At 63.6% G+C, this 57,221-nt stretch carries 52 protein-coding genes, 1 tRNA gene, 2 pseudogenes and 1 riboswitch (2 of these 56 cut by a window edge); of the genes and pseudogenes, 24 read left to right on the top strand and 31 right to left on the bottom strand.

Annotated features, from left to right (window positions below):
* Positions 1-639 carry the beginning of a DNA topoisomerase IV subunit A gene (gene parC, locus RM530_RS08490; protein WP_311364796.1) on the bottom strand. The gene continues 1,590 nt to the left of window position 1, outside the view, so only the first 639 of its 2,229 coding nucleotides appear in the window; its start codon is at positions 637-639; its stop codon lies beyond the left edge, outside the window.
* Positions 640-734: 95 nt separating this feature from the next.
* Positions 735-2,621: a DNA topoisomerase IV subunit B gene (gene parE, locus RM530_RS08485; protein WP_311364795.1), complete on the bottom strand. Its 1,887-nt coding sequence runs from the start codon at positions 2,619-2,621 to the stop codon at positions 735-737.
* Positions 2,622-2,866: 245 nt separating this feature from the next.
* Here parE and RM530_RS08480 point away from each other — a divergent pair, with 245 nt between their 5' ends.
* The 3 genes from RM530_RS08480 to dxs all read left to right on the top strand — a co-directional run bounded on the left by RM530_RS08480 (position 2,867) and on the right by dxs (position 6,151).
* Positions 2,867-3,133: an exodeoxyribonuclease VII small subunit gene (locus RM530_RS08480; protein WP_311364794.1), complete on the top strand. Its 267-nt coding sequence runs from the start codon at positions 2,867-2,869 to the stop codon at positions 3,131-3,133.
* Entirely contained in the window at positions 3,130-4,032 is a 903-nt protein-coding gene (locus RM530_RS08475) for a polyprenyl synthetase family protein (RefSeq protein WP_311364793.1), read from the top strand. Before RM530_RS08480 ends, RM530_RS08475 begins: the two co-directional genes overlap by 4 nt.
* Positions 4,033-4,213: 181 nt before the next feature.
* Positions 4,214-6,151 (top strand): 1-deoxy-D-xylulose-5-phosphate synthase, encoded by a 1,938-nt coding sequence (gene dxs / locus RM530_RS08470; RefSeq protein ID WP_311364792.1) that lies wholly within the window; start codon positions 4,214-4,216, stop codon positions 6,149-6,151.
* A gap of 10 nt (positions 6,152-6,161) precedes the next feature.
* Here the strand turns inward: dxs and RM530_RS08465 are convergent, their stop codons facing one another.
* Complete coding sequence (locus tag RM530_RS08465; RefSeq protein ID WP_311364791.1) at positions 6,162-7,058, bottom strand: DNA/RNA non-specific endonuclease; 897 nt, start codon at positions 7,056-7,058, stop codon at positions 6,162-6,164.
* A gap of 9 nt (positions 7,059-7,067) precedes the next feature.
* Positions 7,068-8,438 (bottom strand): siroheme synthase CysG, encoded by a 1,371-nt coding sequence (gene cysG / locus RM530_RS08460; RefSeq protein WP_311364790.1) that lies wholly within the window; start codon positions 8,436-8,438, stop codon positions 7,068-7,070.
* A gap of 150 nt (positions 8,439-8,588) precedes the next feature.
* On the opposite strand from cysG, the gene cysB reads away from it, so the two are divergent.
* Complete coding sequence (gene cysB, locus RM530_RS08455; protein WP_311364789.1) at positions 8,589-9,572, top strand: HTH-type transcriptional regulator CysB; 984 nt, start codon at positions 8,589-8,591, stop codon at positions 9,570-9,572.
* 330 nt (positions 9,573-9,902) lie between these two features.
* Here cysB and RM530_RS08450 read toward each other — a convergent pair whose 3' ends face one another.
* From RM530_RS08450 to RM530_RS08440, 3 genes and pseudogenes are all read right to left on the bottom strand, one after another.
* The gene (locus RM530_RS08450; RefSeq protein WP_311364788.1) at positions 9,903-10,322 is read right to left on the bottom strand and encodes a PIN domain-containing protein; all 420 of its coding nucleotides are present in this window, start codon (positions 10,320-10,322) and stop codon (positions 9,903-9,905) included.
* Positions 10,306-10,545 carry a DUF6364 family protein gene (locus tag RM530_RS08445; protein WP_311364787.1) on the bottom strand — a complete coding sequence of 80 codons (240 nt, stop codon included), beginning with the start codon at positions 10,543-10,545 and terminating at the stop codon, positions 10,306-10,308. The genes RM530_RS08450 and RM530_RS08445 overlap by 17 nt, the downstream gene beginning before the upstream one ends.
* A 250-nt stretch (positions 10,546-10,795) precedes the next feature.
* A pseudogene (locus RM530_RS08440) lies at positions 10,796-11,157 on the bottom strand (hypothetical protein); the annotation flags it as partial.
* A 566-nt stretch (positions 11,158-11,723) separates the two neighbouring features.
* Between RM530_RS08440 and RM530_RS08435 the strand changes: the two are divergent.
* Both RM530_RS08435 and RM530_RS08430 read left to right on the top strand, forming a co-directional pair.
* Positions 11,724-13,406: a nitrite/sulfite reductase gene (locus RM530_RS08435; protein WP_311364785.1), complete on the top strand. Its 1,683-nt coding sequence runs from the start codon at positions 11,724-11,726 to the stop codon at positions 13,404-13,406.
* Positions 13,403-13,906: a DUF934 domain-containing protein gene (locus RM530_RS08430; protein ID WP_311364784.1), complete on the top strand. Its 504-nt coding sequence runs from the start codon at positions 13,403-13,405 to the stop codon at positions 13,904-13,906. Before RM530_RS08435 ends, RM530_RS08430 begins: the two co-directional genes overlap by 4 nt.
* A 42-nt stretch (positions 13,907-13,948) precedes the next feature.
* Here RM530_RS08430 and RM530_RS08425 read toward each other — a convergent pair whose 3' ends face one another.
* The gene (locus tag RM530_RS08425; protein WP_311364783.1) at positions 13,949-14,974 is read right to left on the bottom strand and encodes a methyltransferase; all 1,026 of its coding nucleotides are present in this window, start codon (positions 14,972-14,974) and stop codon (positions 13,949-13,951) included.
* A gap of 254 nt (positions 14,975-15,228) precedes the next feature.
* On the opposite strand from RM530_RS08425, the gene RM530_RS08420 reads away from it, so the two are divergent.
* The 5 genes from RM530_RS08420 to RM530_RS08400 are packed head-to-tail and all read left to right on the top strand — an operon-like array spanning position 15,229 to position 20,480.
* Positions 15,229-16,602, top strand: coding sequence for a cytochrome P450 (locus tag RM530_RS08420; RefSeq protein WP_311364782.1), 1,374 nt, complete (start codon positions 15,229-15,231; stop codon positions 16,600-16,602).
* Positions 16,602-17,705, top strand: a complete 1,104-nt coding sequence (locus RM530_RS08415; protein WP_311364781.1) for a sulfotransferase family protein — start codon at positions 16,602-16,604, stop codon at positions 17,703-17,705. Before RM530_RS08420 ends, RM530_RS08415 begins: the two co-directional genes overlap by 1 nt.
* A gap of 50 nt (positions 17,706-17,755) precedes the next feature.
* Positions 17,756-18,013, top strand: a complete 258-nt coding sequence (locus tag RM530_RS08410; protein WP_311364780.1) for an acyl carrier protein — start codon at positions 17,756-17,758, stop codon at positions 18,011-18,013.
* On the top strand, positions 18,000-19,271 hold the full coding sequence (fabF, locus tag RM530_RS08405; RefSeq protein WP_311364779.1) for a beta-ketoacyl-ACP synthase II: 1,272 nt from the start codon (positions 18,000-18,002) through the stop codon (positions 19,269-19,271). The genes RM530_RS08410 and fabF overlap by 14 nt, the downstream gene beginning before the upstream one ends.
* Positions 19,272-19,331: 60 nt before the next feature.
* On the top strand, positions 19,332-20,480 hold the full coding sequence (locus RM530_RS08400) for a StlD/DarB family beta-ketosynthase (protein ID WP_311364778.1): 1,149 nt from the start codon (positions 19,332-19,334) through the stop codon (positions 20,478-20,480).
* Positions 20,481-20,534: 54 nt separating this feature from the next.
* On the opposite strand, the gene RM530_RS08395 is transcribed toward RM530_RS08400, so the two are convergent.
* Positions 20,535-21,464 carry a dialkylrecorsinol condensing enzyme gene (locus RM530_RS08395; RefSeq protein WP_311364777.1) on the bottom strand — a complete coding sequence of 310 codons (930 nt, stop codon included), beginning with the start codon at positions 21,462-21,464 and terminating at the stop codon, positions 20,535-20,537.
* 126 nt (positions 21,465-21,590) lie between these two features.
* Between RM530_RS08395 and RM530_RS18685 the strand changes: the two are divergent.
* From RM530_RS18685 to RM530_RS08375, 3 genes and pseudogenes are all read left to right on the top strand, one after another.
* Positions 21,591-22,003, top strand: a pseudogene (locus tag RM530_RS18685) (ketosteroid isomerase-related protein).
* A 2-nt stretch (positions 22,004-22,005) separates the two neighbouring features.
* The gene (locus RM530_RS08380) at positions 22,006-22,611 is read left to right on the top strand and encodes a GNAT family N-acetyltransferase (RefSeq protein ID WP_311364774.1); all 606 of its coding nucleotides are present in this window, start codon (positions 22,006-22,008) and stop codon (positions 22,609-22,611) included.
* On the top strand, positions 22,611-23,519 hold the full coding sequence (locus RM530_RS08375; RefSeq protein ID WP_311364773.1) for a carbon-nitrogen hydrolase family protein: 909 nt from the start codon (positions 22,611-22,613) through the stop codon (positions 23,517-23,519). Before RM530_RS08380 ends, RM530_RS08375 begins: the two co-directional genes overlap by 1 nt.
* A 138-nt stretch (positions 23,520-23,657) precedes the next feature.
* Here RM530_RS08375 and phoU read toward each other — a convergent pair whose 3' ends face one another.
* The 7 genes from phoU to RM530_RS08340 all read right to left on the bottom strand — a co-directional run bounded on the left by phoU (position 23,658) and on the right by RM530_RS08340 (position 32,598).
* Positions 23,658-24,416 carry a phosphate signaling complex protein PhoU gene (gene phoU / locus RM530_RS08370; protein WP_311364772.1) on the bottom strand — a complete coding sequence of 253 codons (759 nt, stop codon included), beginning with the start codon at positions 24,414-24,416 and terminating at the stop codon, positions 23,658-23,660.
* Positions 24,417-24,619: 203 nt separating this feature from the next.
* Positions 24,620-25,954 (bottom strand): phosphate regulon sensor histidine kinase PhoR, encoded by a 1,335-nt coding sequence (gene phoR, locus RM530_RS08365; RefSeq protein ID WP_311364771.1) that lies wholly within the window; start codon positions 25,952-25,954, stop codon positions 24,620-24,622.
* A gap of 82 nt (positions 25,955-26,036) precedes the next feature.
* The gene (gene phoB, locus RM530_RS08360) at positions 26,037-26,729 is read right to left on the bottom strand and encodes a phosphate regulon transcriptional regulator PhoB (RefSeq protein ID WP_311364770.1); all 693 of its coding nucleotides are present in this window, start codon (positions 26,727-26,729) and stop codon (positions 26,037-26,039) included.
* A gap of 90 nt (positions 26,730-26,819) precedes the next feature.
* Complete coding sequence (pepN, locus tag RM530_RS08355; protein WP_311364769.1) at positions 26,820-29,402, bottom strand: aminopeptidase N; 2,583 nt, start codon at positions 29,400-29,402, stop codon at positions 26,820-26,822.
* A 115-nt stretch (positions 29,403-29,517) separates the two neighbouring features.
* Complete coding sequence (locus tag RM530_RS08350) at positions 29,518-30,636, bottom strand: beta-ketoacyl-ACP synthase III (protein ID WP_311364768.1); 1,119 nt, start codon at positions 30,634-30,636, stop codon at positions 29,518-29,520.
* Between the two features lie 203 nt (positions 30,637-30,839).
* A complete protein-coding gene (locus RM530_RS08345; RefSeq protein ID WP_311364767.1) occupies positions 30,840-32,258 on the bottom strand; it encodes an alpha/beta hydrolase family protein in 1,419 nt (472 codons plus the stop codon).
* Between the two features lie 43 nt (positions 32,259-32,301).
* The gene (locus RM530_RS08340; RefSeq protein WP_311364766.1) at positions 32,302-32,598 is read right to left on the bottom strand and encodes a hypothetical protein; all 297 of its coding nucleotides are present in this window, start codon (positions 32,596-32,598) and stop codon (positions 32,302-32,304) included.
* A gap of 63 nt (positions 32,599-32,661) precedes the next feature.
* Between RM530_RS08340 and RM530_RS08335 the strand changes: the two genes are divergently transcribed.
* Complete coding sequence (locus RM530_RS08335) at positions 32,662-33,195, top strand: alpha/beta fold hydrolase (RefSeq protein ID WP_311364765.1); 534 nt, start codon at positions 32,662-32,664, stop codon at positions 33,193-33,195.
* Between the two features lie 651 nt (positions 33,196-33,846).
* Positions 33,847-34,074 (top strand): hypothetical protein, encoded by a 228-nt coding sequence (locus RM530_RS08330; RefSeq protein WP_311364764.1) that lies wholly within the window; start codon positions 33,847-33,849, stop codon positions 34,072-34,074.
* Between the two features lie 12 nt (positions 34,075-34,086).
* On the opposite strand, the gene RM530_RS08325 is transcribed toward RM530_RS08330, so the two are convergent.
* On the bottom strand, positions 34,087-34,653 hold the full coding sequence (locus RM530_RS08325; RefSeq protein ID WP_349256202.1) for a DUF3228 family protein: 567 nt from the start codon (positions 34,651-34,653) through the stop codon (positions 34,087-34,089).
* Between the two features lie 170 nt (positions 34,654-34,823).
* On the opposite strand from RM530_RS08325, the gene RM530_RS08320 reads away from it, so the two are divergent.
* A complete protein-coding gene (locus RM530_RS08320) occupies positions 34,824-36,170 on the top strand; it encodes a short-chain fatty acid transporter (protein ID WP_311364762.1) in 1,347 nt (448 codons plus the stop codon).
* A gap of 21 nt (positions 36,171-36,191) precedes the next feature.
* On the opposite strand, the gene RM530_RS08315 is transcribed toward RM530_RS08320, so the two are convergent.
* From RM530_RS08315 to RM530_RS08280, 8 genes are all read right to left on the bottom strand, one after another.
* Positions 36,192-36,641: a CoA-binding protein gene (locus tag RM530_RS08315; protein ID WP_311364761.1), complete on the bottom strand. Its 450-nt coding sequence runs from the start codon at positions 36,639-36,641 to the stop codon at positions 36,192-36,194.
* A gap of 60 nt (positions 36,642-36,701) precedes the next feature.
* Entirely contained in the window at positions 36,702-37,511 is an 810-nt protein-coding gene (locus RM530_RS08310) for an IclR family transcriptional regulator (protein ID WP_311364760.1), read from the bottom strand.
* Positions 37,512-37,533: 22 nt separating this feature from the next.
* Positions 37,534-38,757: an acyl-CoA dehydrogenase family protein gene (locus RM530_RS08305; RefSeq protein WP_311364759.1), complete on the bottom strand. Its 1,224-nt coding sequence runs from the start codon at positions 38,755-38,757 to the stop codon at positions 37,534-37,536.
* Positions 38,758-38,778: 21 nt separating this feature from the next.
* The gene (locus RM530_RS08300; protein ID WP_311364758.1) at positions 38,779-39,837 is read right to left on the bottom strand and encodes a phosphotransferase family protein; all 1,059 of its coding nucleotides are present in this window, start codon (positions 39,835-39,837) and stop codon (positions 38,779-38,781) included.
* Positions 39,838-39,853: 16 nt separating this feature from the next.
* Complete coding sequence (locus tag RM530_RS08295; protein ID WP_349256201.1) at positions 39,854-40,852, bottom strand: NADP-dependent oxidoreductase; 999 nt, start codon at positions 40,850-40,852, stop codon at positions 39,854-39,856.
* A 16-nt stretch (positions 40,853-40,868) separates the two neighbouring features.
* A complete protein-coding gene (locus RM530_RS08290; RefSeq protein WP_311364756.1) occupies positions 40,869-41,645 on the bottom strand; it encodes an SDR family oxidoreductase in 777 nt (258 codons plus the stop codon).
* 61 nt (positions 41,646-41,706) lie between these two features.
* Complete coding sequence (locus RM530_RS08285) at positions 41,707-42,885, bottom strand: acetyl-CoA C-acyltransferase (RefSeq protein ID WP_311364755.1); 1,179 nt, start codon at positions 42,883-42,885, stop codon at positions 41,707-41,709.
* Positions 42,886-42,902: 17 nt separating this feature from the next.
* The gene (locus tag RM530_RS08280) at positions 42,903-44,993 is read right to left on the bottom strand and encodes a 3-hydroxyacyl-CoA dehydrogenase NAD-binding domain-containing protein (protein WP_311364754.1); all 2,091 of its coding nucleotides are present in this window, start codon (positions 44,991-44,993) and stop codon (positions 42,903-42,905) included.
* Between the two features lie 258 nt (positions 44,994-45,251).
* Here RM530_RS08280 and RM530_RS08275 point away from each other — a divergent pair, with 258 nt between their 5' ends.
* Both RM530_RS08275 and RM530_RS08270 read left to right on the top strand, forming a co-directional pair.
* Positions 45,252-46,874, top strand: a complete 1,623-nt coding sequence (locus tag RM530_RS08275) for a 3-(methylthio)propionyl-CoA ligase (RefSeq protein WP_311364753.1) — start codon at positions 45,252-45,254, stop codon at positions 46,872-46,874.
* Positions 46,871-47,551 (top strand): glutathione S-transferase family protein, encoded by a 681-nt coding sequence (locus tag RM530_RS08270; RefSeq protein ID WP_311364752.1) that lies wholly within the window; start codon positions 46,871-46,873, stop codon positions 47,549-47,551. Before RM530_RS08275 ends, RM530_RS08270 begins: the two co-directional genes overlap by 4 nt.
* 394 nt (positions 47,552-47,945) lie before the next feature.
* On the opposite strand, the gene RM530_RS08265 is transcribed toward RM530_RS08270, so the two are convergent.
* Together RM530_RS08265 and queA are read right to left on the bottom strand one after the other, a co-directional pair.
* Positions 47,946-48,950 (bottom strand): cupin domain-containing protein, encoded by a 1,005-nt coding sequence (locus tag RM530_RS08265; RefSeq protein WP_311364751.1) that lies wholly within the window; start codon positions 48,948-48,950, stop codon positions 47,946-47,948.
* A gap of 83 nt (positions 48,951-49,033) precedes the next feature.
* Positions 49,034-50,080 (bottom strand): tRNA preQ1(34) S-adenosylmethionine ribosyltransferase-isomerase QueA, encoded by a 1,047-nt coding sequence (gene queA / locus RM530_RS08260; RefSeq protein WP_311364750.1) that lies wholly within the window; start codon positions 50,078-50,080, stop codon positions 49,034-49,036.
* 80 nt (positions 50,081-50,160) lie between these two features.
* Here queA and RM530_RS08255 point away from each other — a divergent pair.
* A tRNA-Leu gene (locus RM530_RS08255) sits at positions 50,161-50,248 on the top strand.
* 440 nt (positions 50,249-50,688) lie between these two features.
* Here RM530_RS08255 and RM530_RS08250 read toward each other — a convergent pair.
* Positions 50,689-51,258 (bottom strand): hypothetical protein, encoded by a 570-nt coding sequence (locus tag RM530_RS08250; RefSeq protein WP_311364749.1) that lies wholly within the window; start codon positions 51,256-51,258, stop codon positions 50,689-50,691.
* Positions 51,259-51,529: 271 nt separating this feature from the next.
* Here RM530_RS08250 and RM530_RS08245 point away from each other — a divergent pair, with 271 nt between their 5' ends.
* From RM530_RS08245 to fdxA, 3 genes are all read left to right on the top strand, one after another.
* On the top strand, positions 51,530-51,952 hold the full coding sequence (locus RM530_RS08245; protein WP_311364748.1) for a hypothetical protein: 423 nt from the start codon (positions 51,530-51,532) through the stop codon (positions 51,950-51,952).
* Positions 51,949-52,527, top strand: coding sequence for an NUDIX hydrolase (locus RM530_RS08240; protein ID WP_311364747.1), 579 nt, complete (start codon positions 51,949-51,951; stop codon positions 52,525-52,527). The genes RM530_RS08245 and RM530_RS08240 overlap by 4 nt, the downstream gene beginning before the upstream one ends.
* Before the next feature lie 107 nt (positions 52,528-52,634).
* Complete coding sequence (gene fdxA / locus RM530_RS08235) at positions 52,635-52,958, top strand: ferredoxin FdxA (protein ID WP_311364746.1); 324 nt, start codon at positions 52,635-52,637, stop codon at positions 52,956-52,958.
* Between the two features lie 315 nt (positions 52,959-53,273).
* Here the strand turns inward: fdxA and RM530_RS08230 are convergent, their stop codons facing one another.
* A complete protein-coding gene (locus tag RM530_RS08230; protein WP_311364745.1) occupies positions 53,274-53,867 on the bottom strand; it encodes a TMEM165/GDT1 family protein in 594 nt (197 codons plus the stop codon).
* Positions 53,868-53,882: 15 nt separating this feature from the next.
* A riboswitch (yybP-ykoY riboswitch) is annotated at positions 53,883-54,057 on the bottom strand.
* 229 nt (positions 54,058-54,286) lie between these two features.
* On the opposite strand from RM530_RS08230, the gene RM530_RS08225 reads away from it, so the two are divergent.
* A complete protein-coding gene (locus RM530_RS08225; RefSeq protein WP_311364744.1) occupies positions 54,287-54,523 on the top strand; it encodes a hypothetical protein in 237 nt (78 codons plus the stop codon).
* Between the two features lie 45 nt (positions 54,524-54,568).
* Here the strand turns inward: RM530_RS08225 and RM530_RS08220 are convergent, their stop codons facing one another.
* Together RM530_RS08220 and RM530_RS08215 are read right to left on the bottom strand one after the other, a co-directional pair.
* The gene (locus RM530_RS08220; RefSeq protein WP_311364743.1) at positions 54,569-55,069 is read right to left on the bottom strand and encodes a tetratricopeptide repeat protein; all 501 of its coding nucleotides are present in this window, start codon (positions 55,067-55,069) and stop codon (positions 54,569-54,571) included.
* Positions 55,070-55,071: 2 nt separating this feature from the next.
* On the bottom strand, positions 55,072-57,221 hold the end of the coding sequence (locus RM530_RS08215; protein WP_311364742.1) for a cellulose synthase subunit BcsC-related outer membrane protein. 2,905 nt of this gene lie beyond the right edge of the window; 2,150 of the gene's 5,055 nt are visible here — the last part of the coding sequence; its start codon lies beyond the right edge, outside the window; it ends in the stop codon at positions 55,072-55,074.

Genomic DNA, 57,221 nt, shown 5'->3' with positions numbered 1-57,221 from the left:
GACGAATTCGCACAGCGTCTCGATGCGCGCATTCGGATACTTCAGCAGATGAGCGCAGGCGCCATGCAACTCGTGGATGTTGTGTGGCGGAATGTCGGTGGCCATGCCCACGGCGATGCCGGTGGTGCCGTTCACCAAGATGTTCGGCAGGCGCGCCGGCAGCAGCTTCGGCTCCTTGAGCGTGCCGTCGAAATTCGGCGCGAAATCGACCGTGCCCAGGTCTAGCTCGGACAGCAGCGCCTGCGCGTACGGCGCCAGCTTGGCCTCGGTGTAGCGCATCGCCGCGAACGACTTGGGATCGTCCGGCGAGCCCCAGTTGCCCTGCCCGTCCACCAGCGGATAGCGGTAGGCGAACGGTTGCGCCATCGTCACCATCGCCTCGTAGCAGGCTGAATCGCCGTGCGGATGGAACTTGCCGATCACGTCACCGACGGTGCGCGCGGACTTCTTTGGTTTGGAGTTCGGCCCCAGGCCGAGTTCGCTCATCGCGTAGACGATGCGGCGCTGCACCGGCTTGAGTCCGTCCGCGATGTGCGGCAGGGCGCGGTCGAGCACCACGTACATCGAATAGTCGAGATAGGCCTTTTCGGCGAATACGCGCAGCGGGATGCGTTCGGCTTCGGTTACTTCTGTGGTCACGGCGAGACGATAGTCCTTGGCGGCCCGTCCCTGTCACGGTTCGGGCGGATACGGATGAAGAAAAGAATCGGCCAATTCTAGCCAGCAACGCCGCCTCAGACCTCGACTTCGGCGCGATCGCCCTTGTCTTCCAGCCAGGTTTTTCGATCCGAAGCGCGCTTCTTCGACAACAGCATGTCCATCATCAGGTCGGCCGGTTCTTCATCCAGCGTCAGCTGCACCAGGCGCCGCGTATCCGCGGCCATGGTGGTTTCGCGCAGCTGCAGCGGATTCATCTCGCCCAGGCCCTTGAAGCGGGTCACGCTGATCGCGCCGCGGATGTTCTCGGCCTTGATCCGGTCGAGAATGCCGTCACGCTCGGCATGGTCCAGCGCGTAGAACACCTGCTTGCCGACGTCCACGCGGAACAGCGGCGGCATCGCGATGTAGACGTGGCCCGCCTCCACCAGCGGCCGGAAGTGGCGCAGGAACAACGCACACAGCAGCGTCGCGATATGCAGGCCGTCCGAATCGGCATCGGCCAGCACGCAGACCTTGCCGTAACGCAGGCCGGACAGGTCTGAAGAGCCCAGATCCACGCCGATCGCCACCGAAATATGGTGAATTTCCTGCGAGCCGAGCGCGATGTTGGACTCCACCTCCCAGGTATTCAGAATCTTGCCGCGCAATGGCATCACCGCCTGGGTATCGCGATCACGCGCCTGCTTGGCGGAACCGCCCGCCGAATCACCCTCGACCAGGAACAGTTCGGTGCGGCTCGGGTCGCTGGACACGCAATCCGCAAGCTTGCCGGGCAGTGCCGGGCCTGAAGTGATGCGCTTGCGCTCCACCACCTTGGCCTGCTTGAGCCGGCGCGAGGCGTTGCCGACCACCCATTGCGCGATCTGTTCGCCGGTTTCGGCGTGCTGGTTCAACCACAGGCTGAATGCGTCGTGCGCAAGCCCGGAAACGAACGAGGCCGATTCACGCGATGACAGGCGCTCCTTGGTCTGGCCGGCGAACTGCGGATCCTGCATCTTGATCGACAACACGTAGTTGCAGCCGTTCCAGACATCCTCCGGCGCGATCCTGACGCCGCGCGGCAGCAGGTTGCGAAAGTCGCAGAACTCGCGCACGGCCTCGGTCAGGCCGGTACGCAGGCCGTTGACGTGGGTGCCACCCTGCGCGGTTGGAATCAGATTCACGTAGGACTCGCCGATCGCCTCGGGCGCGTCCGGCGCCCACACCAGCGCCCATTCGGCTTCTTCGCGCGCACCCTTGAACAGACCGGTGAACGGCTGCGCCGGCAAGGTTTCGATGTCCTTGAGCGCATCCATCATGTAATCGACCAGGCCGTGCTCGTACTGCCAGACCAGCTGCTCCTTGTTGATCTGGTCATCCAGCATCACTTTCAGGTTCGGGCACAGCACGGCCTTGGCGCGCAGGTTCCGCTTGAGCTTGCTCAACGAAAACCTGGCGGTATCGAAATACGACTCGTCCGGCCAGAAACGCACCTGCGTGCCCGAGCGGGACTTGGCGGCAGGACCGACCACCTGCAGATCGCCCTGACGCTCGCCGCCAGCGAACTCGATCAGGTGCTCGGCCGCATTGCGCCATACGCGCACCTGCAACTTTTTGGAAAGCGCATTGACCACCGACACGCCCACGCCGTGCAGGCCGCCGGAGTACTGGTACATCTTGTTCGAGAACTTGGCGCCGGCATGCAGCTTCGTGAGAATCAGCTCGATGCCGCTGACGCCGTGCTCGGGATGGATATCCACCGGCATGCCGCGCCCATCGTCGCGCACCTGCAGCGAACCGTCCTCGAACACCGTGACCTCAATGGTCTTGGCATGCCCGGCCAGAGCTTCATCGACGGAATTGTCGATAACTTCCTGGGCCATGTGATTGGGCCGTGTCGTATCCGTGTACATGCCGGGACGACGACGCACCGGGTCGAGACCGGAAAGGACTTCGATCTGATCTGCGCTGTATTGACTCACGATGGTGCTGGCTGGATGTGCGAGAGGGCTTGAAAGCCGCCGGACAGTAGCGGAAGCCCGGCCTCAGGCGCAACCAGAACGGCCATTCCGTGCGGACCGGCGAGCCTGTGACGTTCACGCCGCCCTCACGACGGTATCGCCGAAGCGGCGCGCGCCCTTAAACTTCGCCCTCAGACCGAGCCCCACCGCGCGACAAACCGCGCACTCCGCGCCCGATTTCAGGCCACCGACTTCAGGACACCACCATGCCCAGCCCCCGCGCCGGCAAACCGGATGCCGCCACGACCACCGAGGAAACCGACGCTGTCAGCCGATTCGAAACCGATCTCGGAGAGCTTGAAAGCATCGTCGGACGCATCGAAAGCGGTGAGCTTCCGCTGGAAGAGTCGCTGCGACTGTTCGAACGCGGCACTTCATTGGCGCGGCAATGCCGCCAGGCCCTGCAAACCGCCGAACTGCGCGTCCAGAACCTGCTGGAAAACCCACCGGACGCGACGGACGAAGCACCTTGAACCCGGACGGCGCCACGAGCTTTGTCGACCGCATACCCGACTACCACGCGCGCCTGCATGCAGCGCTGGAGCGCTGGCTGCCCGCAGCCGATCACTACCCCGCCACATTGCACGAGGCGATGCGCTACGCAGCCGAGGGCGGCAAGCGCCTGCGCGCGCTACTGATCTATGCCGCCGGTGAGGCGCTGTCCGTCGCCCCGTCCATGCTTGACGGCGCGGCCTGTGCGGTCGAACTGATCCACGCCTATTCGCTGGTTCACGACGATCTGCCGGCGATGGATGACGATGAACTGCGCCGGGGCCGTCCAAGCGTCCACAAGGCCTACGACGAAGCCACCGCGATTCTTGCCGGCGACGCGCTGCAGGCCCTGGCGTTCCACGTGCTGGCGCACGACGATCGTGGTCCCGAGGCACGGGCGCGGCTGCACATGGTGGATTTGCTGGCGGAAGCGGCCGGCTCACGTGGGATGTGCGGCGGTCAGGCCGTGGATCTGGCGGCGGCCGGCCGCCAGATGAACCTCGCCGAACTGGAGGCCATGCACATCCACAAGACCGGCGCGCTGATCCGCGCCTGCCTGCTGATGGCCTGCCAGGCGCGAACCGCGCTTGACGCGCGCGTGCTCGACGGACTGGACCGTTACGGAAAATGCATCGGTCTCGCCTTTCAGATTCAGGACGACGTACTCGATGTCGAGGGCGATTCTGAGACTCTGGGCAAGACCGGAGGCAAGGACCAAGCGAGCAACAAGCCGACCTTTCCCGCGCTGCTCGGCCTGTCCGTGTCGTCGCAAAGGGCGGCCGAGCTGTTCGTCGAAGCCCATGCTGCACTGGCCCCGCTTAGCGATGCGGCGCTGCCGCTGCATCAGCTGGCCGACCATATCGCGCAGCGTGCCCGATGACGGCTGTGTGAAACTTTCGCCTCGAAAAGACCGCACGGCGGCGACTCCAGTTCGCGAATTCATCTTTTAACTTCATGTTATTAAAGAACAATATACATTTATTACAGCAAGTGTCGATGTTTCCATTTGCCTGCGTCCCTCACCGCATCATAATGGCGCACAAATTGTCTCCCCTCCATTCATGACTGACATCCCAGGCTATGCCTTGCTCGGCCACGTCAACACCCCGGACGATCTGCGCAAGCTCACCCCGGAACAGCTGCCGCACCTGGCGGTGGAGATGCGCCGCCACCTGATCGAGACGCTGGGACGGATTGGCGGACATTTCGCGGCCAATCTCGGCACCGTCGAACTGACGCTGGCCCTGCACTACTGTTTCAGCACACCGCACGACCGCCTGATCTGGGACGTGGGCCATCAGGCCTACCCGCACAAGATCGTCACCGGCCGGCGTTCACGTCTGGAAACGATCCGCCGCTTCGGCGGACTGGCCCCGTTTCCGCACCGCGCCGAATCGGAATACGACGTGTTCGGCGCCGGCCACTCCAGCACCTCGCTGTCGGCCGCCGCCGGCATCGCCGCCGCGGCGAAGATGCGCGGCGAAGACCGTCGCGCCATCGCCGTGATCGGAGACGGCGGCATGACCGCCGGCATGGCTTTCGAGGCGCTCAACCACATCGGCCACCTCGGTCTCGACGTACTCGTGATCTACAACGACAACGACATGTCGATTTCCGAGAACGTGGGCGCGATGCGCGACTACACCGCGCGCGTCGCCGAAAAGCTCGGGCTCAACGCTCCGCACCGCCTGCGCCCGGGGCGTCCGCTTCCGCACGAATCCGGCTCTGAAGGCGAAATCAACGACGTGCACCTGGACACGCCGGGTTCGATGTTCCGCTCGCTGGGCTTCGACTATCACGGCCCGGTGGACGGGCACGAACTGGCCAGCCTGCTGCCGACCCTACAGCGACTCAAGTGTGTTCGCGGCCCGCAGTTGCTGCATGTGCTCACGGTCAAGGGCAAGGGTTTCGACCCCGCCGAGGCGGACCCGATCAAGTATCACGGCGTCACCCAGTTCGATCCCGTGACCGGCGAGTTTCCGCTCAAAAAAGCAGGCGGCAAACCGAGCTATACCCAGATTTTCGGCGACTGGCTGTGCGAGGCCGCCGAACGCAAGGAACGGCTCGCCGCGATCACGCCAGCGATGCGCGAAGGCTCCGGAATGGTCGAATTCGCAAAGCGCTACCCGGACCGGTACTTCGACGTCGGCATCGCCGAGCAGCACGCCGTGACCCTGGCCGCCGGCATGGCCACCGAAGGCGTGCATCCGGTGGTCGCGATCTATTCGACCTTTCTGCAACGCGCCTACGACCAGCTGATACACGACGTGGCGATCCAGAACCTGCCGGTGCTGTTCGCCTTGGATCGCGGCGGCCTGGTCGGCGCCGACGGTGCCACCCACCACGGCGCCTACGATCTGAGCTATCTGCGCTGCATACCGAATATGGTGGTGATGGCGCCGTCGGACGAGAACGAATGCCGGCGCATGCTCGAAACCGGCCTGCAGCATGACGGCCCCAGCGCCGTACGCTATCCGCGCGGCAGCGGCACCGGCGTGGCAATGGACGCGGAACCGCGCCCATTGAGCATCGGCCAGGCGCGCATTTTGCGCGAGCCGATCGGACGCCGCCGTCCGCGTGTGGCGATCCTGGCCTTCGGCAGCATGCTGGCCCCCGCGCTGGAAGCCGCCGAGATTCTGGATGCCACGGTCGTGGACATGCGCTTCGTCAAACCCATCGACAAGTCCGTGGTTTTTCAGATGGCGCAGTCCAGCGACCTGCTCGTCACCATCGAGGAGAACTCGGTGCTCGGGGGCGCCGGCAGCGCCGTCAACGAGGTGCTGGCGGCCCAGCATCAGAGCATCGGCGTGCTCAATCTCGGCTTGCCCGACCAGTTCGTCGAACATGGAACCCGCGAGGAACTGCTGGCGCAGTGCGCGCTGGATTCCGCCGGAATCCAGCGCGCGATCTACAAGCGCTTGCGCAGCAAGGACATGGACGGTGCCTCCGACAACCGTACCGACACCGGCGCCCGCGAGCCGGGCTTGCGCAGCCTCTGAACGAGCCGGTTCACTCGCGCGTGCAGCGACCGCCGCGAAACGAATTGGCGTAGTGCGCCGGGCGATTTGCATAGCTCGTCAGCGACCAGAAGTCGCTGCTCGGCTGTGACTCGAACTGCGCCTCCAGCGCATCGTCGAGCGTCGCGAAGAAATCGAGTCCTGTGACGGCTTCGAGCGCGTCCACGGATACCAGGTAACGGGTCAGAGGCTCGTCGCCGCAAACCGTTTGCGGCACCAGGAACGCCAGCGCCTTGGGCACGGCGTCCCCGTCGACGCGCAGCCAGATTCGATAGAAGGCGGACGGCACCGCCACGCCGCTGTCCAGCCGTCGGCTTGCCGCGTCGAACACCGGGCCGACCATTACGTAAGTGCCTGGAAAGCGGCCGGCGACCCCATCCGCCTCCAGCGCTTCGATCCTTTGCCACAGCAACTGATTGAGCCGCGGACTCTGCGGCACGATATTGCTCATCCGAAAGGAATCGCGCTGCGCCTCGCGTCCATACAGGCTCGCGATCAGATGATTCGGCGCCATATGACCGCGGTCGTAACCGCTATGTGAATAATCGGCTTCGTCCACCGGCCACAGCGTGCGTCGGTCGCGGGTGAAATGATCCGGGCGCGGCGGCGAAGCGCCCTCCGGCAGGCCCGACAATCGGTAGGCCACCCACAGCGGCGTGCGCCACCACTCCGAGTAAGCCAGGCTGAAACCCTCGTTGCGCAACACGTGCGAGCTCAGCCGAATCGGCAAGGACTGCGGCTGCGGCAGGCCGCCGTAAACGTCCGGCGTCGCCGGCGGCAGCAGCACATGAATCAGGGCCGCCAGCAGCAGGATCATGACGCTGAGCAGGGTGGCACGCGGCCAGGCGGCATGTCGACGCGCAACGCGTCTGCGTTTTTTCCTGGACATCGGTCTTTGTCAGGCCTTGTTCTTGAACCAGGCCAGCTGTTCGCGCAGTCGCACCACCTCGCCTACGATGACCAGACTCGCGCCCTCCACGGCGGCGGATCGGACCGCCTGCGGCAAGGAGGCCAGCGTCCCCGTGACCACGCACTGCCGCGCCGAGGTGCCCTCCTCCACCACGGCCGCCGGCCAGTCCGCCGGCAGGCCGTTGTCGATGAGGCGCGCACACACATCGGGCAAGGTGTTGAGCCCCATGTAGATGACCACGGTCTGACCGCGTCGCGCGAGTTGGTCCCAATGCAGATCGAGACTGCCATCCTTCTTCGGATGGCCGGTAACGAAAATGCAGGCCTGCGCATAGTCACGGTGCGTCAGCGGAATGCCGGCATAGGCGGCACAGCCATTGGCCGCGGTAATGCCCGGCACCACCTGGAAAGGAATGCCGGCCGCAGCCAGTTCCGCGATTTCCTCGCCGCCGCGGCCGAACACGAAGGGATCACCGCCCTTGAGCCGCAGCACGCGCTTGCCTTCTCGCGCCAGGCGCACCAGCGCGCCGTTGATGTCCTGCTGCGGCAGCGTGTGCTTGTCGCGCTTCTTGCCCACGTACAGGCGTTCCGCATCGCGCCGCACCAGTTCCATGATCGCCGGCGATACCAGTGCATCGTGCAGCACGACGTCGCACTGCTGCATCAGGCGCACCGCGCGCAGCGTCAGCAGATCGGGATCGCCCGGCCCGGCTCCGACGAGATAAACCTCGCCGTCGCCCGATGTGTCCGTCAGCAATAGCTCCAGGACCGCATCGGCCGCGGCCTCATCGCCGGCCAGCACTGCTTCGGGGGCGGGGCCATCAAGGAAGGCTTCCCAGATCCGTCGGCGCATCGCCTGCGGCACACGTTCGCGGATCGCGGCGCGGCGTTCGCCGATATAGGACAGCAGCCGTCCATAACCGGACGGCAGCATGGTTTCCAGACGTTCGCGCCAGCGCCGCACCAATACCGGCGCTGCGCCGGCCGAGGACAGCGCGATCAACAGCGGGCTGCGGTCCACGATCGCCGGTGTGATCCAGCGGCTGGCCTGCGGATCGTCCACCGCATTGACCCAGACGCCACGCGCCTCGGCTTCGGCGGCAACGCGCCGGTTCAGTGCCGGGTCGTCGGTCGCGGCGATCGCCATACGACAGCCAGCCAGTTGCGCGGGATCGAACGCCTCGGCGACCCGCAGCGGTTTCAGTTCGTCCAGCACCGACTTCGCGACCAGACGGACATCCGCACCGGCGCGACGCAGCAACCGGACCTTGCGCAAGGCCACCTCACCGCCACCCACGACCAGAACGGGCTCGCCTGAAAGGCGCACGAAAATCGGAAAATACGGCCAGGGGGCGGACATGCGCGGGAGCGTATCGCACCTGGAGGGCGTCCGCAGCCGGCGCGCTCCCGCCATATCGAGACGTTTCGCGTGGGTATCAATTTCGATACGCTGAGAACCGCAGAGAATAAGGCGGCAACTCCGCCGCCGGACACACCGGGACGCCGACGCATGAAGCTTCGCCAGTTGCACTACATTCACGAAGTTGCCAAACGCGGGCTCAACGTGACCGCTGCGGCGGATGCGCTGTTCACGTCCCAACCCGGTGTCAGCAAGCAGATCAGGCTGCTTGAAGACGAGTTGGGTGTGGAAGTCTTCATCCGCAACGGCAAGCACCTGAGTGAGATCACACCGGCCGGCCAGCGCATCCTCGAATATGCCGAGCGCGTCCTGCAGGATGTCGCCAATATCGAGAATGTGGCCGAGGAATTCCGGCACAGCGATCGAGGCGATCTGTCGATCGCCACCACGCATACCCAGGCGCGCTATGCGCTGCCGACCGTCATCGAGCGCTTTCGCCGCCAATACCCGCAGGTGCGTCTGCACCTGCACCAAGGCAGCCCGCCGCAGATCGCCAAACTTGCCGCCAACGGCGAAACCGATTTCGCGATCGCCACCGAGGCGATGGAACATTTCGAGGAACTGGTGATGCTGCCTTGTTATCACTGGAACCGTTGCGTGCTGGTGCGCCCCGATCACCCGCTGGCGAAACTGTCACGCCGCATCACCTTGGAAGACATCGGCCAGCACCCGATCGTGACCTATACCTTCGGCTTCACCGGCCGCTCCAAGCTCGACCAGGCGTTTGCCGCACACGGTCTACGCCCCGATGTGGTGCTGACAGCGGTGGACGCGGACGTGATCAAGACCTATGTGCGCCTGGGTCTGGGCATCGGCATCGTCGCCGACCTCGCCTACGACGAGCAGGCCGACAAGGACCTGGTGGCACTACCGGCGGCTCATCTGTTTGAAATGTCGACCACGCACATCGGCTTTCGGCGCGCGCTGTTCCTGCGTGCCTACATGTACGACTTCATCCATCTGTTTGCGCCCCACCTGTCGCGCGAGATCGTGGACAAGGTGGCCGCGATCCCGGAGCACGAGTCGCGCATGAGTGAGGCGCGCCGACTGATTTCGGAACTGAGCGTGATCTGAGAGCGTGAGAGCTTTTCTGCACGCTCCCGGGTTGGCACGCGAATAGCTTGTGCTTTGACATGACGACATCTACTGATCGTGAGCTGGCGCCTATGAAGGCGGGCCTGTTTCCGGACATGCTCGAGTCCAGCGAAGCCGAAGTACGCGAGGCGCTGTCGCAGGGGGCGCCAGGCAGCGAGCGCAAGGCGCGCCGCGGCTGCTGGAGCCCAACCGCGCACGGATTGAGTTGCGGGCGTCGAACCTTGAATCGTTGTTGGCCGAGGACCATCGGACGCGGCTGGTATCCCGAACCAATTCGTGCGTTTTGTATACCGTCACCGTAACCCGGCGTCACCGTAACCCGGATTGGAAGGGGTTCACGGCCCTGACCTGGTCATATGACTGGCCGTGATTGAGGTCTTCGCTATACAGAATCTCGCAGCCGGACATCTGGGCGGCCGCCACGATGGCGCCGTCCCAGTAACTGATCCGGTAGCGCCTGGCGTTGTGTATCCCCCGTAAAACAATGCCGAGATCGATCGCTACGGGTTGAACCCGTGTCACTTGCTGCATGAAGGCCAGTGCGGCGGCTTCGCTCAGCGGTTTCGTCAGCTTGCGGATGGCATTGACATAAAACTCCTGCAACACCTGGGTCGACAGGCGCCAGTTGCCCTCGACCAGTATCTGCCGGGCGATTCGCGATTTATCCGCTTCATGGGGCGCGGTCGATGCTGCGTAGAGCAGGATATTGGTGTCAACGAAGGCGGGCATCGGCGTAGGTCCGCGAACGCGAAGGCGTTTCTCCGACCTCCACCTGCTCGCCGTCGATCAGCTGCCACAGGGATTCCCATTCCGTCGCAGGTTCCTGGGCGCCGTGGTCGATGTTGGCCAAAAAGTCGCGCACCAGCCGGCTGACGGAGGTGCCGCGCTGGGCGGCGACCACGCGCGCATGGGTGTAAGTCTCGTCGTCCACGGATACCGTCACGTTCTTCACGGGAGGCTCCAGATTGTGAATATGTGAAACACAGTATCACAGAAGCAGGGGTTGTCCGGGGGTGTCAGCCGGCCGGCACTTTCTGGCCGGCCTCCGCGCAGGCGGCGGTGCCAGCCCCGTTCGTATGCCGCGTACGCCGCCGGCCGGCTCGGGCGCAGCACGGCAACGACGACCGAATCGAACTGCGCACCGCCGGTGCGCCAGCACAACGGCTCAGCCGACGCTGGCCAGCCGATCCTCGTCGCGGAGCAAGGAACAGCGTCACGCAGGCCGCGAGCATCGGCCATGCGGCGAAGAACAGCAGGTTCGGCGACGCGAAGGGATCGAGGTAGATCCTGAACGACGACAGCGTCGACACCGCTGCACGACCAGCACGAAGCCGTAGGTCCAGCGCTTGGCAAGCCCGGCGACGAATGCGACGATCACCAGCAGCTCGATCGCGCCAATGACGCGCATCAAACCCACACCCAGTCCATCAATGAAATAGAAGCTCTCGAAGACCTTCGCCGCGTGCGCGGGATTGACGAACTTGTCGAGCGTCCACATCAGCATGACCAGGAACACGCTCAGGCGCAGTAGCAGCAAGGACCATTGCAGGCGTTGTGTCGTCATTGTTCTGGGTCCTCGTCTTTCGTGTGCTTGTACACCTGTGTATCCGAATGGAATGCATGCCACGCGAACCAGTACGCCTGCACGCAGGTGTGCCTCGCGGCGGCTGCAATCAAAAGCGGCTGCCGATCGTCTATGGCATGAGGACCACGATTCTCATCCCTTTCAGCATGAGAGTTTTTCTGCACGCTCCCTGGTTGGCACGCGAATAGCTTGTGCTTTGACATGACGACATCTACTGATCGTGAGCTGGCGCCTAAGAAGCACGAACAGGCGGCCTGCGCGAAGCCTCAGCGCCAAGTATGAGCGTTGGCAACGCCGCTCGAGCACGCATCGACGCGGACGCAACAATCACAGAACGGCGCGATGCCCGTGTCGACGAACTAAAAACTCACAGGCTCTGAGTCCGAGTCCGAGCAAGGCTTTTTCGCCCTGCGATATATCAATATGCCTTTTGATTCGATCCCCTCCAAGGCGGGCGGTGACGCTGTTAATCTACGCGCCCCCTGAGAACCGGCGGACGAATCGAGCCCGCCGACGGAAGCCGAACGCCACCGAGACGCATTGATATGTATCGCTACGACGAATTCGACCAGACGCTGGTCGACGAACGCGTTGCACAGTTTCGCGATCAGACCCAGCGCTTTCTCGCCGGCCAGCTCGACGAAGAGGAGTTCAAGACGCTGCGGCTGCGCAATGGCCTGTATCTTCAGCGCTTCGCGCCGATGCTGCGGGTGTCGATTCCATACGGCCTGCTCGCCTCCCGGCAACTCCGCATGCTGGCGCATATCGCACGCCGCTACGACAAGGGCTACGGCCACTTCACGACACGCCAGAACATCCAGTACAACTGGCCAAAGCTGGAGGAAGTGCCGGACATTCTGGCCGATCTGGCCTCGGTGGAAATGCACGCGATCCAGACCTCCGGCAACTGCATCCGCAACATCACCAGCGACCACCTGGCCGGCGTGGCGCGCGACGAACTGGTCGACCCCCGCCCGTATTGCGAACTGACACGCCAATGGGCGACGTTCCACCCCGAATTCAACTGGTTGCCGCGCAAGTTCAAGATCGCGTTCTCCTCGTCCACGCGCGATCGCGCGGCGACGCAGGTCCACGATATCGGCGTCCATATCGTGCGCAACGATGCCGGCGAGCTCGGCTATTCGATCTATGTCGGTGGCGGTCTCGGCCGCATGCCGATGATCGGTCACAAGATTCGCGAGTTTCTGCCGGAACTCGACCTGATCTCGTATCTTGAAGCGGTGCTGCGCATCTACAACCGTCTCGGCCGTCGCGACAATATCCATCGCGCGCGCGTCAAGGTACTGGTCAAGGCCACCGGCCCCGAACAGTTCGCTCGGATGGTCGAGGCCGAATGGAACGCGCTGAAAGATTCCAATCTGCGTCTGCAGCCGCAGGACATCGAGGACATCAAGAGCCGCTTCGAACTGCCGCAGTACGACGAAGCGGCGGCTGGGGAACCGGGCTACGCGAAGCAACTGGCAGTGGACAGCCGCTTCGCCAGCTGGGCCCGCCGCAACCTCGCTCCGCATCGCGTGTCCGGCTATTCGATCGTGTTCGTCTCGCTCAAGGCCAACGGCATCGCACCCGGCGACATCACGGCTGAGCAGATGGATGCAGTGGCCGATCTCGCCGATCGTTACAGCGCCGGCGAAATCCGCGCCACGCACGACCAGAACCTGGTGCTGGCCGACGTCGCCGACCGCGATGTCTACGCGGTGTGGCAGCGCCTGTCCGAACTGGGGCTGGCGACGCCGAACATCGGCCTGCTGACCGACCTGATCTGCTGCCCCGGCCTGGACTTCTGCTCGCTGGCCAACGCCAGCTCGATCAGCGTGGCCCAGGAGATATTCGATCGTTTCGACGACCTCGACTATCAGCACGACATCGGCGAGATCAAGATGAAGATGTCCGGCTGCATGAACGGCTGCGGCCACCACACCGTCGGCCACATCGGCATCCTCGGCGTCGACAAGAAGGGTGAGGAGTGGTACCAGATCACGCTCGGCGGCTCGGCCGAGGACGACGCTTCCCTGGGCGACCGAACCGGCCCGTCGGTTTCGCGCGCCGACATCGCGGGCGCCGTGCAGAAGATCGTCGAGGTCTACCTGGAACAGCGCAGCGATGCCGAGGAGAGCTTCCTCGCCACCTACCGCCGTGTCGGCATGCCGCCGTTCAAGGCACGCCTCTACGACAGCGCCGAAACGCCTGCGGAAGCCTTGGCATGAGCTCGCTGATTCTGGCGGACGGCCAGCTTGCCAGCGACGGCTGGACCGTACTTGATAACGAAGCCGCATGGCCCGAAAGCGGACACGTGGTCGTCAGTCTGGCGCGCTGGCGCGAGCTCGGCAAGGCACCGGCTGGCCTGGAGATCGCCGTCAGCATTCCCAACACCGAGAATGTCGACGAATTCGCCGCCGAACTGCTCGACCGGCCGATGCTGCTGCTCGAAATCCCCAAGTTCGCGGACGGCCGGGCCTACAGCCAGGCGCGGGTTCTGCGTGATCGTTATCGATACACCGGTCAGATTCGAGCAGTTGGCGAGGTTCACGTTGACCAGATTCACTTCATGCGTCGCTGCGGCTTCGACGCCTTCGTACTGCCGGAATCCCAGTCCGTAGATGCCGCGCGACGCAAGCTTGACGAGTTTTCTCTGAGCTATCAGCACGCCGCGGTCCCACTGACGACCGTGTGGGAACGACGCCGCGCCGCACGTGCCCCGGGCTAGGGCAGCAAACCACGCGGCGCCCTACCCCGAAGGCTCGCTGAGCTATGCCCAGGCCTGAATCAGTGCGCCCGGCGTTCTCAGTGAAAACGGCTTGCTCTGGACCTTGTCGAAACCGGCCTCGCGCAGCATCGCGTTCATCTCGGAAACGTCGTAGGCCTTGCCGCCCACGTTGAAGAAGTTCAGCGAGATCACCGCGAAAATGTGGTCACGGCGGCGCCCCAAACCGGTGAACTGGTCCATCACCAGCAGACTGCCGCCCGGTTTGAGGGCGGCGCGGCAACGCTTGAACATGTCCACGTTCTGTTCGGTATTGAACAGATGCACCATGTTGGCGAGCAGCACCAGGTCCCAGTTCTTGCCGAAGTCGTCTCGCAGGGCATCACCGACCGCCAGCTCCAGACCTTCGGGATTGCCCTCCTCCTCCATGATCTTCGCCGCCGTGGCAACCGGTCCGGCGAGATCGATCATCTTGGCCTTGAGCCCCGCGAAGCGATTGACGAAGGCACGTGAGTACTCGCCATGCGCCCCGCCGATATCCAGCATCCGCTCGACCTTCGGCGGCACCGCCGCACGCTTCAACAGGTCTGGAATGATCAGGCGTGCCGCCTCGCGCATGGCGCGTGTATAGGTTTCCTGCTGCGGCGTCGGATTGGCCGCGTCCATCGCATGGAAATCCATGGTCGGCCGGCCGGTCTTGAGGTTCTGCCCCAGGCCTTCGAGGCGGTGATAGGTATAGAGCTGCAAGCGCAGCATGTAGTGCAGACCACGCTTGGGGTCGAGTATCCAGCGTCGCACCCAGCGCCCGTTGCTGTAGCGACCGCCGCGTTCGCGCAGGTAACCCATGCTGTTCAGGGCGCGCAGCAGCACCTTGGCGCCGTCGGGCGCGAATCCCAGTTTCTCGGCCAGTTCCGCGCTGGTCATTCCGTCCGGAGACTCGGCCAGGGCATGGAAAACGCCTTCCCGATTGGCTTCGAGCAAGGCGCGAGCGCGCACCACCTGTGCCTGCCCATCGAGCAGCGGCACCGGGACGATATTCAGCTGTTTGAGTATGTCGACAACAATTTCCACGCGGTTGTTTCCCCAAGGAGTGAGCGCCTGCCGAGCCGCGTGGAAGGGCGCAAGCAAGATTTGAACCCTATTGCGGCAGGTCCGGCAGCCCGGCGCGGCCCTTCGGCCAGAACGTGATTCAGTGCACATTCAGCACACCGGGGTCGCGGAGTTGGCCCACGCCTTGCGTGGTCCCAATCGTAAGAACCTTATTCCTTTTGTAAGCAGCCGTAACAGCTGCCTTGACGGAAAACCTGCAAATCAGGGGGCTTTTTGTGTCGTTGTTGTCGCTAGCCATTGCCGCACCCAGGCCCCTCGGCCCGCCTGGCCGCCCGGTGCTGGGCAACATTCTCGACTTCGGCCGCGACCTCAACGGATTCCTCGAACGCTGCGCCCGCGAGTACGGGCCCATTGTCAAACTGCGGATGGTGCATCGCGCCGCCTATCTGATTGCCGACCCCGAGCTCAACGAGTACGTGCTGCTCGGCAACTACCGCAATTTCGTCAAACACCAGATGTTCTTCAGCCGCGTGCGCCGCGTGTTCGGCTGGGGACTGCTGTCGGCGGACGGCGATCAGTGGCGCAAGCAGCGTCGCCTCGCGGCGCCCGGCTTTCATCGCGACCGCATTGCCGAGTACGGTCGCATCATGTCGGACTACGCCGCCGAGCTGGTCGGCGAGTGGCGGGACGGCGAGGTGCGCGACATGTATGTGGACATGCGTGACATCGCGTCCAAGGTCGTGGCCCGCGCGCTGTTCGACGAGGATGTGGCGGGAGATGTCGCCGAAGTCGGCTCGGCCATGGACGATCTGCTGGGCGGGATCACCGAACGCATGTTGCACCCGCTGGTCGCCCCGGATTGGGCGCCGACGCGCAATGTCCGCCGCTACCGGCGGGCCGTGGCGCGCATCGACAAACTGGTGGCGCGGTTCATGTCCCAGCACCGCAAGAACCTGGACGAACGCGGAACGCTGCTGGCGATGCTGATGCAAGCGCGCGACGAAGACGGAAAGCCGATGCCCGACGCGCAGATTCGCGACGAGGCCGTCACCCTGTTCGTCGCCGGCCACGACACCACCGCGACCGCCCTGAGTTGGACGCTGTATCTGCTGACGCAGCATCCGCAATGGCAGGCGACGCTGCACGCCGCGATCGACCAGACCCTGGCCGGCCGTGCCCCGCAGGCGGCGGACCTGGCAGTGCTGCAGGCGGTGGAATGGACCGTGCGCGAAAGCATGCGCCTCTACCCGCCGGTTTCGCTGGTGGCGCGCCAGGCGGTCGACGATTGCGAGATCGGCGGCTATCCGATCGCCGCCGGATCACTGATCTACATCTCTCCCTGGGCGATGCAGCGTGACCCACGCTATTTCAACGATGCCAGGGACTTCAAACCGGAGCGCTGGTCCGACGGCCTGGATTCCCGTCTGCCACGCTATGTGTTCATGCCATTCGGCGGCGGACCGCGGACCTGCATCGGCGACCGCTTCGCCATCATGGAGGCCGTGTTGCTGCTGGCAAGTTTCGTCCAGCAGTTCGAGTTCGAATACGCGGGCGACAAACCTCCGAAACCATTCGCTTCGATCACTCTGATTCCGGTGGGCGGCGTGCCGGTCCGGCTCAAACGGCGCTCAGGAGCGACAGGCAAGTGATGGTCGAACCCACAGCGCTGAAAACGGACCAGTACCGAAACCTGGCGTCCCGCTTGCTGCTGTCGCGGCAGTGGAAGAACCAGCATCTGATCCCGCTCGAACAGCCGCTGCCGCTGAAGATGCTGGTGCGGGCGATCAGCCTGTCGATGATGCGCGGCAAGATCGACGACATCCAGATCAAGGCGCCGATCTTCATCATCGGCACGCCGCGCTGCGGCTCCACGATGTTGCAGGAAATCCTGTCCACGCACGAAGACATCGCCTACTTCACGCACGCGATGGATGTGTTCGTCGACCCGCGCACCTTCAAGGCAGCGGACTGGCTGCGCCGAACGCTGCGCCTGGATGTGCGCGGCGAGCGTTATCTGAAGGACAGCGTCATGGTCGACGGCAGCTCGCCATCCGAGGCGATGCGCTTCTGGGGCGAATGCCTCAAGTTCGAGCCGTTCTCGCTGGCGCCGCGGCGGATGCGCGCCAGCGACCTGCAACAGCAGGATATCGACAGACTCTACGATGGCATCAAGCATGTCATCGACTGCTTCCGTGAAAGTGGTGGCCACCGCTTCCTCAACAAGTCTCCGGCACTGCTGACCGAAATCCTGCTGCTGCAGGATCTGTTTCCGGATGCACGCTTCGTCTATCTGGTGCGTGACGGTCGCATGGTGGCCAATTCCCTGCTCAAGCTCTACCGGCTGCAGCGTGAACAGGATCTCAAGACCAGGCATCCGTACTTCAAGGATCAAGCCTTTGTGCCCTACCCGCGCGTGACCGGCCTGTCGGAGCACGCAGCCCAGTACGGCCTTGAAGACGTACGCACCACCGCGCACGTCTGGGATGCTTCGGTCAAGTTCATCAACGAGGTTCGGCCGCAGATTCGGCACTTCCATGAAGTCCGCTACGAAGACGTGCTCGCCAACCCGCGCAGCGAGATCAACAGGATTTTCAAGTTCTGTGGCCTTCCAAAAATCAAACGCGGCAAGCCGAAGCTGGATGGCTTGCTGGCCAAGGTTGGGGTACTCCACCACAAGAACAGCTATGGCTCGTTCGACGTGGTGGAGTCGATCGCAGGTGACAGCCTGCGTCAGTACGGGTACCTGAGCTGACACGGCAGGAAGCCCGATATTTTTTCATTTGCTCGCAAGGGGATTGAACCATGTATGACACCACCGAAGAAAAGCTCCGCCAGCTTCTCGCCGAAAACCTGAAGATCGACAAGGAAATCATCACGCACGGATCGAAACTGTCGGACTGGGGCGCGGATTCCCTGCAGTTTCTGGAGACGATCTTCGAAGTCGAAACCTCGTTCGGCATCTCGTTCCCGGATGACGCCGGCCAGGAGATTTCAGACTTTGACTCGATCGTGAAGGTCGTCAAAGAACAACTTGCGAAGAAAGAAAATGCAGCGGCATAGAGTCGTCGTCACCGGTCTCGGCGCGGTCACCTCGGTCGGCGTCGGTCGTCAGGCATTCTGGAACGGCATCGCCGCGGGGCGTACCGGGGTGACCTCGATCGATGCCTTCGATGCAGCACCGTTCCGGACCCGCATCGGTGGTGAAATCAAGGACTTCAAGGTCGCCGATATCGATTATCCGGACGCGTACCGCCTCGACCGTGTCTGTCAGCTCGCACTGTTCGCGGCCGACGAAGCCATGGCGGACAGCGGATTGAGTGACGTCGACGAGGACAAGACTGGCGTCGTCATCGGCACCGGCATCGGCGGCATCAACACCATCGACACGCAGCAGAAGGCGCTGCACAGCAAGGGTCCGCGTTTCGTCAGCCCGCTGACCGTTCCGCTGTCGATGTTCAATGCCGCAGCCGGGCACATCTGCATTCGCCACAAATTGCGCGGCCCGACCTTCACCGTGTCCACCGCCTGCTCGTCCGGCTCCAACGCCATCGGTGAAGCTTTCCGACTGATCCAGCATGGCTATGCCACATCGATGGTGACCGGCGGTACCGAAGCGCCGTTGTCCTACGGCATCTTCAGCGGCTGGAATGCGCTGCGCGTGATGTCGACGCGCAACGGCAATCCGGGTGAAGCGGTGCGCCCGTTCGCCCGAGATCGCGATGGCCTGGTGCTGTCCGAAGGCGCCGGCGTCGTGGTGCTCGAAGAATACGAGCATGCCAGGAAGCGTGGTGCCACGATCTATTGCGAGCTTGTGGGCTACGGCTTCAACAACGACGGCTTCCATGCCACTCGCCCGAGCGCGGAAGGCCAGACCAAGGCGATCAAACGCGCCCTGGAAGACGCCGAACTCAATGTCGACGACATCGACTACATCAATGCGCATGGCACCGCCACGTCCGCCAATGATTCCACCGAAACGCATGCGGTCAAGGCCGCATTCGGCGATCACGCCTACAAGGTGCCGATGAGCTCGATCAAGTCGATGCTCGGACACACCATGGGCGCCGCCGGTGCGATCGAGTTCGTCGCAGCCTGCATGACGCTGCGCGACGGCGTGGTACCGCCCACCATCAATTATCACGAACGCGATCCGAACTGCGATCTGGATTACGTCCCCAACGAGGCCAGGGACGTGAAGGTCAAGACGCTGCTGTCGAATACCTTCGGCTTCGGCGGTTGTAACACGATTCTGGCGATGCGTTCGATGTTATGTAAGGGATCTGCAGCGCCGCCAAACCCACGACAACCTGGCCCCTGAAGCTCCGAAATGGTGACCGTCCCCCGACGGTCATGCCGCCCCACCTTGCCCGAAAGTGCCATGAATACGGTCTACATCACTGACGTCGCCTCATTTCTTCCCAACGAGCCGGTCGGCAACGACCGCATCGAAGCCATACTCGGCAAGATCGAGAACCAGTCGCCACGCGTGAAGCTGTTCGTTCTTCAGAACAACGGCATCAAGCACCGCCACTACGCGATCGAGCCCGAAACCGGAAAGCGTACGCACACCAACGCCGAGCTGACCGCCGAAGCCGTGCGCAAGCTGACCGCGCAGCTCGACATGCCGCTGGACGCGGTCGAAGGCCTTGCCTGCGGCTCGGCGTCGCCCGATCAGCTGCTGCCGTCCCACTCCAACATGGTGGCCGGCGAGCTGGGCATGGCGCCTGCCGAAATCATGTCCACGGCCGGCGTCTGCGCGTCCGGCATGACCTCCATGAAATACGCGTGGATGTGCATGGCGCTGGGGCTGAAGAAAAACTTCGTCGCCACCGGTTCGGAGCGGGCCAGCGCCTTCATGGCGCGCAAGGCCTACACCGCGATGACCTCCGATATCGAGCCCGGCAAGGATCTCGCGCCCATGGTCAGCTTCGAGAAGGAATTCCTGCGCTGGATGCTCTCCGACGGTGCGGGCGCGGTGATGATGGAAGCCGAGCCGCGGCCCGGCCAGCTCAATCTGCGCATCGACGCCATCGACGTGCGCTGCTGGTCCGGCGAAACCCCCACCTGCATGTACAACGGCCTCAACAAGGACAAGGACGGCGGCTGGAAGTACTGGACCGACGAGGAAGACATCTTCGACGTGGTGCGCAAAGGCTATCTGCTGCTGCAGCAGGACGTGCGCGCGCTGGAGGAACACATGGTGCGGGTCGGCGTTGCGGGCTTGTGCGTCGCGCGCGACGAGCACGGCGTGGACTTCGAAAAAGTCGACTGGTTCCTGCCGCACCTGTCGTCGATGTACTTCAAGGGGCGGCTCGACGGCGGCATGAAAGAGGCCGGCATCAATGTCGGCGACGACAAGTGGTTTACCAACCTGGCCGAATGCGGCAATACCGGCTCCGCTTCGATCTACATCATCCTCGACGAACTACTGCACTCCGGCAAGCTCAAGAAGGGCCAGAAGATCTTCTGCGCAGTTCCCGAGAGCGGGCGCTTTACCGTCGCCGGCATGGCGCTGACCGTGGTCTGAGGAGGCTTCAGCCGAAACCGGACGCGCCGCCACGGCGCGTCCGGTTTTCTCGTTCTAGGACTGTTCGCCGCAGCGCTCAAAGAACGCCACACGCCGGTCGATCCAGCGCCGATAGGCCGGCACGAAGCCCAGCAGCAGACGCGCCAGCACCGTCAGCGGCACCACGGTACAGATCGCCGCGCACAGAAACACGGTGTAAACGGCCAGCAGCGGCACCCGCAACCAACGCCCCTGCGGACCTGCCAGACGCACCAGCCAGCCCCAGACGAAGAAACTGCGCCAGCCGAGTTGCTCGGCCACCACATACTTCGGATTGACCGGCGCCGCTTCCGCCGGGTCCAGCAGCACTTCACCGGAGCCCAGACGGCCCTCCATCAGCGCGGACAGCAGCGGCGTGCCGAAGCGACGTGCACCGATGATCTCGTGCTCGGCCACGCCGGCTGGCGGCAACACGCCGCGAACGCCCTTGCGAAAACCGGTCAACAGCCACAATGGCGTCGTCACAAAGGTAGCCGCCGGAGATCCCTGGTCAACCAGCGCGATATTGGCAACCAGGCGCCCGCCCGCTTCGTCGATCATCTCGCGCACCGCCTTCTGCCCCATCAGCCACATGTTGCGCGAACCGATGATGGTGACCACGGGCTTGCCGGAGAGCGCGCGGCGCCCCGCTTCGGACTTCAGAAAGGCCGACGTGGGTGGCGACGGCGACAGATACCAGGGTTGCCACCCCAGCACCACCAGATCGTAGTCCGCGTCCGGATCGAACGCGGTGGGCCGCAGTTCCGGGCCATCGCGGTGCACGCTTTCAGGAAATTGATCGAAAAAGCTCACGATCGGCCACGGAAACGGATAGGGTTTACGTGGTTCCAGTTGTTCGTAGACCAGTTCCACACCCTCGGCTTCCTCGAACGGCGCCATCACCGAACGCACGATGCGCCCGAGCTGGCCCGTCTGCGTGAAATAGACCACCAAGACCTTGAACATCCCCGCCCCTTGTTGTGCTCACCGGCAATGGCAAGTCTGAACGCAAGATTCGGCCCAACCGGTTCCGTGATCGGCGCACAAACCGCTAGAATTGGCGGTTCCCCCGTCGATCAGGATGCCGAGCCCATGAGCCGCGCAGCACATGAACTCCTGCAGAGCTATTACGCCGCGTTCAATGCCGGCGATAGGAACCGCTTCGTCGACTTGCTGGCCGACGACGTGGTTCACGATATCAATCAGGGGGGCGTGAGCTGGGGCGCGACGCCTTCATTGCCTTCATGCATCGCATGAACCGTTGTTATCGCGAACGGGTCGAGAATATCGAGATCACGAGCGATCCGGACGGCACCCGCTGCGCCCTGGAGTTCACGGTGCTCGGCACCTACCTGAACACCGATGAGGGCCCGCCCGAAGTCCGTGGCCAGACCTATCACCGACCTGGCGGCGCCTTCTTCGAACTACGGGCCGGCAAGGTGGTCCGCATCAGCAATTACTACCATCTTCAGGACTGGCTGACACAAGTGGGTACCGAGGCCTGATGGTGCTCGAATACGAGGGCCTGCGACTGATGCCGCTGAGCGGCCCCGAAATCGCCCTGCACCTCGAGGCGCTGGCGCGCGTGCGCATGCGGGTGTTTCGCGACTGGCCCTACCTGTACGCGGGCTCTCTGGAATACGAGCGCCAGTATCTGCAGACCTACCTGCGCTGCCCTGGAAGCCTTGCCGTACTGGTCTGGGACCGTGGGCATTGCATTGGCGCCACCACCGCGATTCCGCTGGCCGACGAAAGCGCCGAGGTCCGGGCTCCGTTCGAAGGTGTCGGATTGGACGTCGAACGAATCGACTATTTCGGTGAATCCGTCCTGCTGCCGGAATACCGCGGCCTCGGACTGGGCGTGAAGTTCTTCGAGTTACGTGAGGCGCACGCGCGCGCACAGGGGCTGAACCTCTGTGCGTTCTGCGCTGTGGAGCGTGATGATCGGCACCCTGCCCGACCTGTTGATTACGTCTCCAATGATGCGTTCTGGCGGCGGCGCGGCTACCAGCCCCGGCCCGACCTGCGAACCTCGTTCGCCTGGCCGGACCTGGGGCAGGAGCAATCCACCGAAAAACCGATGAGCTTCTGGCTCAAGAACCTGGACGCTTGATGAGCCATTCCTTCGTGCTGGCCGCTGCCCAGTTTCCGACGCTCAAGCCGGAGAACTGGTCGCAGTTTGAACAGACAATCGCCGACTGGGTGGCCGAGGCGGTGCGTCAACACGCACGCTTGCTGGTGTTCCCGGAGTATTCGTCGATGGTACTGGCCGGATTGCTGCCGGAACCGATGCAGGCCGACGTGCTCGGCCAGATCGGCGAGATCCAGCGCTATCGCGACGATTACCTCGCCTTGCATCAGCGCCTCGCACAGCGTCACGGCGTCTACATTGTCGCCGGCAGCTATCCCTGGGAAATGGACACCGGCGTCTACGTCAATCGCGCCTGGGTGTTCGCGCCGAACGGCGGCATGGAGCATCAGGACAAGCGCGTGATGACGCGTTTCGAACGCGAGGAATGGGACATCCGTGGCGGCGCGCCGCTGAAACTGTTTGAAACCGAGTTGGGTCGCTTCGGCATCAATATCTGCTACGACATCGAATTTCCGCTGCTCGCCCGCGCGCAGGTCGAGGCCGGAGCCGAACTGATTCTGGCGCCCAGTTGCACCGACACGCTGGGAGGCTACCATCGGGTGCGTACCGGTTGCGCCGCACGCGCGCTCGAGAACCAATGCTTCACGGTCCAGGTTCCGCTGGTCGGCACCGCGCCCTGGTCGCCGGCGATCGACGTCTCTCATGGATCGGCCGCGATCTTCGGCCCGCCCGATCGCGGCTTCCCGGACAACGGCATCCTCGTGCAGGGCGGCCTCAACGATCCGAGCTGGGTCTACGCCGAAGTCGACCTTTCACGGGTCGGGCGCGTGCGCGACGAGGGCGAGGTCTACAATCATCGCCATTGGCACGATCAGCTGGGCCCCGGCATCGAGGCCCGCCTGCCCGAGGTGACACCGGTCAGACTCTGACAGAAACTGGCGCGGTGCAGCCAAGGCCGGACCGGACATCGCGGTGCACGTTCATCTGGATATTGAGACCGTCAATATCGACGCCGAGGATCGTCGGCCCGAAGTACCACGCAATGGGACTGATTGACCGTTCCGGGACTACTGCGCGCCTGCCGAAGGGCCGTTTTCCGGCAAAACGTCTTCCCCGCGCACGTGCCTCTCCATCTGTTCGAGACTCAGATGCCGCACGTCCTTGCCCTTGACGAAGAAAATCACGTACTCGGCGATATTGCCGGCGTGGTCCCCGATACGCTCCAGGGAGCGAACCACCCAGATCAGATCCATCACGCGCCGGATCTGGCGTGGGTCTTCCATCATGAAGGTGATGCACTGACGCATCAGAGCCTCGTACTCGCGATCGACCGTGACGTCTTCCTTGGCGACTGCCAGAGCCGCCTCGATGTCCATACGTGCGAAAGCATCGAGCACATCGTGCACCATCTGCGAGACGTGCTTGGACAGATGCTGAATCTCGTTGTAGCCGTAACGCAGGCGCTCCTGTGAAGCCAGATCGGCAGCCATGCGCGCGATACGCTCGGCTTCATCGCCGATGCGTTCGAGATCGGTAATGGTCTTGATGACCGCGTAGACCAGCCGCAGGTCGCTGGCGGTAGGTTGTCGGCGCGCCAGAATACGGCTGCATTCCTCGTCAATGAAGACTTCCTGCTGATTGATCTTGTAGTCGTTCCTGCGCACGGTTTCGCCGAGCATGCCGTCGCCGTCCATCAGCGAGCGCGTCGCATCGATAATCTGCTGCTCGACGAGCCCACCCATCGCCAGCACGCGCTGGCGCACGTCCTCCAGTTCGGCGTTGAACTGGGTGGAGATGTGTTTGCTGTACAACGACTTTTCAACCATATGCCTCATTCCTATCGACCCGGCGGATCCTTGATGTCCCGACGTGGGGCGCTCCGATTATTGCAGGATCGCGCCGTACGGCAGCTTACCGCGTCACGCGCGTGCCGGAACATCCGCCCGCAGCGCAAAGCTCGGCAGTGTGCTTGAGTTGAATTTCAGCGTGTTGACGTCATCGCCATTGCTGAACAGGAACTGCCGCGGTTTCAGCCGTTGACGACCATCGGCTGCGCACGCTGAACCCGGTGCGCCGGAAAATGACAGATGAAGGTGCTGCCGATGCCCGGCTGGCTGATAATTTCCAATCTGGCCTCGTGGTGTTCGAGCGCGTGCTTGACGATCGCCAAGCCCAGGCCGGTGCCGCCGCGCGAACGGGAGCGGGCCACATCGACACGGTAGAAGCGCTCGGTGAGCCGTGGAATATCGGCCTCGTCGATCCCCAGGCCACTGTCGGCCACCGACAGGTGCGCGCCGTCCTCATCGCCCCACCAGCGCAAGCGAACAGCCCCGCCGTCGGGCGAATACTGGATCGCGTTCTGCAGCAGATTCTGGCACAGACTGTGGAATTCAGAATCGCGGCCCAGCAGCTTGATATCCGCTTCGATGGCGGCTTCCACGGTGTGCCGGTCGGGTGACAGCCGCCGCGTATCCTCGGCGATGCGATGCAATAGATGCGGCACGTCGATCAGTTCCTGACGAGCGACCGAGGAATCCGATTCCAGTCGTGCCAGCTTCAGCAGGTCGGTGATCAAGGACTCCATGCGCGTCGCCTGGGCGCGCATCTCGCCGATCGGCGCCTTCCATTCGAGCAGTGCACCCTTGCCGCGCGTATCCGGCTCCATCATGTCGAGGTAGCCGCGCAATACTGTCAGCGGCGTGCGCAATTCATGCGAGGCGTTGGAGACGAAGTCGCGCCTCATCACTTCCAGACGCCGATGCTCACTGACATCACGAACGATCAGCAGGCGTTGTCCTTCGCCATAGGGAATGATGCGCATCGCCAGTGTCACGTGCTCATTGATCGGCGAGATCAGCTCGACATCGGATTCGAACTGCTCGACCGCCAGGTAGTTGGCGAACGACGGATGACGCACCAGATTGGCAATGCGCTGCCCCACGTCCTGCGGTGAACGCAGGCCCAGCAGAATCTGCGCGGAACTGTTGAACCAGACGATCTCGCCACGCGACGACATCACCACGGCACCATCCGGCAGGGCGGCGGTCGAGGACTGAAATTCGGCCACGATCGCGGCCAGGCGCTTCTTGCGCTTGCGATTGCGCTTCTGCATTTCGAGCAGTTGCTCGAAGACCTCGCCCCAGACGCCGGTCGGATCCGGAAGATCGACGCGCTTGGGATGAACCACCCAACGCGACAGCCAGCGCAACATGCGCAGCTGCAGCGCCAGACAGATCGCAAGCGCGATCACAAGACCGGCCCAGACATGACCGAGCAGGCCACCGGCAAGGCCGAAGACCAGCAGCAGCGCGATTATTCTCGCGATCTCGCGCCGCCAGGCCGCTTGCATCAAACCGGTGTCCATCGGCGCTCAGAAGTCCATACAGGCATGGGACGAGTTTAACGACAGCGGACTGCGAAACGATGACGCCGCTCAGCAGGCACGCTCAGACCGTCTCCGAAAACCGGTAGCCCGTTCCACGCACAGTCTGGATCATCGCATCATAGCCATGCGGCGCCAGCGCCTTGCGCAGCCGCCTGATGTGCACGTCGACCGTGCGCTCCTCGACATAGACGTTCTGTCCCCACACGCGGTCGAGTACCTGTTCGCGCGTATACACCCGCTCCGGATGGCTGACGAAGAAATGCAGCAATCGATATTCGGTCGGGCCAAGCCGTACCGGTTCGCCGCTGGCGGTCACCCGCTGGCTCGCCGCGTCGACTTCCAGGCCGGAAATCCGCAGCTTCTCCTCTTCCCCGCCCGGCATGCTGCGACGCATCACCGCCTGAATTCTCGCGATCAGTTCCGGAAACGAGAACGGCTTGCAGACGTAATCGTCGCAGCCCAGGTTGAGCCCGCGCACGCGGTCTTCCTCTTCGGCGCGCGCCGTCACCATGATGATCGGAATATCGCGTGTGGTCGGACTGCTCTTGAGTTCGCGCGCGAACTCCACACCGGACACGCCGGGCATCATCCAGTCGAGCAGAATCAGATCGGGACGCGCATCGGCGATCCGCACCCGCGCCTGCGCCACGTCCGCCGCTTCGGCCACCGAGAAATCCGCGCGCTCCAGCGCGAAGCGAACCATCTCGCGGATCGAGCTTTCATCTTCGACCGCCAAAACCTGCTTGTTCGTCATTGTCATATTTGGACTGTTGCCACTTCATTACAATATTGACAAATGATGACAGTGATTTGACAGATCGCAACTTGTTGAATTATTTGGCGATCAATCGTGTCCGCCATCCAGGGCACGCGTTACCATCTCACCAAGATCCGGTGACAGGCGCTCTGCGGACAGCGTCATCAAAGCGTCATGCATGCCGCCACCCCAGGGCTCGGCATAGCGGCGCCAGCGCAGCAGTGGCTTGGACAGCCTCGATGCGACCTGCGGATTGGTCCCGTCCAGACGCAGCAGCAGGCGCGCATACAGGGCATACGATTCCGGCCGATGGAAGGCCCGCCAGTTCTGGGTGCCGAAGGCGCCGAGCACGGCGCGCACCCGGTTCGGATTCGCCCAGGTGAAGGCTGAGTCGTCCAGAAGGATCTGCAGACTGGCGGCGACATCGCCATCGATTGCACGAGCTTCCAGCGAAAACCAGCGATCCAGGCGCAGGGGATCATCGCGCCATGATTCGCGGCAGGCCGCCAGCGCGAGGGCTCGTTGCGAAGACCCCGTACCATTGAGCGCATTGAGCGCACCCAAGACCAGCGTGAAATTGTGGCTGTTCATCGCCCGCTTGCGCGCAAGTTCCAGCGCGGCAGACGTGCCCTGAGCCGCGAGGTAGTCCAGGGCCACGTTGGACAGAGCGCGGCGATCGACACCCCGTTCACCGGTACTGCCCCACTCCGCCCAAACCGAAAACGGCCCGCACAGCGCCGCGCCGATTTCGAGCTTGAGTCGCTGGTGCGCGGCGACAACCGCTTCCGGATCGATCCGCGCCTGACGTTCCGCAAGCATCGTCAGAGCCGGCAGGCTCATCAGCCAGGCCAGCAATGCGCGGTCCTCGGGCGGATTGGCAGCGAGCCGCTGCAGGGTTTCGAGCAGCACGCCCACAATGGCGCCCGGCTCACCGTCCACCAATTCGGCATGAGCCAGGATCATCAATTCCTGCACGGATTCCCAACGCAGGAACGGATCGGCCTCGGCCGTCACCAGCAGGGCGAGCTGCTGCGGGGTATAGGCATAATCAAGCCGCACCGGCGCCGAGAAACCATGCAGAAAAGCCGGGACCGGACGCCGCTCGAAGGGGCCGAACGACAACTCCATGGCTTCGTCCTCGATCAGGATCAGATCCTCGCGGACCAGCCCCTGCGTCGGCGGCAGCTCAAGCTCCGCACCATTCGGATCATAGAGCGCGAAACCGATCGGAATCGGCACTGGCCGCTTTACCGGCTGCCCTGGTGTCGGCGGTGTTTGCTGGTACAGGCGCAGGCGGTAATGGCCATCACGCCACTCGTCCTCGACGCGTACCACCGGCGTGCCGGCCTGGCTGTACCAGGTTCGGAACCCATCGAGATTCCGCTGGCCGACCGACTCCTGCGCCGCCAGGAAATCCTCGATCGTCGCCGCCTGCCCATCGAACTCGTGCAGATAGCGACGCACACCTTCGACGAAGGTGCCCGGCCCTTGCAGGGCCTCGATCATGCGCAGGATCTCGGCGCCCTTCTCGTAAACGGTGGGCGTGTAGAAATTGTTGATCTCCACATACCGGTCGGGACGCACCGAATGCGCAGTCGGGCCCGCATCCTCCGGGAACTGCTGGGCGCGCAGGGTCTGCACCTGCTCGATTCGCGCCACGCCGCTGGCGCGCGAGGCGGTCCGAAACTGTTGCTCGCGCAGCACCGTCAGGCCTTCCTTCAACGACAGCTGGAACCAGTCACGACAGGTCACGCGATTGCCGGTCCAGTTGTGAAAGTACTCATGCCCGATCACCGCCTCGACGGCTTCGTAGTCATCGTCGGTCGCCGTGTCGGGCGAGGCCAGCACGTAGGCCGCGTTGAACAGATTGAGGCCCTTGTTCTCCATCGCGCCCATGTTGAAGTCTCGCGCGGCGACGACCATGTAGCGGTCCAGATCGTATTCAAGGCCGTAATGGTCTTCGTCCCAGCGCATCGCCCGCTTCAGTGAAGCGATCGCGTGATCGACCCGCGATTCGTTGCCGTGGTCCACGTAGAAACCGATGCGCACGGGGCGCCCGGACCGGGTCACGAACTCGTCCTCGACACAGCTCAGGTCGCCTGCGACCAGCGCGAACAGATAACAGGGTTTGGCGTAGGGGTCTTCCCACACCGCGAAATGGCGGCCCTCCGGCAAATCGCCGGATTCCACAGGGTTGCCATTGGATAGCAGCACCGGATAGGTCGCCCGGTGGGCCTCGATGCGCACGCGGTAACGCGACAGGACGTCCGGCCGATCCGGAAATGGCGTGATCCGTGAAAAGCCGTGAGCCTCGCACTGCGTGCAAAGCATCGGACCGGAACGATACAGGCCTTCCAGCGCGCGGTTGCCTTCCGGATCGATGACAACCGTGGTCGCCAGGCGGAAGCGCTGCGGAACGTCGGCGATCTCGATGCGGTCGCTGCTGACTTCGTATTCAGCAGCGCGCAATCGACGATCGTCGATGGCAATCGCCTGCAGTCTCATGTGACGGGCATCGAGCAGCAATGGAATATCAGGGCGCTGCCGCTCGATGTTCAGATCGGCCCGAACCACGGTGTGCTCGTCACGAATCTCGACGTCGAGCGCCACCTGAGAAATCAGGAAGGCGGGCGCTTGATAGGCCTCGCGCAGAACGGCGGGACGTGGCATGGCAACGCTGAAAAAAAGGGGAGTCCAGCTTAACCCGATGCGGACTCGCGATGCTCAGGCATTCACGCGGCCTTTCGAATTGAAACGATTCGTGCCTATGCCAGCGCCGCGCTACCTAGGCTCGCCGCATCACCACGCTGCCTGCGGAATAGCCAGCGCCGAAAGCCGAGAGCACCACCGCATCGCCCGGCTGCAGGCCCTGCTGGTACTTGTGGAATGCGATGACCGATCCGGCCGAGCTGGTGTTGGCGTATTCATCCAGAATCACCGGCGCCTCCTCGCGCGTCGCCTCGCGCCCGAGCACACGCTTGGCGATCAGCTCGTTCATGCCCAGGTTGGCCTGATGCAGCCAGAAGCGGCGCACATCGGCCGGCGCAAGGCCCAGATCCGCCAGATGCGTCGTCAGCAGCTCCGCCACCATCGGCACCACTTCCTTGAAGACCTTACGTCCTTCCTGCCGGAACAGCAGTTCATCCCAGCGCCGTGGCGGAACTTCAGTGGGCGACAAAAAACCGAGCTCGTTGCGAATATTGTTCGAGAACTGCGTCTTCAGGCGCGTCCCCAAGACCTCGAACACGACCTCGCCGTGCGCTTCCTCCAGCGGTTCGACCACGACCGCGGTGGCAGCGTCGCCGAAGATGAAGTGACAGTCGCGATTGCGAAAGTTCAGATGACCGCTGCAAATTTCCGGCGAGACCACCAGCACGCGCCGTGCGCTGCCCTGGCGTACCGCATCCACTGCGGTCTGGATGCCGAAGGCGGCCGAGGCGCAGGCCACGTTCATGTCGTAGCCAAAGCCCCCGGCCCCGAGCGCGGCCTGCAGTTCCACGGCGATCGCCGGATAAGCCCGCTGCATGTTCGAACAGGCCACGATCACGGCATCGATCTCGTCAGCACGGCGGCCGGCGCGCTGCAGCGCCTGGTTGGCAGCGGCCGCACCCATTTCGCACATCAGCGAGGGCTCGGTCTCGCTACGCGCACGAATCGACGGGCGCATGCGATCGATGTCGAGCACACCGTCGCGATCGACCACGTGTCGGCTGTGAATACCCGAGGCCTTGACGATGAACCCGCTGCTGGACGGCGCCAAAGCGGCAACCGTGCCGGCCTCGATCTCGGCCGCGTGGGTCTGGTTGAATTTCTCGACGTAGGCGTTGAATGACGCGACCAGCTCGTCATTGGAGATCGACGCCGGAGGGGTATGGAGGCCGGTGGCCGAAATTGCGACACGCATGCGGGTTCGGGGTCTTCTGGCTTGGTTTGCAGTCACTTTAACGTGAATCACGCACTGCGTGATGCCGACCGACCCTCGCCCGCTTGCGGGAGGAGGGGGGCCGCTCGCGAATGCGAACGGTGGGTGAGGGGAACGGCCATCCCGCAGGCGATTCATTGTGCAGGGTGGCGCTTGCGCCATGGCCGTTAGCGCAACACGTCCGCTTACGCCGACGGAATCGCCCAACCGGCGGCGCGCATGGCGTTCTCGATGGTCTCGCGCACTACCGGCTCCCGGCGAAAGCTCAGGTGCCCGCCCTGATACCAGTGCACCGGTGTTTGCCAATGCTGCGCAAGCTTCAGCGCTTCGACCGGCGGCACCACGCGATCGGCGACGCCAGCGACAATATGGCAGCGATCGCGCGACAACAGCGGTGGTGACGACAAAGGCGACACCGGGGCCATGACGGCGCGCAGGAAGTCCTCGTCGACACCGCGTTCGCGGTAATAGCGCTGATGTTCGGGCGGTACCTGGCGCCATAGCGTGGAAGCGAAATCCGTGGCCGGAATGCAGGCCACCGCGAAGTCAAGCTCGGCTTCGTACTGCGCTGCCAAGGCCGTGGTGTAACCACCCAGACTGAAACCCAGCAATCCGATACGAGCATCCGGCTGCTGTTGCCGGACCCAGGCGATGCAGCGCCGAATGTCCCACAAGGCCTGTGCATGCGTATGCAGCATATCGGCGAAGTTGTGATCGAGGTAACCGTCACCGCTGCGCCAGGCTTCGCGGCGCGGGCCATGCAGCGGCAGTACCGGCATCATCAGATTGAGCCGCAGTCGCTGATGCAGCCAAGCCGGGCGGTACAGACCGAAATCCTGCCAGTGCACGCCCATGCGATAGCCATGAATGCAGATCAGCCACGGTCTCTCCGGTGCGGCATCGCCCGCACCGCGCCGGAACACCCAGGCGGCCACCTCGGCATTGTTCTTGTACGACAGATGCCGTTCGGCGCCGGGGAGTTCCAAATCCGGCTGATAGCCGCTGTTGAACCGCAGTTCCTCGAAATCGTGACCGGCCGCCCGACGCGCGCGCAGACGGACCTCGCCGGGTGCGATCGGTGTGCGGTGATAGGCCGCCGGGTTCTCCAGCTGCCCGCGCGCAGCCAGTGTTTCAGCAGCCGATTTGAGATCGGCGCACATGCGGTCAGCCGCGGCACCGCCCGGTACGTGCGCCGTACCGGACAAATAGGCCAGCAGCATGTCGTCCAGCGCTGCCTTGATCCACAGCGACAACTTGTCCTGCGGCGGCGGCACGTCTTCGACGATTCGAGTCTGGCGGATCAGCATGCGGCCGGCGACAACAAAACTGGCGGCGGACAAGGCCGCGGTCAGCAGCGCTTCGCGATTGACGAACAGCAGTGGAATCGCGGCCACGACGCCGAGCGCACTGCCCGCCGAAACGAACTGCATGGTCTTGTCCACGCCGGGCCAGAGGAACATCGACACCCCGCCGGCGATCATCAATGTAGCCGGCACCAGACCCAACGTCAGCCACAAGCCACCTTGCGCCGCAAGCAGCCAGTAGACGCCGGCCAACAGCGGCAGCAGCGCCCAGGGATTCCATTGATGAGGTTTGGTCAGCATGGGCCGATGGTAGTCGCGTTGAACGGCACCGCGCAGCTGGCGGTCATTTCGTCGCCAGGGACCACAGCACCAGGGCACAAACCACGCCCACGGCCGGCAAGGCCAACTGAAACACCCAGCGCCAGGGATGAACGCGATGCTGCGCCCAGGCGGCCAGACCGGCGACGACCGCGAACGCGGCAAAACTCAGACCAAAACGCAGCAGGCGTGGCAGTTCCGCGGCGAGTTCGGGCGCCAAATGCAGATTGGCGGCAAACAGGATCGCAACGACGGCGGTCACGATCGCGAGTACCGCGCCAATCAGCGCGAGCACCAGGTTGGCCAGCTTGAGCAGATTCATGGACGCGTCCACAAGCGCAAGGGATGGCGATTTCGGTTCCGCAGTACCCTAGAATCGAAAGTCATGATCTCCACAGATTCAGCCATGCAGGATGTCGACAAGCTTGTCTCGTTTGCCCATGGCAAGGAAAGCGGCCCCTGGGGCATCAAGATCACCCGCCTCGCCGAGGTGGCGCGGGCTAGGGGATTCGCCGTGGATAGCCCGGATTATAGTCGCACCCACGATCCCCGCGAACGCGTCCAGCAACTGCTAGGCCAGCATCCTCGGGCGAAGACACTGGTGCTGTGCGGCTCCAGCATGGGCGGCTACGTCTCGGCACAAGCCTGCGCGGCACTGCGCCCGACCGCCCTTTTCTTGATGGCGCCGGCCTTGTACTTCCCGAACTGGGACGAGGAGCCGGCGGGCATTCCGGAGCTGGCCGCCGTCGCGCATGGCTGGCGTGATGATATTGTTCCGGTGGAGGCCGCCTGGAGATTCGCGCAGCGTAACAGGGCGGCCTTGCATGTGCTGGATGCTGGACACGATCTCAATGATCAGCTTGAGTCCTTGTGCCTGTTGTTCGACGATCTGCTCGCACGCGCTGAGCGCAATACCTAAGCCGGATGTTTCACAAACCGCCCCCCACGCCCCGCTCGGCACCCTCCGCCAGCTGACCGGCGCTCGACCGAGCCGATTTCTGCGCCAGTCCGATCCAGCGAAGTGCTGCCGGCGGCCATGATCGCGGGTCTTGGGCGCTTCGAGCACGCGCCAAGTGCTGTTTCCCCGGCTTGCGCGCAGGCGAGGAACCCGTGGTCGGACGTGCGATCACTGCCGAGGTCGTTTTTGGCGGCTGGCTCGGCCTGAGCAGAGCGGCGCGCACCGTAAAGCCGGCGATGGAGGGAAAACGCAGCTGGGTCCGGGACTGATTCACTGGCGGCCTCGTCCATGCTTCGTCCGAAGCGTTATTTGAATAATTCAAATTATATCAAATGGATAAACGAGATTCACCCGCTTTTATGAAAAATTCTGGCCAAACCGAGACATGGACACTACTTGACCACATCGATATCCGGATTTCCGTCAAAGGCTTCCGGATTAGTCACAACTTGACCAGCGCGCCGCTGGCGCAAGCTCTCAACCCGACTTCAGCGGGAATTTCCAAGTCCCTCCCGTGACCAAGGAGACCGGCGAATCACCAGCCTCCCGTTTGCGCGCCGCCCGCTCGCATGTAAAGGTCGCTCCCTGAACCGGGGACTGTGGATACGATTGATGACTGAGTCCAATACACCGAACACCAATGGCCCGAGTGGTGCCGAGCCGAGACCGATCAGCTACTGGGAGCGCGTGGGCTTCGTGCTGATCGCCTGCGGCATGCTCGTGGCGCTGACCACTGCAATTCCGCTCGCAACTTGGGGGGCGGCTGCGATTACCACAGGCTTCGTGCTGTTTGTCATCGGGCGCTTCACGAATCTCGGGCGCAAACCCCCGGCCAACTGAGCGGCATCTCTTTCAGGGCGGTGCTTCGCGCCAGTTCGCGTGCGTGCTCCAGAATTCGACACTGCGCCGATAGGCGTCCCGGTCCAGTGGAACGCCGGAGCCGCCCTCGTCCACGCCCAGTGCATTGCGCATCATCGTGATTGGTGCCATCGGCACTTCTTCCGGCAAATCGGTTGCCATGCAGCCGACGATCCCCCACTCCGCCGCGATCGATTCGCCTTCCTTCTGCAGCTGTTCGCGGTCGTAGACAATCACGATCAGGTAGCTCGCAAGCGGCGGACTGACACCTTCGAACCAGCGGTTCAGAACAGGCAGCTCATCGCGTGTGCGGGCCTCATAGGCCGACTTCAGCAGCTGGGCGTTGTCGGGCGTGATTGCTACGGTGGTGCAGCGCGTCCGTGTCCAGTTGCGATAAACGCGCAACTGACAGAACGGCGCATAGCCCTCGAGCACCTTGACCGGTGTCACCTCGTTCAGATGTTGCTGGAAGGCCTTCGGGCTGCAACCGTCGATGGCGTTGCGGCGACCAGAGCACGGAAACAGTCGAATTCGGGCAAATTGCGTCAGTTCAATCGACACATCGGAGATCGCATCGAAACCAGCCGCCAACATACTTGGACTTGCGTGCGATGGGCAGCCCTGCCCACCCTCGACGCCGCGCAGCTCGAACCCTACAGTTGCTGCACAGAACGATAGCCGGCCCCGGTTCAGCGGTGCGGCACAACAACAGAACCGCTGGAGGAGCATTCGTGTTGAACCGCTTGATCACCGCCATTGTCCGTGTGTTCGAACGATGGCTGCCCGATTCCTTCGTGATCGCCGTGCTGCTTACACTGCTGACGTTCGCGCTGGCGATCGGGCTGACGGACACCACGCTGATCGGCGCGGTCGAAGCCTGGGGCGACGGCTTCTGGAATCTGCTCGCGTTCACCAACCAGATCGCGCTGACGCTGTTGCTCGGCTACGCGCTGGCGAGCACGCGACCGGTCAATGCGCTGCTGCTGCACACCGCCGGCCTGGTGCGTTCGGCGCGCATGGCTTATATCACGGTATGCCTGCTGACCGGTCTGATCGCGCTGCTGTCCTGGTCGACCGCGCTGGTTGCCGCCGGGATCATGTCGCGCGCGGTCGGCGAAGCCTGTCGCCGGCGAGGCATTCGCGTGCACTATCCGCTACTGGTGGCGTCGGCGTTTTCCGGATTCGTGGTCTGGCATCAGGGCATCTCGGCATCGATCAGTCTGACGATCGCCACACCGGGCCATTTCCTTGAGGAGCAGATTGGCGTCATCCCCGCCTCGGAGACGCTGTTTTCCCTTTGGAATCTGCTGACCGTGGCGGTGCTCCTGCTGAGCCTGCCGGTGCTCATGGCCCTGCTGCACCCCCGCGATCCGGCGCAGATCGCGGAAATTCCGGACCACCTGAGGCGCGAGACGCAGCCGGGCCCAGACACCGATGGCGAAACCACGGCGACGGCCACACCGGCACTGCGCCTCGAACGCTCGCGTCTGCTCGCCGCTGCGATTGCCGCGCTCGGGCTGATCTATCTGTACATCCACTACATCGCACGCGGCGACGGGCTGACGCTCAATCTGATGAACTTCAGCCTGCTGACGGTGGGGATACTTTGCGCCGGAAACCTTGATCGCTATGCCCGCATCACGGTGGCTGGCGGCCGCATCGCCGCGCCGTTTCTGGTTCAGTACCCGTTCTATGCGGGCATCGCGGGGCTGATCGCCAGTTCCGGCCTGGGCGCCATGCTGGTAGCTGCTTGCGCCTCGGTGGCGGATGCCGACAGCCTGCCGCTGTTCGCCTTCTTCAGCGGCGGCCTGCTCAACATCTTCATTCCTTCGGGCGGTGCCCAATGGGCGGTCCAGGGGCCGATCATGATGACGGTGGCGGACCAGATCGGCGCCTCGCTATCGGCCACCGCGATGGCGGTGTCGCTGGGTGACGAATGGACCAACCTCATCCAGCCGCTGATCATGCTGCCGGTGCTGACCCTGGCCCGGGTCAGCGCACGGTCCGTGATGGGCTATTCGTTCGTGGCGCTGCTGTGGTCGGGCCTGATCTTTGTGGTGTCGCTCAGCGCGATCTGAAGTGCGTCGACGCGCCGGGCCTCATCGAGCAGCGGCGGCGAAGCGGCGATGCTCCACCATCAGGCAACGATCCTGCACCACGTCGATTCCGGCATCCGCCAGCCGCCGCGCGACGGCATCGTTGCGAATCCCGAGCTGCATCCACACTGCGCGTGGACGCTTGAGCAGGATGTCATCGACATGCGCATCGATATCCGCCGGCCGACGAAAGATGTTGACCAGATCGACGTCCTGCGGAATGTCTGCCAGCCGGCGGTTGACCGGCTCACCCAGTATCTGCTCGACTTCGGGGTAATAGACCGGCACCGGGATCACCCTCAGCCCCGCCTCCACCAAGTACTTTGGCACATAGAAGGCCGCCTGTCCGGCTTGCGCTTCGGTCTTGATACCGAGCACGGCGATGCTTCGGATCCCGGCCAGCAGGCGGTCCATACCGCCCTCGTCTTCGATCAGGTGCTTGTTCGCGTTCATGAGCCCAGCCTGCCGCAGCGCCCGACGCCATGCAAACCGGATCCGCTGCCAGGACAAGGTTCAGAAGCGGCCGCCCAGCGTCGAGATGATCTGATCGCGCATCTGCAACAGGCGCGGCCCGATGTCCTGCACGATGCGCTTTCTAGTCATGGCGTACAGCGGACCACTGCAGTTGATCGCGAAGATGCGCGAAGCGTCCTGCGATACCAGTGGCACGCCGGCGGCGTAAACCTGCGGGCGCCATTCGCCCAGCGAAAAGACGAAACCGTAGCGCTGATAGTCCGCGCAGGCCTGATCGATGCCCGCGCGCGCACGCGCCCAGTCTGCGCCGTGAGAATGCGTTTGCAGCCGGCGAATCGCCTGCTCCCGCTCGGACGCTGGCAGGGCGGCCAGATAGGCTCGGCCGAGTGCGGTGGTGCAGTGCGGAACACGCTGGCCAACATCACGCTTGAGCAGGAAGTTCTCGTTGCCGTGGCAGACCTCGACCACGACCATGTGCGTCTGATCCGGCGTGCCCAGCAATACCGTCGCCTCGAACGCCTCGGCCAGCGCCTGCATCAACGGCCGCGCCACCTCGCGAACGCTCTGGTTGGCCAGATAGGCATGACCGAGCGCGAGCACGCCGACACCCAGCGAGTACTTTTCCAGCGTCTCCGAATAGTCCAGATAACCCAGTTCGGTCAGCGTGTGGGTCAGGCGCGATACGGTGGGTTTCGGCAAGCCGGTGCGCGCGGCGATGTCGCGATTGCCAAGGTACTTGTCACCGCCTTTCCAGCAGCGCAGCACCGACAAGCCACGCGCCAGCGCGGTCACGAATTGACGGTCCTTGCTACCCGCTGTGTCGGGCCGTTCGGCGTAGTCGTCAGGCATATTCTTGTCTTTCGGCCTGGGCTCAGCGCGGCAACTGCGCACGCAGCTCGAGCTTGGCGATCTGATTGCGATGCACCTCGTCCGGGCCATCGGCGAAACGCAGACTGCGCGCACTGGTATAGGCATAGGCCAGCGGGAAGTCGTCCGACATTGCGGCTGCGCCGTGGACCTGCATCGCCCAGTCGATGACCTGACAGGCCATGTTCGGCGCGGCCACCTTGATCATGCCGATCTGCTTGAGCGCGGCCTTGTTGCCCACCGTGTCCATCATCCAGGCGGCATTGAGCGTGAGAAGGCGTGCCTGATCGATCAGGATGCGCGCGTCGGCAATACGTTCCATCGTCACCGATTGCTCGGCCACCAGCCGCCCGAAGGCCTTGCGTTGCGAGGCACGCCGGCACATCAACTGCAAGGCGCGTTCGGCCAGACCGATCAGGCGCATGCAGTGATGAATCCGGCCCGGCCCGAGCCGGCCCTGGGCGATCTCGAATCCGCGCCCCTCGCCCAGCAATATATTGGACGCGGGCACGCGCACATCGTCGAACTCGATCTCGGCGTGGCCGTGCGGCGCGTCGTCGTAGCCAAACACCGGCAGGTGACGCAGGATTTTCAGGCCTGGCGCGTCCATCGGTACCAGAATCATGGATTGCTGGCGGTGCCGGTCGGCATTGTCCGGATCGGACTTGCCCATGAAGATCGCAACCTTGCAGCGCGGATCATTGGCGCCAGAGGTCCACCACTTGCGCCCCTTGAGGATGTAGTCGTCTCCATCCCTCGTAATACGCGCTTCGATATTGGTGGCATCGCTGGAGGCCACGGCCGGTTCGGTCATCGCGAAACAAGAGCGAATCTCGCCGGCCAGCAGCGGCTTGAGCCAGCGTTCCTGCTGTTGCGGCGAGCCGTAGCGCGCCAGCACTTCCATGTTGCCGGTATCCGGCGCGCTGCAATTGAAGACTTCCGGTGCGATCGGCGACCGCCCCATCAATTCCGCCAGCGGCGCGTATTCCAGATTGCTGAGCCCGGCTCCGTCCCCGGATTCGGGCAGGAACAGGTTCCACAGACCGGCCGCCCGCGCCTTCTCCTTGAGGGTTTCGACGACAGCGGTCGGCACCCAGGCGTTGCCGGCCTGACGATTGGCTGCGACCTCCGCAAAGAAATCGGCCTCGGCCGGGAACACGTGCTCGTCCATGAAGCGGCTGACACGTTCGCGGTACTGCTGACAGCGCTCGGAATAGGCGAAGTCCATTGAAATCTCCTGGGTGGTCGTTCAGCCGCCGACACGGCGGGCTTGTTGCCAGGCCAGTTCGGCCAGCGGCCGTGCCGCCTTCCCCATTTCCACGGCCTTGGCGCTGGAGGCGTTGCCCTGTTCGGCGCGCTTGGCCACGCCCTGCAAAATCGAGGCGAGGCGGAACATGTTGAAGGCGACGTAGTAATCCAGATCGGCGATACCGCCACTGCGACCGGTGCGTGCGCAATACCGCGCAACGTATTCGGCCTCGCCAGGAATCCCGAGCGCCTTGAGGTCGGCGCCGGCCAGGCCGCGCATCAGCTCGGCTGGAATCCGCCAGGTCATCAGGTGATAGGCGAAGTCCACCAAGGGATGACCGAGTGTCGACAGCTCCCAGTCGAGCACCGCCAGAACGCGCGGCTCCTGCGGGTGGAACATCAGGTTGTCGAGCCGAAAGTCGCCGTGAACGATGCTGCTGGCGTCGTCGTCCGGACGGTGCTTGGGCAGCCATTCGATGAGCTTGTGCATGGCCTCGATCGGCTGGGTTTCGGCGGCCAGGTACTGCTTGGACCAGCGCCCGATCTGGCGTTCCATGTAAGCGCCGGTCTTGCCGTAGTCGCCGAGACCGCGCGCTTCGTAGTCGACCTGGTGCAGCGCGGCGATGACGCGGTTCATTTCGTCGAACACTGCGGTGCGCTGATCGCTGCCGAGGTCCTGTAGCCGCGGGTCCCACCAGATGCGCCCTTCGACGTACTGCATCAGATAGAACATGGTGCCGATGACGGAATCGTCCTCACACAGCGCCAGCATCTTCGCCACCGGCACGGCGCTGTCCTCGAGCGCGCGCATCACCCGGAATTCGCGATCCACCGCATGCGCGGATGGCAGCAGCGGGCCCGGTGGCTTGCGTCGCAGCACCATGCGCTCGCCGCCCATCGTCACTCGATAGGTCGGATTGGACTGCCCGCCTTCGAACCGTTCGACGCTGAGCTCGCCCTTGAGGCCGAGTTCGCGCTCGATGTAGGCGTGCAGGTTGGATTCGTCGAAGCGGTGTGCCTCGCGCACCGGCGTGCTGGGGACACGGCTGGATTGGGTCATCGCCGCCTTTCTCCGTTCAGATCAGCTTGATCAGCTGTTTGCCGAAGTTGGCGCCGTGCAGCAGGCCGATGAATTCGGCCGGTGCCTTTTCGAGCCCTTCGGTGATGCGCTCGCGATACTTGATCCGTCCGGCCGCCACCAGTTCGCCGAGTTCACGCAACGCGTCGGCCCAGTGCTCCAGATGTTCGCTGACGATGAAGCCCTGCATCCTGGCGCGCATCGTCAGAATGATCGGCAGATTCCTGATCGGATACAGCGCGCCGCTGTCGTAACTGGAAATCCAGCCGCAGACCGGTATCCGCGCGAACGGATTGAGGCGCCGAATCACCGTGTCGAATATCTCGCCGCCGACGTTCTCGAAGTACACGTCGATACCGTCCGGCGTGGCCGCCTTGAGTCGGGCATAGAGATCACCGGCCTTGTAGTCGAGGCAGGCGTCAAAGCCGAGTTCCTCGGTCACGTAACGACATTTTTCCGGGCCGCCGGCAATGCCGACCGCGCGGCAACCGCGCGCCTTGGCGAGTTGGCCCACCACGCCGCCGACCGCTCCGGCCGCCGAGGACACCACCACGGTTTCGCCGGCCTTGGGTTCGCCGATCGTCATCAGGCCGATCCAGGCGGTCACGCCCGGCATGCCCACCGCGCCCAGGAACACGGACAGCGGCAAGCCTGGCGGCAACTTGCGCAAGCTGTTCCCGGCCTGAGCCGAAACCAGCTGCCAACCACCCATACCGACGACGCGATCACCCGCTTCGAGCCCGTCGAATTTCGAGTCGATGACCTCGCCCACGGTGCCGCCGATCATCACCTCGTCCAGCGGCTGCGGATCGGCATAGCTCTTGGCGTCATTCAGGCGCCCACGCATATAGGGGTCCAGTGACAGGTAGTGATTGCGCACCAACACCTGGCCGTCGCTAATCTCAGGCACGGCGGCGTCGACGATGCGGAAGCTGTCTTCGCTGACGGCGCCCTGCGGACGCGAGACCAGCAGAATCTGGCGATTGCTGTTCGGGATCGGCGTCATTCAATTCTCAGATTGCGGAGGCGCCGCCATCAACCGCGATGGCCTGGCCAGTGATATGCGCGGACGCACCGGAGGCCAGCAGCACGGCAAGACCCTTGAGATCCTCATTGCCGCCGATGCGGCCGGTGGGTGTCAGCTCAAGAATCATCTTCTCGCTGTTCTCGATCAGCTTGTCGGCCATCTTGCTATGGAAGAAGCCCGGGCAGATCGCGTTGACGGTAACACCATGCTGGCCCCATTCCGCCGCCAGCGCGCGCGTCAGATTGACCACGCCGCCCTTGGTCGTGTTATAGGCCAGGGTGCGCTGAATCTGGTGCGGATTGCCGAGCAAGCCGGCGATCGAGGCCACATTGATGATGCGCCCCTGTTTGCGCGGCAACATCGAGCGCTGGCCCACTTCCTGGGTGATGCGGAACAGACCGGTCAGGTTCAGGTCCACGACCTTCTGCCAGGCCTCCAGCGGATGATCCTCGGCGTTGGCGCCCCAGGTGGTACCGGCGTTGTTCACCAGCACATCGATCTGCCCATAGCGCTGCATCACCGCATCGACGATGCCGACGATGGTGTCGAACTTCGAAAGATCACCGACCACCGTCAGCACTTCGATGCCCATGCCTTCGAGATGCGCCTTGGCCTCTTCGAGTTCGGCGGGCTTGCGCGCGGTAATGGCGAGCCTGGCCCCCATTTCGCCGAGTGCCTCGGCCATCTGTAGGCCCAGGCCGCGCGAGCCGCCGGTGATGACGGCGACCTTGCCGCTCAGGTCGAGTAGTTGTTTGACGCTCATGGGAAGGGTCTCCGAATTGTGGGATTTGATATGGCTTGGGATCGGCGCATTGCTCGTGGCACTACACCACTTCGAACAGGCCGGCCGCCCCCATTCCGCCGCCGATGCACATCGTCACCACCACATGCTTGGCGCCGCGACGCTTGCCCTCGATCAGTGCGTGCCCGACCAGACGCGCGCCGGTCATGCCATAGGGATGGCCCACCGCGATCGAGCCGCCGTTGACGTTGAGCCTGTCCATCGGGATACCCAACTGGTCGGCGCAGTACAGAACCTGCACCGCGAACGCCTCATTGAGTTCCCAGAGGTCGATGTCATCCACCGTGAGGCCGGCGCGCCTGAGCAGCTTGGGCACGGCGAACACCGGACCGATACCCATTTCATCGGGTTCGCAGCCGGCCACGGCAAAGCCGCGAAACACGCCCAGGGGCTTGATGTTGCGGGCGGCGGCGGTAGCCGCGTCCATCACCACGGCGGCGGAGGCGCCGTCCGAGAACTGGCTGGCGTTGCCGGCCGAAATCACGCCGCCCGGCAAGGCTGGACGCAGCTTGGAGACGACCTCCAGCACGGTGTCGCCGCGTATGCCTTCATCGGCCGCGGCGGTGACGTCGCGCGTGCCGAGCTGACCGGTCTTCTTGTCGGCGACCGCCATGCGCGTGCTCAGCGGCACGATCTCGTCGTCGAACTTTCCGGCCTCACGCGCGGCGGCGGCGAGTTGCTGGCTGCGCACGCCGTACTCGTCCTGCCGTTCGCGGCTGATGCCGTAACGCTGGGCCACGGTCTCGGCAGTCTGCAGCATCGACCAGTAGATTTCCGGCTTATGTTCGCCGAGCCAGTTCTCCACGAGCATGTGACGATTGATGCGGTTCTGCACGCAGGAGATCGACTCGACGCCGCCCGCGACGTAGGTTTCACCTTCGCCGGCAATGATGCGCTGCGCCGCCATGGCGATGGTCTGCAGGCCGGACGAGCAGAAACGATTGACGGTGGCGCCGGCCACCGACACCGGCAAGCCTGCGCGCAAGGCGATCTGACGCGCGATGTTGGAGCCGGTGGCGGACTCCGGATACCCGCAGCCGAACAGCACATCCTCGATTTCGGCCGGGTCGACCCCGGCACGCTCGACGGCGTGCTGCGTCACATGGCCGCCCAGGGTGGCGCCGTGAGTCATGTTGAACGCGCCTTTCCAGCTCCTGCTCAGGGCGGTACGCGCGGTGGAAACGATCAGGGCTTCTTTCATGGCTGAAGGGTCCGGGCTCAGTTGAAGGTTCCGCCGTCGGCGGCGAGCTTTTCGATCAAGGGAGCAGGCGTCCAGAACGCGCGATCACCGTGGGCGCTGGCGGCGTAGCCGCGCATGCTGCGGGCCACGTTGTAGAGGCCCAGGCTGTCCGCGTAGTGCATGGGGCCGCCGCGCAGCGCGGGGAAGCCGTAGCCACTGAGATAGACCACATCGAGATCGGACGCGCGTGCGGCAATCCCTTCTTCCAGTAGCCGTGCGCCCTCGTTGACCAGTGCCAGCACGCAGCGCGAAACGATTTCCTCATCGCTGAGCGCGCGTGGAGTAATGCCCAGTTCGCGCCGGTGCGAGTCGATCAAGGCCGTCACCTCGGCATCGGGAATCGCGTCACGCCGGCCCGGTTCGTAGCGATACCAACCCTTGCCGACCTTCTGGCCGAAGCGGCCGAGTTCACACAGGCGATCGGCCAGCTTGGGATAGAACATCTCCGGCCGCTCGACGTAGCGCCGCTTGCGGATCGACCAGCCGATGTCATTGCCGGCCAGATCGCCGACACGGAACGGCCCCATGGCCATGCCGAAACGCTCCATCGCCTTGTCGACCTGCTGCGGGCTCGCACCTTCCTCCACCAGAAACAGCGCCTCGCGCACATAGGGTTCGAGCATGCGATTGCCGATGAAACCGTCGCAGACCCCGGACACCACGGCGGTCTTGCCGATCTTCTTGCCCAGCGCCATGACCGTGGCCAGGGCGTCCTTGGCGGTGGCCTTGCCGCGCACCACTTCCAGCAACTTCATGACGTTGGCCGGCGAGAAGAAATGCATGCCCAACACATCGGCCGGCCGCCGGGTGAATCCAGCGATCCGGTCCACATCCAGCGTGGAAGTATTCGAAGCCAGGATCGCGCCGGGCTTGGCGATCGCATCCAGCACTTCGAACACCTGCTGCTTGACCCCGATCTCCTCGAACACCGCTTCGATGATCAAATCGCAGTCCGCCAGCGCCTCCATCGACAGGGACGGCGTGAGCAAGGCCATGCGTGTATCGAGCTTGTCCTGGCTGAGCTTGCCCTTCTTCAGCGAGCGCTCGTAGTTGCCACGCATCGTCGCCACGCCGCGATCCAGCGCGTCCTGCTTCTGCTCGACGAGGGTGACGGGGATGCCGGCGTTGAGAAAATTCATGCTGATGCCGCCGCCCATGGTGCCGGCGCCGATCACGCCCAGCTTGTCGATGCGGCGCAGCGGCGTGTCCGACGGTACATCCGGAATCTTGCTGGCCGCGCGTTCGCTGAAGAACGCGTGACGCAGCGCCTTGGATTCCTCGCCGTTCATCAGCAAGGTGAACTGCTCGCACTCGAAACGCAGACCTTCGTCGAACGGCTTGCTGGTCGACGCGGCCACGCATTCCAGGCAGGCCATCGGCGCCGGATAAGCTCCGGCCATGGCGCGCACATTGAGTCTGGCGATGTCGAGAAAGGCCTCGGCATCGGCGTGCACGAGCTTGCGGTCGCGCACCAGCACCGGCACTTCGCCGGCGGCGAGACGGTCCGCGATCAATTGGCTGGCGGCCGCCACCGCGCCGGATTCGACCACGGCGTCGAACAACTCGGTCTGCGCCAGTTTGGCGGCCGGCACCGGCGTGCCGGAAACGATCATGTTCAGCGCCAGCTCCAGGCCCACGACGCGCGGCAGTCGCTGCGTGCCGCCACCACCCGGCAGCAGGCCCAGCTTCACTTCCGGCAGCGCGATCACCGACTTGCCGGTGGCGACGCGGTAGTGACAGGCCAGCGCCAGCTCCAGGCCGCCGCCCATGGCGGTGCCTTCGATCGCGGCGACGACAGGTTTGGCGGATCGCTCGATCGCCGCGATGAGGTCGTGCAGGCTCGGTGCGGCTTCCATCTTCGGCGTGTTGAACTCGCGAATATCCGCGCCGCCCGAGAAATGCCCGCCGCTACCGGTGATCACGACCGCCTTGATTTCGGCGTCCGCAAGCGCGCGATCCAGCGCTTCCATCACGCCCGTTCGTACCGCCTGGGCCAAGCCATTCACTGGCGGGTTCTGCATCACAAGGACGGCGCACGGCCCCTCGATACGGTACTCAACTGCGGACATGCTCGCTCCTCTCAAAAGTCGGAAATCCTCGCACCACGAGCTTTCAGGGACGGTCGCGGATTCGGCAAAGACTTATTTTGTTTCGCTGTGCGAAATACTGTTTCGTTTTTATGGAAGCCGATGCTATCGTCGCCCCTCATCGATGTAAAGAAATGAGCGATGCCGAATCCTTGCGAATTCGGGCTTGCGTATCGGTCATGACAATTCCGGATGCTAGCGCTGACCGAACGCTTCAACGCATGCCGCTAAGGAGACGAAATGAATGGCCTGATGATGGACATGCCGCTGAATATCGCGGCACTGCTGAAACATGCCGCACGCTGGCATGGCAATGCCGCAATCGAATCACGACTCACCGAGGGTGGCTTTCACAGCAGCAATTGGAGCGAAGTCGAACAACGCTCGCGCCAGCTTGCCAAGGCCTTGCTGGCGCTGGGCGTGAACGAATCCGACCGCATCGCCACGCTGGCCTGGAACAATTACCGGCACGTGGAGTTGTATTACGCGATCTCCGGCACCGGCGCGATCTGTCACACCATCAATCCGCGCCTGTTCGCCGAACAGATCGCCTTCATCGTGGACCATGCCGAAGACCGGCTGCTGTTCGTGGATCTCACGTTCCTGCCGCTGGTCGAAAAGCTCTACGGGCAGTTCAAGTGCCAGCCGCGTGTGGTGCTGATGACCGATCGAGCGCACATGCCGGACACCGCGCTGGACGTGCTCTGCTACGAGGAACTGCTGGCCGCGCAGGACGGCGACTACGCCTGGCCGGAACTCGACGAACGGCTCGCCTCCTCGCTGTGCTACACCTCGGGCACCACCGGCAATCCCAAGGGCGTGCTGTATTCGCATCGCTCCACCGTGCTGCATGCGCTTGCCACCTGCGTGCCGGATGTATTGGGACTCAAGGCCACGGACACGCTATGTCCAGTGGTGCCGATGTTCCACGTCAACGCCTGGGGTATTCCATACGCGGCGCCCATCGTCGGCAACCGGTTGGCGATGCCGGGCCCGGGACTGGACGGCAAGAGCCTCTATGAATTCTTCGAGCAAACCGGCACCACCGCCAGTTCGGGCGTGCCGACAATCTGGTTCGGTCTGCTCAACCATGTGCGTGAGCACGGGCTCAAGTTCTCCACGCTGAAGAAGATCACGGTCGGCGGCTCGGCCGCGCCGGCGTCGATGATTCGCGAGTTTCAGGAGGTCTACGGCGTCGAGGTGATGCATGCCTGGGGCATGACCGAGACCAGTCCGGTCGGCACCGCGGGCTCGCTCAAATATTCGCAGCGCAATCTGTCGACCGAGGACAAGCTGGCGATTCAATGCAAGCAGGGCCGCCCGCTGTTCGGTGTTGACTGCCGCATCGCCGGCCCCGACAACGAAGCCCTGCCGCACGATGGCAACTCCTCCGGAAATCTTCAGATTCGCGGCCATTGGGTCACCAGCGGCTATTTCCGCAAGCCGGACGACCAATCCGTGCGCGACGGATGGTTCACCACCGGCGATGTCGCCAACTTCGACGCCGAGGGTTTCATGCAGATCACCGACCGCAGCAAGGACGTGATCAAGAGCGGTGGCGAATGGATCAGTTCGATCGAACTCGAGAACATCGCGATCGGCCATCCGGATGTGCTGGAAGCGGCGGCCATCGCTGTCAAGCATCCGAAATGGGACGAACGCCCGCTGCTGGTGGTGATCCGCAAACCGGATTCCGACCTCGACCGCGACCGGATGCTGGCCTGGTTCGAAGGCAAGATCGCCAAGTGGTGGATGCCGGACGACGTGGTGTTCGCCGAAGACCTGCCGCATACCGCGACCGGAAAATTGATGAAGCTCAAGCTGCGTGAGCAGTACGCCGACTACAGGCTGCCCAGCGCATGAGCACCCCTGCCCCCACGCTGTGCCTGCGTGGCTTCGCCACCAGCAACTACCACAACAAGATCGCCCTGGCCCTGCTGGAAAAAGGCATCGACTACGACGAGCAGCGCTGCTTCCCGTGGCTGGAGCCGGCGGCCTACGCCGACTCGCCGATCGGCAAGGTGCCGTTCCTGATCACACCACAGGGCAGCATCAGCGAATCGCAAGCCATTCTGGAATATCTGGACGATCAGTATCCGCAAGCGCCGCTGTATAGCGCAGATCCGTTCACGCGCGCCAAGCAGCGCGAGGCGATCCAGTTCTGCGAACTCTATGTGGAATGGGTGGCGCGGCGGCTCTACCCGGCCGCGTTCTTCCGCGCGCCGCGTTCGGAGAGCCAGGAGCGTGAAGTGCGGCAACAGCTCGATGTGAACCTGCCGGCTCTGGCCCGACTGCTGAGCTTCGCACCGTTTGCCGTGGGTACGGAATTGAGCGCCGTGGATTGCGCCGTCTGGCCGCACCTGAACCTGGTGAAGCGCTGCTGCCTCGCGATCTGGAACGAGGATCTCGTCGGCGCGGCGATCCCGCAGTTCGACGACTACAACCGAGCGATGGCCTCACGCGCATCGGTAAAGCAGATTTGCGAGCAGGCGGCTGCGGATCAGGGCGCCTTCTTCTCGGCCATCGCTCAGAAAAAATAGTCAGAAGAGCCTCTTTCGAAATTCCAGAACAAGCCTGATTTTCTCACCGGCGATGTCCGACGCAGACTTCGGACTTGGTGGAGCGACTCAACGCCGATCAAATGCTGCGATGGGTCACCTAGCCCCCGGCGTCGGACCCCGTCCACACCCTCCGCGCGCGATGGCGCCGGGTTCACCGTGCCCGCCAAACCGAGACATGGACTCTTCTTGACCACATCGTTATCCGGATTTCAGTCAAAGGCTTCCGGATTGGTCGCAACTTGACCAGCGCGCGGCTGGCGCAAGCTCTCAACCCAACTTCAGCGGGAATTTCGCAAGACCCTCGCCAGAATTGCTTTTGGACACAACATGTCTGTCGATAACTGGAAACTGAATCAGCCACCTTTTTCGCAGCTCACTCGACAGGCACGTAGTCCTCGCGACTGAAGGCAGGCACGGTCACCGCATAGAACTCGATACCCTGATCCGCGCCGGCCGAAATCGCATGCTTCACGCCCGGGTCCAGCACCACGATGCTGCCGGCGCTGACCGGTGATTCGGTGCCGTTTACCGCTACCGTGCCCGCTCCGGCGGTGACGATGAAGAATTCCTTGCCCGCCCGGTTGTAGCTCTGGCCTGTCCCCTTGCCGGCTTCCAGGCTGAAGTGGGCCACGCTGTAATCCTCGCGCGGAACGACGGCGCTGCGGCCGACCAGTTCGCGCAGCGAAACGCCGGGCGCGAGTTCGCTGGCCGCGATCGCCTGAGTCTGAAACGGGCGTGGCGGTGTCGATTCGACAGCCGCTTCGCTTGGGGCAGCCTCCGCTGGCGGTGCGGTGAGAAATTGCGGGCGTGTCAGTTCGGCGATTCGCTCGGCCTGTGCCGGGTAGCGGGCCTGCAGTTGATCGCGGTAGCCGGGCTCGTAGTCGCCGTAGTCGAAACCGGGGGTCAGCGTGCAACCGAACAGGGAGTAGGCATCGGCGGTGTCTCGCGCGGGCCGCGCGCCCATCCAGACACCTGCCGGAACGGTGAACTGCGGCCGCTGCCCGGCCAGCACCTCGCTACCGAGCAGCACCTGCTCACTGTGTCCGTCCGGGTGGAGCAGCAACAGTTCGATCGGATCGCCGGCATAGAAGTGCCAGGTTTCGTCGGTAAGCAGCCTGTGCATGGCCGAGAAATCGCGGCGCGTGATCAGCGCGTAGATCGCACTGCCGAGGTCACGCGCCGCGCCGTAGCGTTTCGGCAGTGCACTCGGTGGCACGCGCAATTCGCTGCGATAGCTCGGCGCGAACCAGGCGCCCTCGTCTGGGATTTTCTGCATGTGCAGCGCTTCGATGATCGCATTCGCGGACTGATCCGGTGGTCCGTCCGCGAAGACCAAGGAAGCGGGTGCAAGCAACAACAGACAGAGTAGGCTACGCATGGAATCTGGGCCGCGGACCAAAAAAGGTGAAGCGGCAAGATGCAGGCCAGCCGCGCGACCGGCAAGCGGAGCGTGCGGGCGCCTCAGGATTCCCGCTGCGCCTTGGAACGGCAATGCGGCAGCCACATCGCGTCGCCGTAGCTGAAGAAGCGATAGCGCTGCTGCACGGCATGGCGATAAGCGTTCATCGTGGTCTCGTAGCCGATGAACGCGGAGATCATCATCAGCAGCGTGCTTTCGGGCAGGTGGAAATTGGTGAGTAGCGCATCCACCGCGCGGAAGCGGTAACCGGGGGTGATGAACAAGCGGGTCTCGCCGGCTCCGACACGCAGGCCGCCCTCCTGCGCAGCGGATTCCAGAGCACGGACCACGGTAGTGCCCACGGCGACGATGCGACCGCCCTGGGCTCGGGTGTGTTCGATCGCCTCCATCAGCTTCAGGGTGATTTCGAAGCGCTCGGCGTGCATGCGGTGCTCGTCCAGATTGTCGACGCGCACTGGCTGGAAGGTGCCGGCGCCCACGTGCAGCGTCAGCGTTTCGATACGGACGCCGCGCGCGCGGATCGCGTCGATCAGCGCGTCGTCGAAATGCAGGCCGGCGGTGGGCGCGGCGACGGCGCCCGGTTCGCGGGCGAACAGGGTCTGGTAGCGCTGGCGGTCATCCTCGGTGTCGCCGCGTGTGATGTAGGGCGGCAGCGGGATATGTCCGGCCGCCTCCAGAAGCTCGATCGCGTCACCGCCATCGGCGCGGCGCAAGTGGAAAAACTCCCCTTGGCGCCCCAGCACTTCCACTTGCTGCTCGCTGTCGTTGATGCGAATCCGGCTGCCGGTGCGCGGGGTCTTGCTGGCACGGATCATCGCCAGGAATTCAGCGCCGCCCAGGGGGCGTTCAGCCATGATCTCGACCCGGCCGCCACTGTCCTTGTGCCCATACAAGCGCGCCGGGATCACGCGCGTGTCGTTGAAGATCAGCAGATCGCCGGAGTTCAGCTGCGACGGGAAATCGCGCATCTGCCGGTCTGTCGGCGTTTCGCCGTCCACGCACAGCAATCGCGAGGCGGAGCGCGGCTCCACCGGCTGTTGCGCGATCAGTTCTTCGGGCAGCACGTAGTCGAAGTCCTTGCGATGCATGAACTTTTGCTTCTCAAATGACGGAGGGTCGATATAATGCGCGACCTTCGAGTGCGGTGCGTGCATCGCGTCCACGAAGAGCCGGAGTGGCGGAACTGGTAGACGCGCACGACTCAAAATCGTGTTCGGTAGCCCCGAGTGTGGGTTCGATTCCCACCTCCGGCACCAATTAAAAAGGCTTGGCTGACGCCAGGCCTTTTTAATTGGTGCCGTGGGCACACAGGGTTCGACGCCCCCACCCTGTCCCGCCCCCTCCGCAGGGGCCGGGGACCTGCGGCCACCCTCTTCGCCCCAACCGAGGCGGCTCGATCTCCGGCTTGGCTGACGCCAGGCCTTTTTAATTGGTGCCGTGAGCTGCCCGCAGTGGACGAAGCTGGCTTGGGCCAGCTGCGACTGCTGGTCGTGTTCCGATCCGAGACGTACGGGTCGGCGAAAAGCATCCTCATTTCCAGCCCTTCTCCCGGAGGGAGAAGGGAGCCCACGCGTTGCTGGGTTCAAGCTCTGCGCTCATGGGCGAACCTGTCGTGCAGTGCCTGCAATACATCGTTTGCGTTTGGCCGGGCACGAAAAAAGGCGCCCGAGCCGCCTTTTTTCGTTTCAGCTTGATCTCAAATCTTGAAGTCGTAGCGCAAGCCGGCGTGCCAGCCGTAGATCCGGCTGTTGGCGTTCTGCTGATAGACCATGGCGCCAACGACGATGCGCAGGTCCGGCAGACTGTCGGACACCAGCTTCAGCGGCAGTTGCAGATTGATGCCGTAGGCGCCGCCTTCGAAGTCGTCTTCGAGATCACCCTGTTTCAGGGTCATGCGGGTATAGCCGATCGGAAAGGCGATCTCGACCATGTCGCGTACGGTGCCGGTCGGTACCACGAAGGCCCCGTAGTACTGGTCGGTTTCAACGTAATCGGCGTCGTTATCGTCCTCGCCGATTCCGTACTGAAGTTCGAAGCCGATCGCCTTGTAACGCGTGCCGACATGCGCGACGTAGAAGTTGGTATCGAAGTCCTCTTCCGGAAACACGTTCGAATCAGAGACCGACAATTTGGCGTCGATCACGTAGTCCACCGCCACGTACAGGGGCAGGCCAAGACCGAACAGACCTTCGGATTCGTCGTCATCCTGCGCGAACACGACCGGACTCAGCGTACCGAGCAACAGCAACAATGCGAGTTTCTTCATGGCCTCCCTCAAGCTTCCCTGACTTTAAGTGGGCTCCCGAAAGGTGTGTGTCGATGCCCTGACGATATAGTATCGTGTCACCTCATAAGGTATCGCGGTCAAGGACGCCCAAGGCGAGGGGCTTAGCATGCAGGCACACTTCCGACACGCATTCTCGGTGGACAAAGAGCTTGGCCCGCATGGTCGGCGCCGTAGGCTCACTGCCTGACTTCAGGTTGACATCAGCTACATGCTGGTCAGGTTCCTGATTTGAAAATAGCGGCAACGGCTTTTGATCTACCTGGAAGAAGCAGAGCTTCGCGCCCCCAGCCTGCCGCTGAATGATATTCACGCCAGCAAGCTGAGCGTCCAGCGCGGCTTTCTGTCGGTCAGCGAGCGAGGCACGCCAAGCATCCAAGCATATCTGTTCATATGGCAGAAGCTGCTTATTGCCCGCCAAGCGATGCTGCAGCCGCGACAGCCGCCAAAAATACTTCGATCACGCATGATGGTCAGTGCGTTGTTTTCACGGATGTTCACCGATTTTTCAGGTGAATTCCACTGCCGCGCCGCTGACTGCTACTCTGTACCGACTTGGCGCGCTCCGTGGCGCCAGCGCCCACCCGATCGTTTCCGCCCCAGATCCATGATCCAGTCTCATCGCTGCCCGCTGCCCTTTGCCCAAGCTCCCGTCGTAAGCCGGAGCGGTCTGTGAAGTTCTGCAGTGAATGTGGGCACGCCGTGGAATTGCAGGTGCCCGAACACGACCACCTGCCGCGCCATGTCTGCCCCAACTGCGAAACGATTCACTACCGCAACCCCAAGGTCATTGCCGGTTGCGTGCCAGTGTGGGAAGACCGCGTGCTGATGTGCCGCCGCGCGATCGAGCCGCGCCTGGGCAAGTGGACCTTCCCGGCCGGCTTTCTGGAAATGGGCGAAACCAGTGGCGAAGGGGCCGCGCGCGAAACCCTGGAGGAATCCGGCGCCGAGGTCGATATCGATGATCTGTTCGTGGTCATCAACGTGCCCTACGTGTCGCAGATCTACGCGATCTATCGCGGTCGCATGCGCAGCGACAAGCATCATCCGACTTTCGAAAGCTCCGAAACGCAACTGATGCGCGAAGACGAGATTCCCTGGGACGAGATCGCCTTTCCGACGATCTGGCACAGCCTCAAGTTCTTCTTCGCCGACCGTGCGGCCGGACAGACGAATTTTCACGCGCTGGACCTCAGCCGCCGGCCACTGGATCCGTCGCGCCGCGAAGTCTCGACGGGCTCGGGCGACTGATTCGCACGCTGGCTGGGAGTACCTCACAACTGAAGTACCCAAAAACTGTCGCGAATCTATAAAATGCGCGCCTCCACGCATCCACCAGGACCATAAACGGAACCGCCATGACCTTCGTTGTTACCGAGAACTGCATCAAGTGCAAGTACACGGACTGCGTGGAAGTCTGCCCGGTGGACTGTTTCCATGAGGGCCCGAACTTTCTGGTGATCGATCCCGAGGAATGCATCGACTGCACGCTGTGCGAACCGGAATGCCCGGTGAACGCAATTTTCGCGGAAGACGATCTGCCGGCGGAACAGGCGCATTACAAGGAACTCAACGCGGAGCTGACACCGAAATGGCCGGTGATCACCGAGCGCAAGGAGCCTCCGGCCGACGCCAAGCAGTGGGAAGACAAGCCGGACAAGCTCAAGCTGCTGGAACGCTGAGCCGCCAGCGACGCGGACTCGAAGAATGTCGCACTGGATTCCGGTGCGGCTTTTTCGTTGGTGCGCCCGGCAGGGCGCAGCAGCTTGGAGGTGGAAGTCCTCTACCGCCCCGGCAAGGGGAACGGTTGGTGTGAAACAACGCGGGGTTGCGAGCACAGCAAAGCTTCGCGACTCCAAAGGAGCACGAAACCAGCCCGATCAGCATGCGGCTCCTTCGCCAAGCGCCACCCCTGGCGCCTCTAACGTCGGTAACAGCTGCTGAGCGATGCACTCACATGCTTCATCTTCCGGGGGTGGAGATGCAACTCATGGCCGTTAACCCGCCTGCCCCGCCCCGACACCCAGCCAGGTTCCGCCCCAGATCAGGGTCGTGACGCCCAGCACTACGAACAGGCCGGCGGCGGTCCAGCGGATTGCCGTCAACGGCAGACGGGTGGCAATCGCGGCACCGAGAAACACCACCGGAACGTCGGCCAGCAGCATGCCGCTGGTGGTGCCGGCCACCACTTGGAGTAAGTCGTCAAAACGGGCCGCGAGCACCGTCGTCGCGATCTGCGTCTTGTCGCCGATCTCGGCCAGGAAGAAGCTGACGACGGTGATCCACAGCACGCTGCGGCCACTGCGCTGCGCTTCGGATTCGTCGATCCCATCCGGCTTGATCGCCCAAAGGCCAACAGCGATGAATGACAGGCCGACGATCCAATGCAGCCATTCGTCCGGCAGCACGGTCCTGATCCAGCTACCGGCGAGCCCGGCCACGGCGTGATTGAGCACCGTCGCCAACAGGATGCCGGCCACCACGATCCATGGACGCCGAAAGCGACTGGCGAGCATGACCGCGAGCAGCTGCGTTTTGTCACCGAGTTCCCCGAGGAAAACGGTACCGGTGGCGATCCAGAAAGCTTCCATCAGATTTTGATTCCTGAACCGGGCAAGTGGATACGAGACAAGGTGCGCGAAGCCCGCCCGGTGGCCGCTTCACGTCAACCTTGGTCTCGCCACACCGGTTCTCCGGCTGGGTGCGCCATGGCCTATGTGATGCAGCGGCCAAGCATGTTGACGCACCCTCCCGCATTGCGCGGGACGGCTACTCCCCAATCCGGCAAGAATAACCGAGCGCAGTCGGGCTCGCCATACTCGCTCGCAGAGGGTGCCAGGGAGAGGACAGCATGACCGCCAGGCTTGAGCGCCAAGGAGTCCGTTTTCTACCGGCCGCGTTGATGGGCTTGTGCGCGACTAGCGCTGCCGCGGCCCACGTCTTTCCCTACGAAAACGTGTAGCAGGAACTGCGGCACGTCGACTTCAAGGGTCGTGATCGCGAAATACTGGTGCTGCCGATCAAGTTGCGGACCTTTTCGGCTGGCGGCGCAGCCCGCGGGCCTGCGGTCCGGGTCGACGAAGGCAGGTTCACGCTCCAGCCGCAAGCGGATATCGCCATGGACGCCGTCCCGCGGCTGGCGCCTGGCCCGATCTCCGCCTCGGCCTGGATCGCCGTGTGGCAGGGATACTCCGACAATCAGGATGGTCGGGCTGTCCTCATCCAACGGGCGATCTGTTCGTCCTGAGGCGTTCCTTGTCCTGGGGAATCGTTGCCGCGAAGCGCGAAAAGCCTAGCGATAGACCTGCGGATTCCACAGGTCGGGCGGCGGTGGTGGCAGAGCCGAAAGATCGGCCTGCCCACTCCAGTCCTCGGAGTCGACACCACTGAGTGCCTCGCTGTTGACCCAGTTGCGGAGCCGCGCCAGATTGGCGGCGATCTCCACGTCATCCGGCGCCAATCGGGCGGCGCGACTGAGCAGATCGACTGCGGTGTGGTAGTCCTCCTGCTCGGCCTTGGCCACGGCCAGGTTGTTGAGCGCCACCGGATCGAAGGGATTGACCTTGAGCGCCTCCTCGAATTGATACGCGGCCCGCTCAGGCTGGCCTTGTGCCAGGCTCTGTCGTCCCATGTTCGAATAGGACGAGCCCGGCGACCCGCTCGCGACAGCGCCTTGTCCTGCCACGCTTCCATAGGGCGCGCGAACATTGAGCCCTTCGGCCCGGGGGTCGTCGGCGGCGCAGGAGGCCAGCACCAGGGCGGCCAGGCAGAACGGCAGGATTGGCGGCTTCATGCTCAGTCGCTCCCGAAATTGAAGTACGGGCGCAGCATCGTCGGCGGTGACGATACGCGCGGTTGTGCCGAGAACCAGTAACGGACATAGCCCATGACCAAGGATTCATTGTAGTCCTTGGCGTTGTCCAGACTCAGCAACGCACCGGCCGTCAGCTGTGGCGCGATCAGGTATTCGAAGGCGCCGCTGAAGTTGTAGCCGACACCACTCTGACTGCTGTCGCTGTAACCACTGACCAGATCCTCGTCATCGCTGTCCAGCAGCAGATCTTCCACCGCGAGTTGGAGCCCGGCATCGGTCGGGAACAGCGCGGCACCATCCTCCTTGAACGCCTGCAGACCGATCGCGCCGCCGATCCGGTACGAGAAGCGCTCACGCGATCCGCTGATCTCGAACGGCACGCCCACGCTCATGTAGAACTGTGGACTGAAATAGCCGCCATGACCAAAGGTGTAGTAGCGGCGATTCTTGTCGTAGAAAAACGTCGTGAGATTGAGGCCGTAGGTCACGCGGAATCCGCGACGCTGCACGCCACGCGTATAGAAACCGCCACCGGCTTCGAAGGCATTGTTCTGGTCGACGTTCTCGCCATCGAGCACGTGGTAGCTGCCGTTGACGTAGACGCCATAACGCCCAAGATCGTAGGACATGTCGATGCGGCCACCGGTGCGGGTGATGCCACCCCAGACGCGGCCGGTGGCGGGATCGCGCGTGCCCGCGTAAGACAGCAGGCTGTCGGTCACCGATCGGCGCGACAGATCGATCTTGAACGACACATTGTCGACCTGCGGCTTCCATTGCAGCCCACCAACGATGGTCTCCACCGGAAATCCGAGCGGCGACGATCCCACGTCCAGACGCAAGTCCGCGATCGAATAGACGCCGCCGACGGCAACGCCGCTGGCATCCTGTGCGAATCGATAACTGGTGGCGTCGTCGACCAGCGGCATGGCCCCGAACAGAAGCTGATCGCGCCCGGACACGGAGCCGGCATCGAGAAACACCGGAACGGCGCGGAGGGCGAAACGCCCGGCCTCGGTGCCGGCGATGCTTGCCTCGACCGGAAGTTCGATGTCCAGCAAGCGCCCCAGGCCACTCTGACCGTCACGGTTGCGCAAGGCCACGCCGAGTCCGGCATTGGCCGCGCGGTTCGCCTCGATCGACTCGATCTCGCGGATCAGGTCGCTGCGTTCGCGTGTCGGTGGCAGTTCGCGTCGTGCGAAGCTCGGCACCGTCAGCGCCGGATCATTGCCATAGCTCATGACGGGCGCCTGCGGTGCCGGCTGGCTGACATAGGCACCGCGAATATCATTGATCTCCCGCGACAACTCGCGGCGCAGCGCCGGGTCGCCGCTGGACGACGACAGCTGCGTGCTCATGCGCGGCGCCGATGCGGGCGGCAGCCCGCCCGCCGGGTACGGAGCCTGTCCACTCGGTGGATCGAAGCGACGAACGGTCTGAGCCTGTCCCTGCGTGTAGACCTCACTGCGGCTCTGGGTTTGCGTGCCGCCGGATTTCGACGGGTAATACGACGGGCCAGTCTGTACCACGCTGGCGTTACTGCCCAGCGGACCGTAAGGAATCGAAACCGTTCCGTTGCTCTGCTGGATCGTCGATGTCGAGGGGTAGGCCGAGGCCGGGACCGCATTCGACGGAACCACCGGCGCCGGCTCGGTATAGGAACGCGAGTACGGCTGAACTTGGGTGCTGGTCGTCTGGCGGTAGGTCGACGAAGTCACTGCCGGCTGGGACGACGGCGGATAAAGCGGGGCCTGCGAGCCCGGTGCCATCGGCGCTGGCGCCGGTCCGGAGGTGGCCGTCGAACGGCTGACCTCAGGCATGAACTGATAGTTCGGATCCGGTGCGGTGGTGAGCTCGTGGCGCGTCGATGGCGCCGAATAAGTCGGCAGCGCCGGCATGGTGGCCGGCGCGGACAGTGAAGATTCGGACCCGGACCGGTAATCCGGTCGCTGACTCAGCCTTGGAGGTGGGAACGGCGGCCCCTGCAAGGTCTCCATCTGCTGCGGGACGGCAGCGTTGCCGGAACGGGTGGACGGTGGCGGCGGTAGCGTCCACGGCGTCTCCGCTGATCGTGTGACGCGTTCACCATTGGACTGCGTCGACAGCTTGAGAAACACGCCGGGTATCTCAT

The organism is Banduia mediterranea (assembly GCF_031846245.1).
GTDB classification, from domain to species: Bacteria; Pseudomonadota; Gammaproteobacteria; order Nevskiales; family Nevskiaceae; genus Banduia; species Banduia mediterranea.
The sequence above is the reverse complement of the archived record's forward strand: the minus strand, read 5'-3'. Positions and strand labels throughout refer to the sequence as shown.

Excerpts from the sequence above, each read along its gene's own strand:
- RM530_RS08480 (WP_311364794.1), top strand. The coding sequence starts at position 2,867 with ATGCCCAGCCCCCGCGCCGGCAAACCGGATGCCGCCACGACCACCGAG.
- dxs (WP_311364792.1), top strand. The coding sequence starts at position 4,214 with ATGACTGACATCCCAGGCTATGCCTTGCTCGGCCACGTCAACACCCCG.
- RM530_RS08465 (WP_311364791.1), bottom strand. The coding sequence starts at position 7,058 with ATGTCCAGGAAAAAACGCAGACGCGTTGCGCGTCGACATGCCGCCTGG.
- cysG (WP_311364790.1), bottom strand. The coding sequence starts at position 8,438 with ATGTCCGCCCCCTGGCCGTATTTTCCGATTTTCGTGCGCCTTTCAGGC.
- cysB (WP_311364789.1), top strand. The coding sequence starts at position 8,589 with ATGAAGCTTCGCCAGTTGCACTACATTCACGAAGTTGCCAAACGCGGG.
- RM530_RS08450 (WP_311364788.1), bottom strand. The coding sequence starts at position 10,322 with ATGCCCGCCTTCGTTGACACCAATATCCTGCTCTACGCAGCATCGACC.
- RM530_RS08435 (WP_311364785.1), top strand. The coding sequence starts at position 11,724 with ATGTATCGCTACGACGAATTCGACCAGACGCTGGTCGACGAACGCGTT.
- RM530_RS08430 (WP_311364784.1), top strand. The coding sequence starts at position 13,403 with ATGAGCTCGCTGATTCTGGCGGACGGCCAGCTTGCCAGCGACGGCTGG.
- RM530_RS08415 (WP_311364781.1), top strand. The coding sequence starts at position 16,602 with ATGGTCGAACCCACAGCGCTGAAAACGGACCAGTACCGAAACCTGGCG.
- RM530_RS08410 (WP_311364780.1), top strand. The coding sequence starts at position 17,756 with ATGTATGACACCACCGAAGAAAAGCTCCGCCAGCTTCTCGCCGAAAAC.
- fabF (WP_311364779.1), top strand. The coding sequence starts at position 18,000 with ATGCAGCGGCATAGAGTCGTCGTCACCGGTCTCGGCGCGGTCACCTCG.
- RM530_RS08400 (WP_311364778.1), top strand. The coding sequence starts at position 19,332 with ATGAATACGGTCTACATCACTGACGTCGCCTCATTTCTTCCCAACGAG.
- RM530_RS08395 (WP_311364777.1), bottom strand. The coding sequence starts at position 21,464 with ATGTTCAAGGTCTTGGTGGTCTATTTCACGCAGACGGGCCAGCTCGGG.
- RM530_RS08375 (WP_311364773.1), top strand. The coding sequence starts at position 22,611 with ATGAGCCATTCCTTCGTGCTGGCCGCTGCCCAGTTTCCGACGCTCAAG.
- phoU (WP_311364772.1), bottom strand. The coding sequence starts at position 24,416 with ATGGTTGAAAAGTCGTTGTACAGCAAACACATCTCCACCCAGTTCAAC.
- phoR (WP_311364771.1), bottom strand. The coding sequence starts at position 25,954 with ATGGACACCGGTTTGATGCAAGCGGCCTGGCGGCGCGAGATCGCGAGA.
- phoB (WP_311364770.1), bottom strand. The coding sequence starts at position 26,729 with ATGACGAACAAGCAGGTTTTGGCGGTCGAAGATGAAAGCTCGATCCGC.
- pepN (WP_311364769.1), bottom strand. The coding sequence starts at position 29,402 with ATGCCACGTCCCGCCGTTCTGCGCGAGGCCTATCAAGCGCCCGCCTTC.
- RM530_RS08350 (WP_311364768.1), bottom strand. The coding sequence starts at position 30,636 with ATGCGTGTCGCAATTTCGGCCACCGGCCTCCATACCCCTCCGGCGTCG.
- RM530_RS08345 (WP_311364767.1), bottom strand. The coding sequence starts at position 32,258 with ATGCTGACCAAACCTCATCAATGGAATCCCTGGGCGCTGCTGCCGCTG.
- RM530_RS08340 (WP_311364766.1), bottom strand. The coding sequence starts at position 32,598 with ATGAATCTGCTCAAGCTGGCCAACCTGGTGCTCGCGCTGATTGGCGCG.
- RM530_RS08335 (WP_311364765.1), top strand. The coding sequence starts at position 32,662 with ATGATCTCCACAGATTCAGCCATGCAGGATGTCGACAAGCTTGTCTCG.
- RM530_RS08330 (WP_311364764.1), top strand. The coding sequence starts at position 33,847 with ATGACTGAGTCCAATACACCGAACACCAATGGCCCGAGTGGTGCCGAG.
- RM530_RS08315 (WP_311364761.1), bottom strand. The coding sequence starts at position 36,641 with ATGAACGCGAACAAGCACCTGATCGAAGACGAGGGCGGTATGGACCGC.
- RM530_RS08310 (WP_311364760.1), bottom strand. The coding sequence starts at position 37,511 with ATGCCTGACGACTACGCCGAACGGCCCGACACAGCGGGTAGCAAGGAC.
- RM530_RS08305 (WP_311364759.1), bottom strand. The coding sequence starts at position 38,757 with ATGGACTTCGCCTATTCCGAGCGCTGTCAGCAGTACCGCGAACGTGTC.
- RM530_RS08300 (WP_311364758.1), bottom strand. The coding sequence starts at position 39,837 with ATGACCCAATCCAGCCGTGTCCCCAGCACGCCGGTGCGCGAGGCACAC.
- RM530_RS08290 (WP_311364756.1), bottom strand. The coding sequence starts at position 41,645 with ATGAGCGTCAAACAACTACTCGACCTGAGCGGCAAGGTCGCCGTCATC.
- RM530_RS08285 (WP_311364755.1), bottom strand. The coding sequence starts at position 42,885 with ATGAAAGAAGCCCTGATCGTTTCCACCGCGCGTACCGCCCTGAGCAGG.
- RM530_RS08280 (WP_311364754.1), bottom strand. The coding sequence starts at position 44,993 with ATGTCCGCAGTTGAGTACCGTATCGAGGGGCCGTGCGCCGTCCTTGTG.
- RM530_RS08275 (WP_311364753.1), top strand. The coding sequence starts at position 45,252 with ATGAATGGCCTGATGATGGACATGCCGCTGAATATCGCGGCACTGCTG.
- RM530_RS08270 (WP_311364752.1), top strand. The coding sequence starts at position 46,871 with ATGAGCACCCCTGCCCCCACGCTGTGCCTGCGTGGCTTCGCCACCAGC.
- RM530_RS08265 (WP_311364751.1), bottom strand. The coding sequence starts at position 48,950 with ATGCGTAGCCTACTCTGTCTGTTGTTGCTTGCACCCGCTTCCTTGGTC.
- queA (WP_311364750.1), bottom strand. The coding sequence starts at position 50,080 with ATGCATCGCAAGGACTTCGACTACGTGCTGCCCGAAGAACTGATCGCG.
- RM530_RS08250 (WP_311364749.1), bottom strand. The coding sequence starts at position 51,258 with ATGAAGAAACTCGCATTGTTGCTGTTGCTCGGTACGCTGAGTCCGGTC.
- fdxA (WP_311364746.1), top strand. The coding sequence starts at position 52,635 with ATGACCTTCGTTGTTACCGAGAACTGCATCAAGTGCAAGTACACGGAC.
- RM530_RS08230 (WP_311364745.1), bottom strand. The coding sequence starts at position 53,867 with ATGGAAGCTTTCTGGATCGCCACCGGTACCGTTTTCCTCGGGGAACTC.
- RM530_RS08220 (WP_311364743.1), bottom strand. The coding sequence starts at position 55,069 with ATGAAGCCGCCAATCCTGCCGTTCTGCCTGGCCGCCCTGGTGCTGGCC.